At 70.8% G+C, this 56,106-nt stretch carries 54 protein-coding genes and 1 pseudogene (1 of these 55 only partly in view); 34 read left to right on the forward strand and 21 right to left on the reverse strand.

Translation table 11 applies throughout. From position 1 onward, the window contains the following. The 5 genes from CRP55_RS07305 to CRP55_RS07325 form a co-directional block, all read left to right on the forward strand. On the forward strand, window positions 1-232 hold the final stretch of the coding sequence (locus CRP55_RS07305) for a sensor histidine kinase (RefSeq protein WP_097318905.1). The gene continues 860 nt to the left of window position 1, outside the view; only the last 232 of its 1,092 coding nucleotides appear in the window; the start codon falls outside the window, past its left edge; it ends in the stop codon at window positions 230-232. After that, window positions 229-882, forward strand: a complete 654-nt coding sequence (locus CRP55_RS07310) for a response regulator (protein WP_097318906.1) — start codon at window positions 229-231, stop codon at window positions 880-882. The genes CRP55_RS07305 and CRP55_RS07310 overlap by 4 nt, the downstream gene beginning before the upstream one ends. Before the next feature lie 157 nt (window positions 883-1,039). Next, complete coding sequence (locus CRP55_RS07315; protein ID WP_245922863.1) at window positions 1,040-2,128, forward strand: ricin-type beta-trefoil lectin domain protein; 1,089 nt, start codon at window positions 1,040-1,042, stop codon at window positions 2,126-2,128. Window positions 2,129-2,131: 3 nt separating this feature from the next. After that, on the forward strand, window positions 2,132-3,766 hold the full coding sequence (locus CRP55_RS07320) for a glycoside hydrolase family 27 protein (RefSeq protein ID WP_097318907.1): 1,635 nt from the start codon (window positions 2,132-2,134) through the stop codon (window positions 3,764-3,766). Further along, complete coding sequence (locus CRP55_RS07325; protein ID WP_097319220.1) at window positions 3,763-5,583, forward strand: family 43 glycosylhydrolase; 1,821 nt, start codon at window positions 3,763-3,765, stop codon at window positions 5,581-5,583. Before CRP55_RS07320 ends, CRP55_RS07325 begins: the two co-directional genes overlap by 4 nt. Before the next feature lie 7 nt (window positions 5,584-5,590). Here the strand turns inward: CRP55_RS07325 and CRP55_RS07330 are convergent, their stop codons facing one another. Further along, a complete protein-coding gene (locus CRP55_RS07330) occupies window positions 5,591-7,246 on the reverse strand; it encodes an amylo-alpha-1,6-glucosidase (RefSeq protein ID WP_097318908.1) in 1,656 nt (551 codons plus the stop codon). 105 nt (window positions 7,247-7,351) lie between these two features. On the opposite strand from CRP55_RS07330, the gene CRP55_RS07335 reads away from it, so the two are divergent. The 3 genes from CRP55_RS07335 to CRP55_RS07345 are packed head-to-tail and all read left to right on the forward strand — an operon-like array spanning window position 7,352 to window position 9,736. Beyond that, on the forward strand, window positions 7,352-7,987 hold the full coding sequence (locus CRP55_RS07335) for a lytic polysaccharide monooxygenase auxiliary activity family 9 protein (protein ID WP_245922864.1): 636 nt from the start codon (window positions 7,352-7,354) through the stop codon (window positions 7,985-7,987). A gap of 10 nt (window positions 7,988-7,997) precedes the next feature. Continuing rightward, on the forward strand, window positions 7,998-8,564 hold the full coding sequence (locus CRP55_RS07340) for a hypothetical protein (protein ID WP_097318909.1): 567 nt from the start codon (window positions 7,998-8,000) through the stop codon (window positions 8,562-8,564). Next, window positions 8,561-9,736: a PQQ-dependent sugar dehydrogenase gene (locus CRP55_RS07345; RefSeq protein WP_097318910.1), complete on the forward strand. Its 1,176-nt coding sequence runs from the start codon at window positions 8,561-8,563 to the stop codon at window positions 9,734-9,736. Before CRP55_RS07340 ends, CRP55_RS07345 begins: the two co-directional genes overlap by 4 nt. On the opposite strand, the gene CRP55_RS07350 is transcribed toward CRP55_RS07345, so the two are convergent. Both CRP55_RS07350 and CRP55_RS07355 read right to left on the reverse strand, forming a co-directional pair. Next, entirely contained in the window at window positions 9,681-10,013 is a 333-nt protein-coding gene (locus CRP55_RS07350; RefSeq protein WP_097318911.1) for a chorismate mutase, read from the reverse strand. The genes CRP55_RS07345 and CRP55_RS07350 overlap by 56 nt on opposite strands. Next, entirely contained in the window at window positions 10,010-10,600 is a 591-nt protein-coding gene (locus tag CRP55_RS07355) for a TetR/AcrR family transcriptional regulator (protein WP_097318912.1), read from the reverse strand. The genes CRP55_RS07350 and CRP55_RS07355 overlap by 4 nt, the downstream gene beginning before the upstream one ends. Window positions 10,601-10,699: 99 nt before the next feature. Here CRP55_RS07355 and CRP55_RS07360 point away from each other — a divergent pair, with 99 nt between their 5' ends. Together CRP55_RS07360 and CRP55_RS07365 are read left to right on the forward strand one after the other, a co-directional pair. Next, on the forward strand, window positions 10,700-12,241 hold the full coding sequence (locus CRP55_RS07360; RefSeq protein WP_097318913.1) for a carboxylesterase/lipase family protein: 1,542 nt from the start codon (window positions 10,700-10,702) through the stop codon (window positions 12,239-12,241). Between the two features lie 66 nt (window positions 12,242-12,307). Continuing rightward, the gene (locus tag CRP55_RS07365; protein ID WP_097318914.1) at window positions 12,308-13,393 is read left to right on the forward strand and encodes a hypothetical protein; all 1,086 of its coding nucleotides are present in this window, start codon (window positions 12,308-12,310) and stop codon (window positions 13,391-13,393) included. Between the two features lie 6 nt (window positions 13,394-13,399). Here CRP55_RS07365 and CRP55_RS07370 read toward each other — a convergent pair whose 3' ends face one another. Genes CRP55_RS07370 through CRP55_RS07390 form a run of 5 tightly spaced genes read right to left on the reverse strand, consistent with a single transcriptional unit; the run spans window position 13,400 to window position 18,783 of the window. Beyond that, a complete protein-coding gene (locus CRP55_RS07370) occupies window positions 13,400-14,911 on the reverse strand; it encodes a glycoside hydrolase family 140 protein (RefSeq protein WP_097318915.1) in 1,512 nt (503 codons plus the stop codon). Next, complete coding sequence (locus tag CRP55_RS07375; protein WP_097318916.1) at window positions 14,908-15,735, reverse strand: carbohydrate ABC transporter permease; 828 nt, start codon at window positions 15,733-15,735, stop codon at window positions 14,908-14,910. The genes CRP55_RS07370 and CRP55_RS07375 overlap by 4 nt, the downstream gene beginning before the upstream one ends. Further along, the gene (locus CRP55_RS07380) at window positions 15,732-16,607 is read right to left on the reverse strand and encodes a carbohydrate ABC transporter permease (protein ID WP_097318917.1); all 876 of its coding nucleotides are present in this window, start codon (window positions 16,605-16,607) and stop codon (window positions 15,732-15,734) included. The genes CRP55_RS07375 and CRP55_RS07380 overlap by 4 nt, the downstream gene beginning before the upstream one ends. Continuing rightward, on the reverse strand, window positions 16,604-17,884 hold the full coding sequence (locus tag CRP55_RS07385) for an ABC transporter substrate-binding protein (protein ID WP_179855054.1): 1,281 nt from the start codon (window positions 17,882-17,884) through the stop codon (window positions 16,604-16,606). Before CRP55_RS07385 ends, CRP55_RS07380 begins: the two co-directional genes overlap by 4 nt. A 2-nt stretch (window positions 17,885-17,886) precedes the next feature. Further along, on the reverse strand, window positions 17,887-18,783 hold the full coding sequence (locus CRP55_RS07390) for a nucleoside hydrolase (RefSeq protein ID WP_097318919.1): 897 nt from the start codon (window positions 18,781-18,783) through the stop codon (window positions 17,887-17,889). 178 nt (window positions 18,784-18,961) lie between these two features. On the opposite strand from CRP55_RS07390, the gene CRP55_RS07395 reads away from it, so the two are divergent. Further along, window positions 18,962-19,963 carry a LacI family DNA-binding transcriptional regulator gene (locus CRP55_RS07395; RefSeq protein WP_097318920.1) on the forward strand — a complete coding sequence of 334 codons (1,002 nt, stop codon included), beginning with the start codon at window positions 18,962-18,964 and terminating at the stop codon, window positions 19,961-19,963. Window positions 19,964-19,965: 2 nt separating this feature from the next. On the opposite strand, the gene CRP55_RS07400 is transcribed toward CRP55_RS07395, so the two are convergent. Continuing rightward, window positions 19,966-21,228: a GDSL-type esterase/lipase family protein gene (locus CRP55_RS07400; protein ID WP_143234446.1), complete on the reverse strand. Its 1,263-nt coding sequence runs from the start codon at window positions 21,226-21,228 to the stop codon at window positions 19,966-19,968. A 138-nt stretch (window positions 21,229-21,366) separates the two neighbouring features. Between CRP55_RS07400 and CRP55_RS07405 the strand changes: the two genes are divergently transcribed. The 3 genes from CRP55_RS07405 to CRP55_RS07415 all read left to right on the forward strand — a co-directional run bounded on the left by CRP55_RS07405 (window position 21,367) and on the right by CRP55_RS07415 (window position 23,449). Further along, on the forward strand, window positions 21,367-22,035 hold the full coding sequence (locus CRP55_RS07405; protein ID WP_097318922.1) for a hypothetical protein: 669 nt from the start codon (window positions 21,367-21,369) through the stop codon (window positions 22,033-22,035). A 63-nt stretch (window positions 22,036-22,098) separates the two neighbouring features. Then, entirely contained in the window at window positions 22,099-22,953 is an 855-nt protein-coding gene (locus CRP55_RS07410) for a PhzF family phenazine biosynthesis protein (RefSeq protein ID WP_097318923.1), read from the forward strand. Between the two features lie 61 nt (window positions 22,954-23,014). Beyond that, window positions 23,015-23,449 (forward strand): peptidase inhibitor family I36 protein, encoded by a 435-nt coding sequence (locus CRP55_RS07415; RefSeq protein WP_097318924.1) that lies wholly within the window; start codon window positions 23,015-23,017, stop codon window positions 23,447-23,449. An 11-nt stretch (window positions 23,450-23,460) separates the two neighbouring features. On the opposite strand, the gene CRP55_RS07420 is transcribed toward CRP55_RS07415, so the two are convergent. Next, on the reverse strand, window positions 23,461-24,180 hold the full coding sequence (locus tag CRP55_RS07420; protein ID WP_097318925.1) for an ABC transporter permease: 720 nt from the start codon (window positions 24,178-24,180) through the stop codon (window positions 23,461-23,463). 11 nt (window positions 24,181-24,191) lie between these two features. After that, on the reverse strand, window positions 24,192-25,073 hold the full coding sequence (locus tag CRP55_RS07425; RefSeq protein ID WP_097318926.1) for an ABC transporter ATP-binding protein: 882 nt from the start codon (window positions 25,071-25,073) through the stop codon (window positions 24,192-24,194). A 109-nt stretch (window positions 25,074-25,182) separates the two neighbouring features. Here CRP55_RS07425 and CRP55_RS07430 point away from each other — a divergent pair, with 109 nt between their 5' ends. From CRP55_RS07430 to CRP55_RS07440, 4 genes are read left to right on the forward strand one after another with little or no spacing between them, the layout of a single operon-like run. After that, on the forward strand, window positions 25,183-26,289 hold the full coding sequence (locus CRP55_RS07430; RefSeq protein WP_218854157.1) for a sensor histidine kinase: 1,107 nt from the start codon (window positions 25,183-25,185) through the stop codon (window positions 26,287-26,289). Then, window positions 26,286-26,888, forward strand: coding sequence for a response regulator transcription factor (locus CRP55_RS07435; RefSeq protein WP_097318927.1), 603 nt, complete (start codon window positions 26,286-26,288; stop codon window positions 26,886-26,888). The genes CRP55_RS07430 and CRP55_RS07435 overlap by 4 nt, the downstream gene beginning before the upstream one ends. A gap of 3 nt (window positions 26,889-26,891) precedes the next feature. Further along, a complete protein-coding gene (locus tag CRP55_RS53845) occupies window positions 26,892-27,137 on the forward strand; it encodes a GPP34 family phosphoprotein (RefSeq protein ID WP_218854160.1) in 246 nt (81 codons plus the stop codon). After that, a complete protein-coding gene (locus tag CRP55_RS07440) occupies window positions 27,028-27,363 on the forward strand; it encodes a GPP34 family phosphoprotein (protein WP_218854162.1) in 336 nt (111 codons plus the stop codon). The genes CRP55_RS53845 and CRP55_RS07440 overlap by 110 nt, the downstream gene beginning before the upstream one ends. On the opposite strand, the gene CRP55_RS07445 is transcribed toward CRP55_RS07440, so the two are convergent. Further along, window positions 27,360-27,842: an FBP domain-containing protein gene (locus tag CRP55_RS07445; RefSeq protein ID WP_097319223.1), complete on the reverse strand. Its 483-nt coding sequence runs from the start codon at window positions 27,840-27,842 to the stop codon at window positions 27,360-27,362. The two genes, CRP55_RS07440 and CRP55_RS07445, sit on opposite strands and share 4 nt — an antisense overlap. Window positions 27,843-27,894: 52 nt before the next feature. Between CRP55_RS07445 and CRP55_RS07450 the strand changes: the two genes are divergently transcribed. From CRP55_RS07450 to CRP55_RS07465, 4 genes are all read left to right on the forward strand, one after another. Then, window positions 27,895-28,464, forward strand: coding sequence for a TetR/AcrR family transcriptional regulator (locus CRP55_RS07450; RefSeq protein ID WP_097319224.1), 570 nt, complete (start codon window positions 27,895-27,897; stop codon window positions 28,462-28,464). A gap of 127 nt (window positions 28,465-28,591) precedes the next feature. Beyond that, window positions 28,592-31,357: a helix-turn-helix transcriptional regulator gene (locus tag CRP55_RS07455; RefSeq protein ID WP_097318928.1), complete on the forward strand. Its 2,766-nt coding sequence runs from the start codon at window positions 28,592-28,594 to the stop codon at window positions 31,355-31,357. A gap of 8 nt (window positions 31,358-31,365) precedes the next feature. Then, window positions 31,366-32,349: an ABC transporter substrate-binding protein gene (locus CRP55_RS07460; protein WP_179855055.1), complete on the forward strand. Its 984-nt coding sequence runs from the start codon at window positions 31,366-31,368 to the stop codon at window positions 32,347-32,349. A 28-nt stretch (window positions 32,350-32,377) separates the two neighbouring features. Next, the gene (locus CRP55_RS07465) at window positions 32,378-33,916 is read left to right on the forward strand and encodes an ATP-binding cassette domain-containing protein (protein WP_179855056.1); all 1,539 of its coding nucleotides are present in this window, start codon (window positions 32,378-32,380) and stop codon (window positions 33,914-33,916) included. 78 nt (window positions 33,917-33,994) lie between these two features. Here CRP55_RS07465 and CRP55_RS56170 read toward each other — a convergent pair. After that, a pseudogene (locus CRP55_RS56170) lies at window positions 33,995-34,228 on the reverse strand (FAD-dependent oxidoreductase); the annotation flags it as partial. On the opposite strand from CRP55_RS56170, the gene CRP55_RS07470 reads away from it, so the two are divergent. Continuing rightward, window positions 34,192-34,434 (forward strand): helix-turn-helix domain-containing protein, encoded by a 243-nt coding sequence (locus CRP55_RS07470; protein ID WP_342751527.1) that lies wholly within the window; start codon window positions 34,192-34,194, stop codon window positions 34,432-34,434. The pseudogene CRP55_RS56170 and the gene CRP55_RS07470 sit on opposite strands and share 37 nt — an antisense overlap. A 9-nt stretch (window positions 34,435-34,443) precedes the next feature. Here the strand turns inward: CRP55_RS07470 and CRP55_RS07475 are convergent, their stop codons facing one another. From CRP55_RS07475 to CRP55_RS07490, 4 genes are all read right to left on the reverse strand, one after another. Then, window positions 34,444-35,910 carry a cellulase family glycosylhydrolase gene (locus tag CRP55_RS07475; protein WP_097318932.1) on the reverse strand — a complete coding sequence of 489 codons (1,467 nt, stop codon included), beginning with the start codon at window positions 35,908-35,910 and terminating at the stop codon, window positions 34,444-34,446. 15 nt (window positions 35,911-35,925) lie between these two features. Beyond that, window positions 35,926-37,410 (reverse strand): GGDEF domain-containing protein, encoded by a 1,485-nt coding sequence (locus CRP55_RS07480; RefSeq protein ID WP_179855057.1) that lies wholly within the window; start codon window positions 37,408-37,410, stop codon window positions 35,926-35,928. Between the two features lie 95 nt (window positions 37,411-37,505). Then, a complete protein-coding gene (locus CRP55_RS07485) occupies window positions 37,506-38,495 on the reverse strand; it encodes a sensor histidine kinase (protein WP_097318934.1) in 990 nt (329 codons plus the stop codon). A 150-nt stretch (window positions 38,496-38,645) separates the two neighbouring features. Further along, a complete protein-coding gene (locus tag CRP55_RS07490) occupies window positions 38,646-39,452 on the reverse strand; it encodes an alpha/beta fold hydrolase (RefSeq protein ID WP_097318935.1) in 807 nt (268 codons plus the stop codon). A 56-nt stretch (window positions 39,453-39,508) separates the two neighbouring features. Between CRP55_RS07490 and CRP55_RS07495 the strand changes: the two genes are divergently transcribed. Further along, window positions 39,509-39,922, forward strand: coding sequence for a MarR family winged helix-turn-helix transcriptional regulator (locus CRP55_RS07495; protein WP_097318936.1), 414 nt, complete (start codon window positions 39,509-39,511; stop codon window positions 39,920-39,922). Here the strand turns inward: CRP55_RS07495 and CRP55_RS07500 are convergent. Next, window positions 39,861-40,766: a LysR family transcriptional regulator gene (locus CRP55_RS07500; protein WP_097318937.1), complete on the reverse strand. Its 906-nt coding sequence runs from the start codon at window positions 40,764-40,766 to the stop codon at window positions 39,861-39,863. The genes CRP55_RS07495 and CRP55_RS07500 overlap by 62 nt on opposite strands. A gap of 69 nt (window positions 40,767-40,835) precedes the next feature. Here CRP55_RS07500 and CRP55_RS07505 point away from each other — a divergent pair, with 69 nt between their 5' ends. Then, window positions 40,836-41,744 (forward strand): EamA family transporter, encoded by a 909-nt coding sequence (locus CRP55_RS07505; protein ID WP_097318938.1) that lies wholly within the window; start codon window positions 40,836-40,838, stop codon window positions 41,742-41,744. On the opposite strand, the gene CRP55_RS07510 is transcribed toward CRP55_RS07505, so the two are convergent. Then, window positions 41,675-42,019, reverse strand: a complete 345-nt coding sequence (locus CRP55_RS07510; protein WP_097318939.1) for a Cif family virulence factor — start codon at window positions 42,017-42,019, stop codon at window positions 41,675-41,677. The genes CRP55_RS07505 and CRP55_RS07510 overlap by 70 nt on opposite strands. 101 nt (window positions 42,020-42,120) lie before the next feature. Between CRP55_RS07510 and CRP55_RS07515 the strand changes: the two genes are divergently transcribed. Both CRP55_RS07515 and CRP55_RS07520 read left to right on the forward strand, forming a co-directional pair. Then, complete coding sequence (locus CRP55_RS07515; protein WP_097318940.1) at window positions 42,121-42,864, forward strand: helix-turn-helix domain-containing protein; 744 nt, start codon at window positions 42,121-42,123, stop codon at window positions 42,862-42,864. A gap of 142 nt (window positions 42,865-43,006) precedes the next feature. After that, on the forward strand, window positions 43,007-43,666 hold the full coding sequence (locus CRP55_RS07520) for a YbhB/YbcL family Raf kinase inhibitor-like protein (protein ID WP_245922865.1): 660 nt from the start codon (window positions 43,007-43,009) through the stop codon (window positions 43,664-43,666). 66 nt (window positions 43,667-43,732) lie between these two features. Here the strand turns inward: CRP55_RS07520 and CRP55_RS07525 are convergent, their stop codons facing one another. After that, window positions 43,733-45,067: a cation:proton antiporter gene (locus tag CRP55_RS07525; RefSeq protein WP_097318941.1), complete on the reverse strand. Its 1,335-nt coding sequence runs from the start codon at window positions 45,065-45,067 to the stop codon at window positions 43,733-43,735. A 242-nt stretch (window positions 45,068-45,309) separates the two neighbouring features. Here CRP55_RS07525 and CRP55_RS07530 point away from each other — a divergent pair, with 242 nt between their 5' ends. From CRP55_RS07530 to CRP55_RS07540, 3 genes are all read left to right on the forward strand, one after another. Next, window positions 45,310-46,809: an MDR family MFS transporter gene (locus CRP55_RS07530; protein ID WP_179855058.1), complete on the forward strand. Its 1,500-nt coding sequence runs from the start codon at window positions 45,310-45,312 to the stop codon at window positions 46,807-46,809. 122 nt (window positions 46,810-46,931) lie between these two features. Next, window positions 46,932-48,125, forward strand: a complete 1,194-nt coding sequence (locus tag CRP55_RS07535; protein WP_097319226.1) for a cytochrome P450 — start codon at window positions 46,932-46,934, stop codon at window positions 48,123-48,125. Between the two features lie 32 nt (window positions 48,126-48,157). Beyond that, entirely contained in the window at window positions 48,158-49,069 is a 912-nt protein-coding gene (locus CRP55_RS07540) for a DUF6039 family protein (protein WP_097318943.1), read from the forward strand. A 54-nt stretch (window positions 49,070-49,123) separates the two neighbouring features. On the opposite strand, the gene CRP55_RS07545 is transcribed toward CRP55_RS07540, so the two are convergent. Continuing rightward, a complete protein-coding gene (locus CRP55_RS07545; RefSeq protein ID WP_179855059.1) occupies window positions 49,124-49,522 on the reverse strand; it encodes a DUF3224 domain-containing protein in 399 nt (132 codons plus the stop codon). A 112-nt stretch (window positions 49,523-49,634) separates the two neighbouring features. On the opposite strand from CRP55_RS07545, the gene fabD reads away from it, so the two are divergent. The 4 genes from fabD (at window position 49,635) to CRP55_RS07565 (ending at window position 56,026) form a co-directional block, all read left to right on the forward strand. Next, window positions 49,635-51,935 carry an ACP S-malonyltransferase gene (gene fabD, locus CRP55_RS07550; protein ID WP_097318945.1) on the forward strand — a complete coding sequence of 767 codons (2,301 nt, stop codon included), beginning with the start codon at window positions 49,635-49,637 and terminating at the stop codon, window positions 51,933-51,935. A gap of 123 nt (window positions 51,936-52,058) precedes the next feature. Next, window positions 52,059-53,864 carry an amino acid adenylation domain-containing protein gene (locus CRP55_RS07555; RefSeq protein WP_097318946.1) on the forward strand — a complete coding sequence of 602 codons (1,806 nt, stop codon included), beginning with the start codon at window positions 52,059-52,061 and terminating at the stop codon, window positions 53,862-53,864. Between the two features lie 14 nt (window positions 53,865-53,878). Beyond that, on the forward strand, window positions 53,879-54,820 hold the full coding sequence (locus CRP55_RS07560) for a chlorinating enzyme (RefSeq protein ID WP_097318947.1): 942 nt from the start codon (window positions 53,879-53,881) through the stop codon (window positions 54,818-54,820). Between the two features lie 12 nt (window positions 54,821-54,832). After that, window positions 54,833-56,026 (forward strand): alpha/beta fold hydrolase, encoded by a 1,194-nt coding sequence (locus tag CRP55_RS07565; RefSeq protein ID WP_097318948.1) that lies wholly within the window; start codon window positions 54,833-54,835, stop codon window positions 56,024-56,026. Window positions 56,027-56,106: the final 80 nt, after the last annotated feature.

Here is a 56,106-nt window from a genome sequence, read left to right on the forward strand (position 1 = left end):
GTACGACCACGGTGCGCGGACCACGGTCTCGGTCCGGTACGGCTCGGCCGAGGTCGACGTGCGGGTCAGCACGGACGGCTCCGGGGTCGGCACGACGGCGCCCGGCGGCGGCCGCGGGCTCCGCGGGCTGCGCGACCGGGTCGGCACCCTGGGCGGCCACTTCGACGCCGGGCCGGGGCCCGGGGGAGGGTTCGTGGTGACGGCCCGGATCCCGGTCGGGGCCGCGTCGTGATCCGGGTTCTCGTCTGCGACGACCAGCCGCTGATCCGCACCGGGTTCGCCACGATCATCGGCGCGCAGCCCGACCTCGAGGTCGTCGGCGAGTGCGGCGACGGCCACGCGGCGGTCCGGCTCGCCCGCGAGCGGCACCCGGACGTGGTGGTGATGGACGTCCGCATGCCGGGCCTCGACGGCATCGGGGCCACCGCGCAGCTGGCCGGCGCCGGTGTCGCCCATCCGGTGAAGGTGCTGGTCGTGACGACCTTCAACATCGACGAGTACGTCTACCGGGCGCTGCGCGCCGGGGCCAGCGGCTTCCTGCTCAAGGACGCCCCGCCGGCGCAGCTGCTGCACGGCATCCGCACGGTCGCGTCGGGCGCCGCGCTGCTCGCGCCGGAGGTGACTCGCCAGCTGGTCGGCCGGTACGCGGCCCGCATCCGCCCGGCCGACGACGCCGCGCCGGACGACGTGCCGCTGAGCGCCCGCGAGCTGGAGGTGCTGCGCCTGCTCGCCAACGGCCTGTCCAACAGCGAGATAGCGGCCGCGATGGTGATCAGCCACGAGACCGTCAAGACGTACGTCTCCCGCATTCTCACCAAGCTCGACCTGCGCGACCGCGTCCAGGCCGTCGTCTACGCCTATCGTCGCGGCCTGGTCACCTGACTGCGTCGCCCATATCGGCGTAACAGTTTTTCCCGAGCGATTTTTAGCGGCGACTAAGACATTTTCGTACTTGAATGTGTGGTCGCATTCTGGCAACGTGCTCAAAACAAGTTGTTAACGTTCACTATCTCGGCCGAACCGCCCGAGAGGAGCACTTGTGCGCAAGCTTGTTCTCGCCGCCGCCCTCGCCCTGGGACTGTCGTTGACCGGCGCGGCCGTCCCCGCCGCCGCCGCGGAGTCCAACGGTGGGGTCCGGGTCATGCCGCTGGGCGATTCGATCACCGAGGGGACCCAGGTTCCCGGTGGCTATCGCATCGGGCTCTGGCAGCGCTTGGCCGGCGCCGGCTACCGGGTCGACTTCGTCGGCAGCCAGTTCAACGGTCCGGCCGCCCTCGGCGATCATGACCACGAGGGGCATCCCGGATGGCGGATCGACCAGATCGACGCCAACATCACCCGTTGGGTGCAGGCCACCGGCCCTCGCACCGTGCTGCTGCACATCGGCACCAACGACATCCTCCAGAACTACAACGTCGGGTCGGCGCCGAGCCGGCTCTCCACCCTGATCGATCACATCACCGCGGCTGCCCCGGCCGCGGACGTGTTCGTGGCCACGCTGATCCCGCTCGCCTCATCCGGCCAGGAGGCGGCGGCCCGCACCTTCAACGCGGCCCTGCCGGGCATCGTGCAGAGCAAGGTGAACAGCGGCCGGCGGGTCCACCTGGTCGACATGCACGCCGCCCTGACCACCGCGGACCTCATCGACGGCGTCCACCCCACCGCCGGCGGCTACGACAAGATGGCCGCGGCCTGGTACGCCGCGCTGCGCTCGGTTCCCGGCACCATCGGCGACCCCACCGGCACCCCCACGGCCGGGGCCCTGGTCGGCGCCGGCTCCGGGCGGTGCCTGGACGTGCCCGGCAGCAACAGCGCCAACGGCACCCAGCCGGTCATCTGGGACTGCAACGGCGCCGCCAACCAGCGGTGGACCGCCTCCGGCCAGACCCTGCAATCCCTGGGCAAGTGCCTCGATTCACCGACCGGCGCCACGGCTGGCACCAAGGTGCAGATCTGGGACTGCTCCGGCGCGGCCAACCAGCGCTGGAACCGCAACGCGAACGGAACCATCAGCAACGTCGCGTCCGGGCTGTGCCTGGACGTCAGAGCCAACGCCACCGCCGCCGGCAGCCTGGTCCAGCTGTGGACCTGCACCGGTTCCCCCAACCAAGTCTGGACGGCTCGATAAGTCATGAAACGCTTGAAGACTGTGCTCGCCGCGGCCCTGTTGCTGCTGTCGGGCACCGCGATCGCCGCTACCGCCACGCCGGCGCGGGCCCTGGACAACGGGGTCGGCCGAACACCACCGATGGGATGGAACAGCTGGAACACGTTCGGCTGTTCCATCAACGAGTCGCTGATCCGGGGAATGGCCGACAGCATGGTCAGTACCGGCATGCGTGACGCCGGCTATCAATACGTGGTGGTCGACGACTGCTGGATGAATCCGAACCGCGATTCGAGCGGCAACCTTCAAGGCGATCCGAGCCGTTTCCCCAGCGGCATGAAAGCGCTCGGCGATTACATTCACGGCAAGGGCCTGAAGTTCGGCATCTATCAGGCTCCGCTGGACAGGACGTGCGCGCAGTACTTCGGCTCCTATCCGGGCGCCACCGGCAGTCAGGGGCACGAGACCCAGGATGCCCGGCAGTTCGCCGCCTGGGGCGTCGACTACCTGAAGTACGACTGGTGCTCGCCCAGCGGCACCATCAACGAGCAGGTGACCACGTTCGCCAAGATGCGTGACGCGCTGGCCGCCACCGGGCGGCCGATCCTGTACAGCATCAACTCGAACAGCATCCACTCGAAGACCGGCCCGCAGCGCGACTGGGGCGACGTGGCGAACATCTGGCGCACCACCGAGGACATCCAGCTGGTGTGGAAGACCGACCAGGTGAACGGCTACCCGATGGGCGTGCAGAACATCATCGACGTCAACGTGCCGCTGGCCGGGTACGCGGAGCCGGGCGGCTTCAACGACCCCGACATGATGGAGGTCGGCCGGGGCACGCTGTCCGACACCGAGCAGCGGTCCCACTTCGCCATGTGGGCGGTCATGGCCGCTCCGCTGATCGCCGGCAACGACATCCGCTCGATGTCCGCCGCCACTCAGACGATCCTGAAGAACTCCCGGCTCATCGCCATCAACCAGGACACCCTCGGCCGTCAGGGAGCCCAGGTCGCGGGCGACGCCAACCAGCGCGTCCTGGCCAAGCGCCTGTCCAACGGCGATGTCGCGGTGGCCCTGTTCAACCAGAGCGCCGGCACCCGGACGATCTCGACCACGGCCGCGGCGATCGGTAAGAGCGGAGCCGCCTCGTACACCCTGGTCGATGCCTGGACCGGCGCCACGTCCACCACCGGCGGCACGATCAGCGCGAGCGTGCCCGGGCACGGCACGGCCGTCTACCGGGTCAGCGGCGGCGTCACCGGCGACCCGGCCACACCGGCCTCGACCAGTCTGGTCAGCACCTCCTCCGGCCGCTGCCTGGACGTGCCGAACAGCAACACCGCCAACGGCACCCAGCCGGTCATCTGGGACTGCAACGGCGCCGCCAACCAGAAGTGGACCGCCTCCGGCCAGACCCTGCAATCCCTGGGCAAGTGCCTGGACGCGCCGCTCGGCGCGACCGCCGGCGCGAAGGCGCAGTTGTGGGACTGCAACGGCGGCACCAACCAGCAGTGGACCTTCCAGGCCAACGGCACGATCCGCGGCACCCAGTCCGGACTCTGCCTGGACGTCAACAACAACCAGACCGCCAACGGCACGCTGACCCTGCTGTGGACCTGTACGGGTGCCGCCAACCAGCAGTGGAGCCGGCGATGAGCGCCCGGTTCCGGCGGCTCCTCGCCGTCATCGCCACGGCGATCTGCGCTGTCGCGCTGCCCGCCTTCGCCGCACCGGCCCGCGCCGACAACCCGATCGTGCAGACCATCTACACGGCCGACCCGGCACCACTGGTCCACAACGGACGGGTTTACCTCTACACCGGTCACGACGAGGACAACTCGACCTACTTCACCATGAAGGAATGGCGGGTCTACTCGTCGGCCGACATGGTGAACTGGACCGACCACGGCTCCCCGATGAGCCTTGCCACCTTCAGCTGGGCCAGCGCCGACGCCTGGGCCGGCCAGGTGGTCAACCGCAACGGCAAGTTCTATTGGTACGTCCCGGTCAAGAACCGGTCGACCGGGCGGATGGCCATCGGCGTCGGGGTGTCGAGCAGCCCGACCGGTCCCTTCACCGACGCGATCGGGCGGCCACTGGTCGAGAACGGTGAGATCGACCCGACCGTCTTCATCGACGACGACGGGCAGGCCTACCTCTACTGGGGCAACCCCAACCTGTGGTACGTCCGGCTGAACTCCGACATGATCAGCTACACCGGCGGCGCGACCCAGATCCCGCTCACCACCGCCGGGTTCGGCACCCGCACCGGCAACACCGCCCGGCCGACGCTGTACGAGGAAGGCCCCTGGGTCTACAAGCGCAACGGCTTGTACTACAACGTCTTCGCCGCGAAATGCTGCTCCGAGTTCATCGGTTACTCCACGGCTCCCGGACCGACCGGGCCCTGGACCTATCGCGGCACCGTCATGCCCACCCAGGGCAGCAGCTTCACCAACCACGCCGGAATCATCGACTTCAACGGCGGGTCGTACTTCTTCTACCACAACGGCGCGCTGCCCGGCGGTGGCGGCTACACCCGCTCGGTGGCCGTGGAGAAGTTCACGTACAACGCCGACGGCACCATCCCGGTGATGAACATGACCACCTCCGGCGCCCCGCAGAACGGCACGCTCAACCCGTACGCCCGGCAGGAGGCCGAGACCATCGGCTGGAGCTCCGGGGTCGAGACCGAGCCGTCGTCCGAGGGCACGATGAACGTGGGCTTCATCGAGAACGGCGACTACATCAAGGTGAAGGGGGCCGCCTTCGGCGGTGGTGCCACGTCGTTCACCGCCCGGGTCGCCTCGGGCGCCGGCGGCGGGCGCATCGAGGTGCGTACCGGCAGCCCCACCGGCGCGGTGGCCGGGACCTGCACCGTGCCCGGCACCGGCGGCTGGCAGGCGTGGACGTCGGTGTCGTGCGCGACGACCGGCCTGTCCGGCACCCAGGACCTCTATCTGAGGTTCACCGGCGGCGGCGGCTACCTGTTCAACGTGAACTGGTGGCAGTTCACCGGCTCCTCCACCGGCGGGAATCTGCTCACCAACCCCGGTATGGAGGACGGCACCGCGGGCTGGCAGGTGAACGGCAGCGGCACGCTCGCCGCGGACACCGGCGTCGTGCGCAGCGGCACCCGGGCCCTCACCATCACCGGCCGCACCGGAGCATGGAACGGCCCGGCCCAGGACGTGACCAGCCGGGTCACCAACGGCCGGACCTACACCACCAGCGTGTGGGTCCGCGCCCAGAGCGGCACGCCCAGCGCCAAGGCCACCCTGGCCCTGACGGCCGGCGGCGCCACGAGTTACCTCCAGCTCACCCCGGCCGCGACGGTGAACGCGAACGGCTGGACGCTGCTGTCCGGCACCGCGACTCCCTCCTGGAGCGGAACGCTGTCCAGGGCGCTGCTCTACGTCGAGACCGCCGCGGGAACCGACAACCTCACCATCGACGACGCCTCGTTCCAATAGCCACCGGTTACGCGGCGAGGATCAGATAGGCGCTCGCCGTCCACGTGTACGCCCGGTCGCGCAGTCCGGCTCCGCTCACGGCGTCGAAGTTCTCGGCGAAGCCGGACTGCTCGCACAGCACCAGGAAACGCCGCCGGATCTCGTCGGCGAGCCCGGTGTGCCCGGCCCGGCGCAGGCCGTCCTCGGCGAGCACGGTCGACGGCGCCCAGATCGGCCCGCGCCAGTACCCGTCCGGCCGGTACTCGGGTGCGTCCACCGGCTCGGTGGCCAAGCCGTACTCGGTCAGATGAGCACGCAGGCCCTCGCTGAGCGCCCCGGCCGTTTCCGCCGGCAGACCCGCGCCGAGGACGATCGGCATCAGGTCGAGCAGGCTGCGGCTGCGGTGCGCGGTGCCGGTGGCGGCGCCGCGGGCGACGAACCGCGTGCCGTCCCACAGCTCGGCCAGCATCGCGGACCGGATCCGCTCGGCGGTCCGGCTCCATCTCCCGGCGTCGGCGGTCTCGCCCAGCTCGGCCGCCAGCCGGGCGAGGCTCTCCAACTGCAGGATGAGGTACGCGGCCAGGTCGCCGGTCTCCAGCGCCCGGTCGCCGCCGTCGAACGTCGTGGCGTTGTCCCAGCCACTGTCGTTGCCGTGCTGGTAGTGCGGCAGGTGGTGGCCCGGCGTACGGCGGTGGTCGAGCCAGAAATCGGTCCATCGGGCCAGCCGGTGGTACACGTCGGCCAGCTGGTCGGCGCTCGGCGCGACGGTCAGGCGCCGGCGGATCTGGTCGAGGGCCCAGCCGTGGATGGGCGGTTTGACGAAGTTGTAGAGCACTTCCGAGTGGGCGATCGAGTCCGGCAGGGCGCCGGCCGGGTCCTGATGGTCGAACGGCAACAGGAACTGGTTCCACGCCAGGCCGGGGTCGGCGGCGGCGAGGGCGATCGCGTTGAAGCAGTGATCCCAGCTCCACACCTTGTCCATCCAGTGCTTCGACATCAGCACCGCGGGCCGGGTCAGGAACCCGGCCGGGTCGACGGTGGCCGACCAGAGGACATACGCGGCCAGCTCCGCGGCCGGCGTCCGTGGAGCGAACGCGGCGAAGCTCGAGAAGGCCTCGGCCGCGTCGGTGACGACCTGATCGAAGGAGGATTTCGCCGTGTACGGACGGCGAGCCGTCTGATACTCCTCGATGGCGATCTCCCACGGCGTCTCGCCGGGCAACGTCAGACTCCGTTGTCCCGCGCCGAGCGTCTCGACCCCGGCCTCGTGGCTGATCCGCCCGGACAACACCGTGATCCGGTATCGCCGTCCGGTCTCGTAGACGGTGAACACGTGCGCCCCGTCCACCGGATCGCGGTAGAGGTAGGCGCCGGAGAAGGGCGTGAGCCCGGGCGCGGCCGCGGCGATCCGCATGCCCAGGCCGGTGCCCCGCAGCCGGATCGTGTCCGGCGACTCGTAGCTCGCCTCGACGCGCCCGCCCTCGGAGGCGCGCCAGGTGAGCCGGGACGCGGTCGCGGTGATCTCGCCCGGCACGCTGAGGCGCAGAACGGGATGCAGGCCGGTCTGGTGCGAGACGAGGTGCAGGTCGTCGGCGTACGTCTTCTCCGCGATGACGGGGGAGAGGTTGAACCAGGAGCCCCGGTAGCTGAACGGGATCTCGCGCACGGAGAAGGTCGGGCTCATGGACACCGACGATATGGCATAGACGTCGGTTGATATTTGGACAGTTTGGTGCAACTCTGTTGGGAGCGCTCCCACCATCCGATCCCCGACGAATGGAGGTATACCGTGCGCCGTCATCCCCTCCGGGTGCTCGCCGTGGTACTCGCCACGATGATCAGCACGCTGTCCTGGGCCGGCACGGCCCAGGCCCACGGCACGATCGTCAGCCCGGCCACCCGCGCCTACCAGTGCTGGCAGTCCTGGGGCAGCCAGCACATGAACCCGGCCATGCAGCAGCAGGACCCCATGTGCTGGCAGGCCTTCCAGGCCAATCCGGACACCATGTGGAACTGGATGAGCGCGCTCCGGGACGGCCTGGGCGCTCAGTTCCAGGCCCGTACGCCCGACGGGCAGCTCTGCAGCAACGGCCTGGCCCGCAACAACAGCCTGAACCAGCCCGGTGCCTGGCGCCAGACCAGCATCAGCAGCAACTTCACCGTCAAGCTGTACGACCAGGCCAGTCACGGCGCCGACTACTTCCGCGTCTACGTGAGCAAGCAGGGGTTCAACCCGGCCACCCAGAGTCTGGGCTGGGGCAACCTCGACTTCATCACGCAGACCGGCCGGTACGCGCCGGCGCAGAACATCTCGTTCAACGTCTCGACGTCCGGCTACACCGGGCACCACATCCTGTTCGTCATCTGGCAGGCCTCGCACCTCGACCAGGCCTACATGTGGTGCAGCGACGTGAACTTCAGCTGAGCCGTCCCTGATGTCCTCCCACTGGTACCGCAACCGCTTCGCCGGGGTGGCAGCGATCCTGCTCGCCACCTCGGCCGGGGTGGCCGCCCTGGTCCACTCGACCGGCTCTTTCGGCTCCGAGGCCAAGCCGCCCGATCTGCGCACGCAGATCACCGACCGGATGCGCGTCACGCTCGAGAAGTCCGACCCTTCTCAGCACAACCACGCCGGCCATGGCGCCGCCTCGGCGGACTCCCCGGTGATCTGCGGGGTTCATCTGTACGGCTTCGAACCGTCCACCGCCACCGAGCTGGCCGGAGTCCGTACGGTCTACGGCTTCCATCTCTGCGGCGTCGCCGAGCCGAAGACCCCCTGGGACGTGGCGGTCAAGCTGGCCGGCCCGGTGATCGTCGACATGTCCACCGACCCGCCCGGGATCCAGCCGGTCGAGGCCACCGCCGACGTCCGCTTCGTCGACCGGCTGCGCGAGATGTTCCCCGCCCCCTACGCGGAGTTGGCTTCCAAGGAAGCGCTGAGCTCAGCCGAGATGACCGAACTACGCCGCCGCTACGACGAGGCGGCCGAGGAGCCGAAATGACCCGAGGACGTAGTCGCATGGTGGCCGTGCTGGCCGGCCTGCTCATCCTGGCCCCGTCCAGCGCCGCGGTGGCGCACATTCGCCCGGCGCCCCTCACCGAGCTGTCGGTGGTGTCCGAACAGGTGGCCTCCGGCCTGCGGCGCCCGATCGCGATCACCGGGCTGCCGGACGGGCGGATGCTGATCGCGGAGAAGGAGGGCACCGTCCGCGCCTACCACCCGGACACCGGTCTGGCCGCGGACCCGGTGCTCGACCTGACGGCCCGGATCGACACGTCGGACAACGAGCGCGGCCTTCTGGGCATCACACCGGCGCCGGACTTCGCGCGGACCGGCATGTTGTACGTGTCGTACACGAGCCTGCCGGCCGGCGCGCTGACCGTGGCGCGGCTGCCCATCAGCGCTCCGGAGCGGCTGCAGGTGCTGCTCATCCAGGAGCACGCCGAATACGGCAACCACAACGGCGGGCAGGTGGCGTTCGGCCGCGACGGCTACCTCTACTGGTCCACCGGCGACGGCGGCCACGCGAACGACCCGTTCAAGTCCGGCCAGGACCTCGGCACCCTGCTCGGCAAGATCGTACGGATCGACGTGAACCGCGCCTGCGGGACGAAGCCCTACTGCGTGCCCGCCGGCAACCCGTTCGTGCGGACGCCGGGCGCCCGGCCCGAGATCTGGCTCTACGGCTTGCGCAACCCGTGGCGGTTCTCCGTCGACATCGACAACTCGCTGTGGATCGGTGACGTCGGCCAGGGCCTGGTCGAGGAGATCAACCACATCCGCCCCTGGCAGGGCGGCTCGAATCTCGGCTGGTCCTGCAGGGAGGGCACGCCGGTCTTCGACCCGGAGCAGTGCAAGGCGGGCGTACGGTACGTCGACCCGGTCTTCGAGTACGAGCACTACATGACCGAGAGCTGCTCGGTGACCGGCGGTGTGGTGTACCGGGGATCCGAGACCCCCGCGGCCCGGGGCACGTACATCGCGAGCGACTACTGCTCGACCCTCGCCTTCGCCGTGCGCCCCAAGCCCGGCGGCGGCTACGAGTCGGCCACGATCGGCAACTTCCCCACCCAGCCGACCGCGTTCGGCACCGACGTGCGCGGCGAGCTGTACGTGCTCAGCGATTACCCGGGCTGGCTGAACCGGGTGCACCTGGTCGCTGGACCGGCCTGAGACGGTGTTCATCCAGCTCCAGCTGGATGAACGCCTCGATCATCGCGCGCCAGACCGCCTCGGCCACGGTGGGGTCGAGGCCGGCGGCGGTGGCCTTGCCGCGCACGGTCGCGATGACCTGTTCGACACGGCCGGGCGCGCGGACGGCGTCCTCATCGGTTTTGAAGGCGGCGGCCTGGCGCACCAACTCCTGGCGTTTCGCCAGGAGCCCGACCACCTCGCTGTCGAGGGCGTCGATGCCGGCGCGGATCTGGCCGAGGGATCGCCCGTCGGTCATGGTTTCTCCTCGTCGATCAGTGCCACCAGTGCCCGCAGACCGGCGACGACGTCGGCGCCGGTCGGGGCGTTCTCGGGGTCGGAGAGCATCTGGATGACCACGCCGGACATCAGCGCCATCTGAACCATGCCGATCGTGCGCACGGTGCGATCCGGCACGTCGGACTCCACGGTGCTGGTGAGGATGCCGGCCATGCCGCTGCGCCCCTGCCGGACACCGTCGGTCACATGCGGCAGCAGGTCGGGTTGCCGCTGTGCCTGCATGAACAGGTCGACGGACATGAGCCACATCTTCGGGTGGGCCCGCACCTGGGCGAGCAGGTCGTCCCACAGTCGCTCGTACGCCGCGGCCGGGCTCAGGCCCGGCTCGCCGACGGGCACGAGCACCCGCCCGGCCACGTCGCCCCACTCGTCGAGGAGCGAGAAGAGGGCCTGGAACAGCAGGTTCTCGCGGGAGCCGAAGTGGTAGCCGATCGCGGCCATGCTCACGCCGGCCGCGGTCGCGATGTCGCGCACGGACGTGCGGTCGAACCCCTTGTCGAGCAGACAGGCCCTCGCCCCGTCGAGGAGGGCTTCCCGGTTCCCCATGGTCGCGGAGCCTAGCAAAGATCTGGAGCGAACGACTGAGGCGATCGCCTTATTCAAATGTATTGCGCGATCGCCCAAACGCCACCTAGGGTCCTCCGCATGAAGAAACGACACCTGATCGCGACCCTGCTCGCCGTGGCGGCCGCCGGCATCGCCGTGCCCGCGTTCGCCTCCGGCGAGCCGAACCTCGTCGTCAAGACCGACAAGGGCGCCGTCCGCGGGACGACGGACGGCGAACTGCGAGAGTTCCACGGCATTCCGTACGCCTCACCGCCTCGCCGATGGACGTCACCGCGGCCCGCCGCCGCGTGGACGGGAGTGCGCGACGCGAAGACCCCGGGAGCCGCCTGCGCCCAGCCGGTCGGCCTGCCCGTCGGCGTGCCCAGCGAGGCCGAGGACTGCCTGTACCTGAACGTCACCACGCCCGCCGCCCGCGAAAACCAGGGCCTGCCGGTCATCGTGTGGATCCACGGCGGCAGCATGATGTACGGCACCGGCGACATGTACGGTCCCGGCCGGCTGGCCGCCGGCACGGTCGTCGTGTCGATGAACTATCGCCTCGGCGTCCTGTCGTTCCTCACCGACCCGGCCCTCGACGCGGGCTCGCCGTACGGTTCCGGCAGCCTGGGCCTCGAGGACCAGCAGGCCGCCCTGCGCTGGGTGAAGGCCAACATCAGCGCGTTCGGCGGCGACCCCGGCAACGTGACCATCATGGGCCAGTCCGGCGGCGGCTACGCGGTCTGCGATCACCTCGCCTCGCCGAAGTCCGCGGGGCTCTTCCAGCGGGCGATCATCGAGAGTTCGCCGTGCACCGGCGACGCCAGCCGCACCCGCGCCGCCGCCGAGGCCGACAGCAAGCACGTGATCAAGGCGGTCGGCTGCGCCGACGTCGCCGACGTGGCCGGCTGCCTTCGATCCCCCAAGACCACGGTCGCCGACCTGCTCGAGGCGTACGGGCCGATGAGCGAGCCGCGCCCGGTCAGCGGCACGGCCCTGCTGCCGCTGAGCCCGGCCGAGGCGTTGCGCACCGGCCGTTTCCACCGCGTTCCCGTCCTGCTCGGCGTCAACCACGACGAGGAGAACGGCCAGTACGCCGGCGCGGAGCTCGCCCCCGGCGGCGGGCCGATCCCGGCCGGCCAGTACGAGCCGACCCTCCGCAAGGAGTACGGCGATGACGCCGCCGCCGTGATGGCCCGCTACCCGCTGGCCGGCTACGGCGACTCGGCCGGCCTGGCGCTGGCCACCATCGGCACCGACCGCCGCTGGGCGAGGCCGGCCTACGACACCGCGGCCCTGCTGACGAAATGGACCCCGGCATACGCTTTCGAGTTCGCCGAGAAGGACACGCCATGGTTCGCCGGTTACCCCGAGCCCAGCTTCCCGTGGCGCGCCCAGCACATGGCCGAGCTGGCCTACCTGTTCGACCTGGACCTGTTCGAGCCCCGCACCCCGGCCCAGGACAGGCTGGCGAACCGCCTGATCACCACCTGGACCCGGTTCGCCGGCACCGGCGATCCCGGCTGGGAGCGCTTCACCACCCGCCGGCCGTCCGTGCGGTCGTTGACCTCGGGCCGCTGGACGGCAACGGAGTTCGTCCGCGACCACGAGTTTGCGTTCTGGTCCGCGCTCGACCGCCCGTGAGGTGCGATCATCCGGATTCGCCACGGCACCTCCGCCGACCTGCGAGCATCGAGTCGGGGGGATCAGATGTCGGTTCGGTCGGAGCACGCGGAGCAGGTCGCGGCGGAGCAGATCGCGGCGGCGAAGGATCCGGAAGCTCAGGAGCTGCCGCCCGCGGCCGAGAAACGGCGTGAGCGTCATTTCTGGGTGCGGGCGGCGGTGGTCGCGGCACTGGGTGTGGTCATCGTGACGTTGCTGGGCTCGGCGTTGCTGAGCATCTCGCACGCGCCGACTCCGCACCATGTGCCGCTTGCCTATGTCGGCGCCGACAACACCCGCATGGCGCTGGCGAGCCAGGCCGGCGACGCGCTGGACATCAGGACGTACGGCAGCCGGGACGCCGCGGTCACCGCGATCGGCCGCCTCGACGTCTACGGCGCGCTGGTCATTGGCGGGACCGGCGTCGAGCTGCTCAAGTCCACCGCCGCCTCACCGCAGGTCGCCACCATCCTGACCGGCCTGGTCACCACGGCGTTCGCCCCGGCCGGCGCGCCAACGATCACCGAGGTGAGCCCGCTGCCGTCCAGCGACTCCGGCGGCGGCAGCATCGGCGTCATGCTCCAGGTCATCATCCTCGGCGGCACCATCGGCGCGCTCGGCCTCGGCCAGCTGGTGCCGCGCTATCGCGCGAATGTGGCACGGGGCGAGCTTCCCATCCTCTTCCTTATTCTGTACGGCCTGTGCCTGGGCGCGGGCGTCGCCGGTCTGGCCCGGGCGTTCGGCGTGGGCAGCCACATCCCCTTCATGGAGCTGACCGCCTCGCTGGCCCTGATCAACCTCGCGGTCACCGCGTCGATCAGCGCCATCGTCTCGATCATCGGCGCGGCCGGGGCGGCGGTCGGCGGCGTGCTCTACTTCCTGCTCGGCGCTCCGATCAGCGGAGCGGCCACGGCCGCCCCGCTGATGCCGGCCTTCTGGCACGGCCTCGGCCAGGCGCTGCCACCCGGCGCGGGAGCCACATTGCTGCGGCGGGTCGTCTACTTCCCGGACGCCCCGCTGGGCACTCCGATCCTCACCCTCGCCTTGTACGCCGGCCTCGGCGCGGTCGTCCTGGGCATCGTGAACGCGGTCGCCGGAGCGCAACGGCGCAAGAGCCTGACCGGCCTGCCCTGACCGCGGTCACGCTGCGAAAATGACGACGCGGGGCCCGCGGCCGGTGTCGATCACCTCGCCCGGGGTCAGGCGGCCGGTGGCGGTCACGCGACCGGTTCTCGGGTCGACGATCCGGTAGCCGGGCGGCGTCCCGCGGTCCTGCACCATCGGCAGGGGGCCGCCGTTCTCCAGATACACGATGTGCAGCCGGCCGGGAACCCGCAGCCCGCGCGGGCTGAGGAACGTCTCCCAGTCCGGCGCCATGTCGGTGATCGGCGCGCCCTTCAGGATCCGGCCGACCAGGCCGACGTAGGTGGAGCCTTCGTAGTCCAGCGCGTCTCGCCAGCTTCCTCCGGGCCCCAGGAAGTACGGCGCGTGACCGGGCTCGCCGTCGCGGTGAACCCACTGCCAGATGTTCGCCGCTCCGTAGACGACGCCCATCGTGGAACCGGCGCACAGGTTGCTCCACGCCTCGTGACCCTGCCACCAGCCCGCCGCGAGGTCCGGGTGGCCGGTGCGCTCGTAGCTGGGCTCGCCGTTGGCCACCGCCTTGACCGGCGTCTCCCGCCACATGTCGGCCACCCGTTCCGGCACGTGTTCGCCGCCGTGGCCGGTCTGGCACCACTGGAAGTCGAGCCACGGCGCGCCTTGATGGGCGTTGGCGCGGGCGTGCGGCCGGTAGTGGATGCCGGTCGGCTGCCCGTAGCAGTCGCTGTCGTGGACCTCCCGCCCGCCGGCCTCGATCTGCGGTTCTGTGCCGGCTCCGTCGGCCCCGACCAGATAGACGACCGGCCGCGCCCCGTACCGGGCCACCAGATATCGGCAGTACCGCGCGTACTCGCCCGGCGGCACGACGGTGCCGGCGACGTCCAGCCCTTTCCAGCCGAAGCCCTGGAAGACCGGTTGCAGCACGGGGACGATGCCGTGCTCGCCCAGGATCCCCAAGAGGCGGTCGAGGTGGTGGAAATAGGCGGGGTTCACCTCGTTCAGGTGGCCGTCGGGCAGGTCCTCGAAGGCGACGTCGAAGCCCTCGTCGGCGCTGCGGTCGCGCGGCCCGGTCGCCCTCATGTCGGGTTGCACCGTCATGAGCAGGACGGCGTTGAAGCCCTTGGCCGCGCGGTCGCGGGCGTACACGCGCACCTCCTCCTCGGTTGCCCGCCACGGGAGAGCCCACGCCGTGTCGGCGACGAGCAGTGCCGGCGTGCCGTCGGCGTGCACGAGGTTGCGACCGCCGGGCGACATGCGCCAAAACCCCGGCCGCGTCACGGAATCGGTGACGACGTCGATGCGGCCGGACACCGCGTGCAGCCCCGGATCGGGCACGCCGGCGCTGGTTTCCCAGAGCCAGGCGCCTTCGCCGGTGGGGGAGGCGAAGCGGATCCGCCAGGTCCGGCCGCCGTCGTGGAACGCGGGCCGGCGCAGCACCGTCCCGTCGGTGTGCGTGAAGGTCGCCCAGACTTCGACCGACGTGTACGGGCCGGGGATGTCGGCCGAGGCGGTCAGCGTGAGCTCGGCCTCGTGCCACGCGCTGATCCTCATCCTTTGGACGCTCCAGCGGTGAGCCCGCCGACGATCCAGCGCTGGAGGAACGTATAGGCGACGAGGATCGGCACCACGGCGATGAGGATGCCGGCGGCCAGGCCCGTGTTGTTGTTGGAGAACTGGCCCTGGAAGTTGAGCAGGCCGACCGGGATGGTCTTGTGCGCGTCGGAGTTCAGCAGGATCAGGGCGAACAGGAACTCGTTCCAGGTGGCCACCGCGTCCAGGATGAAGACGGTGACCAGGGCCGGGGCCGACAGTGGCAGGGCGATGGTCAGGAAGGTCCGCCAGGCGCCGGCCCCGTCGATGCGGGCGGCCTCGAGGATCTCGTCCGGCAGTTGCCGGAAGAACGACTGCAGCACCAGGACCTCGAACGGGATGCCGAAGGCCAGGTACGGGCCGATCAGCCCGATGAGGCTGTCGGTGATGCCGGCGCTGCGGGCCATCACGAAGACCGGCACGATCGTGATGTAGATCGGGATGGTCAGCCCGAGGAACACCGTGTACATGATCGCCGTACCGAACCGGATCCGCAGCTTGGCCAGGGCGAACGCGAGCATCGCGCTGATGAAGACGCCCAGCGGGACCTTCAGAACCAGCAAGATCAAACTATTGCGGTACGTCGTGGCGAAGTTGCCGATGCCCCAAGCGTCCGCGAAGTTGTCGAAGGTGAAGGTGCCGGGCCACGACAGCGGCCCGTTCGCGATGAAGTCGGACAGCGGCCGCACCGCGGTGATCACCAGGAGCACCAGCGGGGAGATCCACAGCAGCGCGACGAGGGTCATCACCACGGTCGTGCCGAGGCCGCCCCGGGTTTTCGTCATATCGCGTGCTCCTTCGTCTGGGATCGGACGTAGGGGATGCTGACCGCGACGGCCACGACGGTGATGACGACGGCGATGGCCGTGCCGTATCCGGCCTGGTTGTACTGGAAGACGTTGAAGTACATCCAGGTGCCCATCACCTGCGTCGCGGTGCCGGGTCCGCCGTACGTCATGGCATAGATCAGATCGAAGACCTTGAACGAGTCGATGACCGAGAGTGCGATGACCACGTAGTGGGCCGGTTTGAGGCCGGGCATCGTGATGTGCCAGAACTGTTGCCACCGGCTGGCGCCGTCGACGGTCGCGGCCTCGTACAGATCCGGGCTGATGCCCTGCAACGCGGCCAGGTAGAGCAGCATCGGGAAGCCGACCCGCAGCCAGATCGCGGCGACCATGGTCGCGCCGAGCGCCGTCGAGTCCTGTCCGAGCCACGGCTGGGCCAGACTGTCCAGCCCGACCGCGCGCAGGGCCGCGTTGATCGCGCCGTACTGCGGGTTGTAGAGCCAGCCCCAGATCGAGGCGACGCTGACCAGCGGCAGCACCGCCGGCGTGTAGAAGATCAGCCGCAGGACGGGCTTGCCGCGGACCTTGCCGTTGAGCACGACGGCCAGCACGAGGCCGAGCACCACGGGCACGACCACGGTGACGACGGCCCAGATGAGGTTGTTGACGGCGGCCTGGCGTACGACCGGATCGCTCGCCATGTCTTTGTAGTTGTCGAGGCCGACCGTGTTGTAGCCGGGGCTGAGACCGTCCCAGTCGGTGAAGCTGAACCACAGCGACGACAGCGCCGGATAGACCAGGAAGACGAAGTAGACGATCAGTGCCGGCGCCGCGAAGACCCAGGCGGCCAGCCCCTCTCGCCTTCTCATTTCTTCCAGGCCTTGATGACGTCCTGCATCTTCTTGGCGGCGTCGGCGGGCGTGGTCTTCCCCTGCAGCACGTTGCTCTGGATCGCGAAGTACTGGTCGGCCTGCTTCTTCGGCAGCGCCTGGTCCTGGATCGTGTAGAAGGGCTGCTTGCCGGGGCCTTGCGACCACTCGTACGACAGCGGAAGCGCCGCCTTGTCGGGCTCGGCGCCGGCCACGATCGCGTTGGTGACCTTCACCGCCTCGAGGCTGGCCGGCTGGATGAGAAAGTCGATGAGGGCGGCCGCCATGTCGGGGTTGCCGCTCTTCGCGTTGACCATGTAGCCCTCGACGAAGCCCGAGTGCCGCGCCTGACTCTGATCTGTCGGGAGCTGGAAGACGCCGAAGTCCTCGGACTTCTTGCCGGCGGCCTGAATGCCCTGGGCCTCGGTCCAGGCGCCGGTCAGTGTGTACGCCGCCTTGCCCTGCACGTACCAGTTCTCCACGTCGGCCGGGTCGAGGCCGACCGCGCCCTCGGGCAGCCACTTCTGGTCCTGCCACTTCTTGAAGTTGGTGAAGGCGGTGACCACCTCGGGCCGGTCCCAGCTCTCGGCGCCGACGAGCAGCTTGTCGTGCAGGCCGGGCCCGGCCGAGACCTCCAGCAGGTATTCGAACAGGCGCATGATGTCCCAGCCGTACTTGCCGCCGAGGCTGGCCGGGGTGATGCCGGCCGCGACCAGTTTGGCGTTGGCCGCTTCGAGTTCCGCGTACGTCTTCGGTGGCGCGCTGATGCCGGCCTTGCTGAAGGCGGCCTTGCTGTACCAGCCGCCGATGCCGGCGCCGATGAACGGCACGCCACCCTTGACCCCGTCGAAGGTCATGCCCTCGACGGCGGCCGGGCTCAGCTTCGAGTCCCAGCCGAACTTGGTGTAGAACGCGCTGAGGTCCGCGGCCTGCTTGGCGTCGACGAAGGGGGCGCCGATCTGGCCTCCCCAGATGCGCCACACGTCCGGTCCCTTGCCGCCCAGCAACTCGGTGCGCAGCTTGTCCGGGTAGACGGCGGCCCCCGAGCCGGGGAGCGAGTCGACGGTGGTGGTCGTCCCGTTCTTCTCATCGAACGCCTTGACCTGCGCCTTGAGCAGGTCGATGGTCGAGTTGTCCTCGTAGGTGAACAGCCGCAGCGTCTTCGAGCCCGTGCCGGACCCGCCTGCGCGGTCCGAGGAGCTGCTTCCCGTGCAGGCGGCCAGGCCGGTCGCGAGAGCGGCGGCGCCGCTCAGACCGAGGAATCCGCGTCGGTTCATGGTCATCTCCTTGTCGGGGGTTCGGCCGGCCGGCCGAAGCGGCGGATCTTGGCGAACATGTCCTCGAGCAGGAACCGGACGTCGACGGTCTCGACGACCCGGATGGGGTTTCCGGTGCCGGGCAGGTAGTGGCCCTCGCGGCCGAACCGGGGCGCCGGGACCGTGCGGAACTGGCCACCGCGCGGGTAGAGCATCAGCGAGACGGCGGGGGAGTCGCCGAGCGACCGGGACTCGATCGGCTCCGGGTGGTGCTCGGCGTTCCACTCGGCCATCTGCCGGATCAGGTAGTCGGCGAGCCCGGAGCTGCCGCCGATCTTCTCCTCGAGCTCGGCGTAGCCCACCGAGACCTGGGAGTACACGTTGGACGGCACCTGCCAGACCGTCATGCCGGACCCGAAGACGACGTTGGCCCCGGCGATGTCGTTGCCGAGATTGAATTCCGGGCCGGGGTACGTCTCGACGCCGCCGTAGCCGGGGCCGCCGATCCAGATCACCACGACGTCGCGGTGCACGATCTCCGGGTCGAGCAGGATGGCCGAGGCCATGTCGGTGAGCGGGCCGAGGAAGGCGGCGAACAGCGGCCCCTCCCGCCGGCTCTCCTCGATGATGAGCCGCGCGCCCGGACTGTCCCGCGGCGTCGCCTCGTCCGGGATCGGCTCGGCCGCGCCGTCGGCCACGGTGACCTCGTCCTCGAGATCCATCAGCCGCAGGAGCAGGTCAATCTCCTCGCGCGACTCCTGCATGCTGCGCTCGCTGCGATGGCGCCCGAAGTGGGCGGCGATCAGCCCGCGGACGTCGAGCGACGGCGAGAGCAGCGCGTGCACGATCGCGAACTGATCGTCGGCCTCGTTCTTGGCGTCGGTGTCGATGATGACCCGGCGACGGGGGTGAGCGGGCACGCGTGCCTCATTTCCATCCAGAGCGGCATATCTATTCACCAGACGAATGCACGCTCGTATGTGTTATCGATAACCTGTGGGTTAGGTTATCGATAACCTCCGGGCCGGCACAGGGGTCGATAGGTAACACGTCGGTAACGAGAGAGAATCTTGCGCGACGTACGGAAGAGGGGGCTTCATGTCGCAGTCGCGGCCCAAGATGGTGGACGTCGGCCGGCTGGCCGGTGTGTCGGCACAGACCGTCTCGCGCTTCTACACCGGCAAGGGGTACGTCGGCGCCGAGACCCGCCGGCGCATCGAGGCGGCCATCGCCCAGCTCAACTACCAGTTCAACGGCTCGGCGCGGAGCCTGCGGGTGAACGCGACCCGGACCGTCGGGGTCCTGACCACCGGCCCGTCGGTCCACGGCATCTGGTCGATACTCCAGGGCCTCAACGAGGCGGCCCACGACGCCGGCTACGCGCTGTTCACGAGCTGGGTCGAGTTCGATCCGGCCGAGGTGCACGAGGCGCTCGACCGGTTCCTGTCGGCCCGCGTCGACGGCATCCTCATCTCCTCACCCCACCCGGGCATCGAGGACACCCTCCAGCGGGTCTGGGAGACCGTGCCGGTGGTCATCCTCTCCGGGCACGCCTGGCCCCACGCGGACTCGGCGACTGTCGACTCCTACGAGGCCGCGCTCCTGGCCACCCGGCACCTGACCGAGCTCGGGCACCGGCGGATCCTGCACATCGCCGGCCCGGAACAGATCAACGAGGCGCAGGACCGCGAACGCGGATATCGGGACGCCCTGGCCGAGGTGGCGGCCGAGCCGCTCCCGGTCGTGCGCGGAGACTGGTCCGCCCAGTCCGGCTACGACGCCGGCTCCGGCGTCGACGTCAAGGACTTCTCGGCCGTCTTCAGCGGCAACGACCAGATGGCGCTGGGCTTCATGAACGCGCTGAGGGGCCGGGGCCTCGTCGCACCGTCCGACTACTCGATCGCCGGTGTGGACGACATGCCCGACGCCCGCCATTTCGCGCCGCCACTGACCTCGGTCCGGATGGACTTCGCCGAACTGGGCCGCTCCGGCTTTCGCATGCTCGTCGAGCGCATCACCACCGGCGAACGCGTCGCCCGCCACGTCATCCACCCGCACCTGGTGCCCCGCGAGTCAACCGCGCGGGTCACCGGCCTCTGACCTCAGGAGTTGGCCGTGGCCCGGGCGAGGAGCGCGGTGTCGACCGCGGCGGCGAGGGCCTCCATGCCGGCGTTGTTGGGGTGCATGTGGTCGCCCTGGTCGAAGCGGCTGTTCCAGCGGGTCGGGTCGGCGGAGTCGTGGACGGCCGTGTCGAAGTCCACGACACCGTCGCAGCCGCTGTCGGCGGACCGGACGAAGTCGTTGAAGACCTTGCGGCCGGCCTCTCCGGTGCTGCTGTAGCCCTCCGAACCCGCGAACGGCACCAAGGTCGCACACAGGACCTTGACCTTCGCCGTGTGGCTGCGCTGGATCAGCTGCCGCAGCCCGGCGACCAGCCGGTCGCCGCCGGACTCGTCGGCGCCGCCGAGGTCGTTGATCCCGAGATCGGCGACGATCACCCACTTGACGCCGGTCTGAGCGAGCACGTCCCGCTCGAGGCGGTTGAGGGCACTCTGGCCGACACCGTCCTGCAGCATCGAGTTACCGCTGATGCCGGCATTGAGCACCCCGACCGTACGGCCGTCGTCGCCCAGCCGCCGGGCGAGCAAGTTGTGCCAGCTGCGGTTCTCGTTCCACGTCGAGTCGTACCCGTCGGTGATCGAGGCGCCGAGGGCGACGACCGCGCCCTCGGCGCTCGGGTTCTGGACGTCGACGCCGGCGAGGAAGGAGTAGTTGTAGAACGAGCGCAGGCCGGACAGCGAGGCCTTCGTGCTCTGATTGCCCGATGCCACGTAGTTGTCGCGGTTCGCCGATTCGTGCTGGGTCACCGATCCGACGGGCTGCGGGAGGTACGCGCTGACCGCCAGGTCGGTGCCGGCCGGCAGCCGGAACGCCACCGGGTCGCTCACGACGGTCCCCTTGGCCTTGACGGTCACCGAGTCGGCGCCGCCGAAGGTCACGTGCGCGTTCGTGCCCGGGTCGACAGTGCCGGCGGTCAGGTGCTTGGCCAGGTAGACGGCGCTGACGGTGAGCGGGGCGCTGCTGAACTCGTTGGAGAGCCGGATACGCACGGAGTCCCCGCCGATGCTCGCGCGGACCACCTGCCGGAGCGTCTCGGCCTGGAAGCCGGCTCCCTTGCCGTCCTGCATGACCGTCGCCCAGGTGCCCGTCCAGGGCGTCTTCGGGTCGACCGGCGCGGCGGCGGTTTCGGCTTTCTCGGCGGTCTCGTCATTTGGCGAGTCCCGCAACACCAATGCGATCCCCGCCACGACGAGAAGCACCAGCACGGCCGCAACCAGGAGTTTCGAACTTCCAGACCACTTCACTGAGCCCACAGTACGAGCTTGATCAACTACCCGGTATCCGTCTTTCTGATCAACCGCCCGGCCGTCCGTCCAGTTGTTTGACCAGGATCTTTCCGGATTTTAGGCTCAGGTCCGGTGAACGGTGGCTGGAGAGAGTGCATGCCTGACGAGAAGGCCGGCGGTTGGCCGGGCGATCTGATCAAAGAGCTGCTCATGCTCGCCGCCGTCACCGCCGTCACACAGGCCCGGCCGCATGTGGAGAAGTGGTTGATCGAGCGGGCCGTGCCGGCCGCGGTGTCGACCCTGGCCTCGGCGCTGAACCGGATCCCGCTGCCCGGCGCCGCGCGGCCGGCCGTCTCGCCCGCGCCGGTCGTGCAGGCGCCGCGGACCGAGGCGGAGGAAGTGGCGGCCTCGCTCGAAGCCGCCCGGGCGGCGCTGGGCACCGAGGAGGCGCAAAGCCGCTTTCTGGCCGCCCTCGTGACCCGGTTGTACAGCGAGGACCAGCTCCGAACGCTTCGGGAAGCGAGGACGCCGGAGGTGGACAGCCTGGTCGAGGCGCTCACCACCGTCCGTCTGCGGTCGGCCGTCGCGGCCCTGCTGGCCGAGAGCGGCGACGGCGAGCACCGGTACGTGGGACAGCCCGGCAACTACCTGGTCGCCGAGCCGAACGGCCGCTTCACTGTCTTCACGGCGACCGGCACGGTGGCCTGGACCCAGACTTCCGCCAGCGCCGGCGGCCTCCTGCGCCTGCAGGACGACCGCAACATCGTCATCTACTACTCCGGGACGCACCCGGCGGCGGCCTGGGCCAGCCACACGTACCTCTGACCTCCTCACCGCATCTCCGCCGTCCGGGACGCCCGGGGAGCGCTGGGGACGTACTGTGTCGCAATGGCGGTGGCCGTGGTGAACGCCTGCACCCGCGACGGGCAGGGCGGCAGCCCCACCACGGTCGTGATCGACGACGCTTCGCTCACCGACGACGACCGGCACGCCATCGCCCGTACGGCCGGCACCTCCCACACCGCGTTCATCGGCGCCGGGGACACGCCCACCGTGCGGTTCTTCACCAGCGCCGGTGAGCTCACGAACTGCGGCCATGGCACCGTCGCCGCGCAAGCCGTCCTGCTGCACCGCAGCGGCGGCACCGAGCACCACGGGCACCAGCGCTCCGGCGGCCGCACTTTCGCCACAAGCGCCGTCCGGCGCCACGACGGCGTCGAGGTCTGGTTCGACCAAGGAACCATCGTCCTGGAGGACGGCACCGGCGCCGCCGGCGGTGGCATCATCGCTGCCCTCGGCCTCCATGCAGCGGACGTCGCCGCCGGCGTGCGGGTCGCTTCGCCCGGCACACCGCGACTTCTCGTGCCCGTCAGAGATCGCCGGACGCTGCTGTCCTTGCGGCCCGACTTCGATCGGCTGGCCACCGAGTGCCACCGGCTCGGGTACCTCGGCTGTTTCGCCTACACGCTGTCGCCGGCCGGGGGAACGGCCGCGGCACGCATGTTCGCGCCCGCGATCGGCGTCGACGAGGACATCGTCAACGCCAACAGCGCCGGCTGCCTCGCCGCCCACTTGCTGGACGTCTCCGGCCGCGGCGACATCGAAGTCCACCAGGGCGACGCGCTCCGCAGGCCGTCATCGGTTCTCGCCGGCGCGACCCGCGCCGCATCCGGCATCGTGACCCGAATCGGCGGAGTGGCCGGCCCGACCGTCAGGGCGCTGGATCCAGTTTGGATGAAGTAGCGGTAAAGAGCGCCCCGTTAGCTTCGTGCGAACCACGTAAGGAACTCAGAAAGGAACTGACGTGCGGATCGCAAAGCGGGCCGGCGCCTCCCTCGCGGCGTTCACCGTCGCCCTGGCCGGGCTGACGCTGGTGGCGCCCACGAGCGCCCAGGCCGGCGTGGCCCGGTGCAAGGCCAATCAGCTCTGCCTGTTCGAGGGCGAGAACTTCACCGGCGGGGTCTTCGCCGTCGCCGGCACCTGCGACCTGGATCTCGGTGACAACCATTTCGACGATGGAACGCCGGTCGTGGATCGGGCTTCGTCGCTCGTCAACAACACCAAGAAGGCCGCGTTCGTGTCGGAGTTCCCGTATCCGTACCGCAGGTCGGGATACGAGCTCGCCGTCTGGGCCGGTGGCGTGTACTCCGGCTTGCACGACGTCCAGGTGTACAACTACCGGGTCGGCAAGTACCAGCGCGCCGATCTGGACAACAACGCGTCGGCCTTCTGCGTCTGAGCGGTGCCCTTCTACCGCCGGGGCTCCCAGCGGAACATGCGGCGGGCGAAGGAGACGGCGATGACCACCCAGGCGAGGGTGGGCGCCAGCAGGAGCAGGGAGTCGGTCAGGGCGACGCCGCCGTTCCAGGCGTTGAGCATCAGTTCGGTGGCGGCGCCGCCGGGCAGGAGGCGCTTGAGCAGTTCCAGGTTCTCGGTGCCGGTGATGCCGACCCAGCTGGCCACGCCGATGACGCCGAGGCTGACCGGCAGGGTGGTGACCTGGGCGTGCTCCGGCGAGTTGGTGACGCCGGCCGTGGCCAGGGCCAGGCCGATCATCATGGCCACCGTGGCCAGCACGGCCAGGGCGAGCAGGAACACGTTGTCGGGGCCGCCGGCGACGACGCCGAAGGCGATCAGGATGCCGGTCAGCTGGACGAGGGCGATGATCGTGGCCGGCGCGACCAGTCCGGCCAGGATGCCGGCGTCGCCGGCCGCGGTGGAGCGCAGCCGTTTGAGGAAGAGGTTCTGCCGGCGGGACGCGAGCGTGGTCACGGTCGAGGTGTAGAGGCCGAAGGCGCCGACGGTGAACATCACGATCGCCGCGATGTAGCCGAGGGTGGCGAGCTCCGCGAACACCTCGTGCCGGTAGATGAAGAACACGCTGATCGCGACCGGGATGATGAAGCTGGTGACCAGCACCAGCCGGTTACGGAAGATCTGGATCAGTTCGGTACGGGCGATGGCGAGCACGGTAAGCCCTTTCAGGATTCGATCGCGCGGAAGACGTCGTCGAGCCGGGTCGGGCCGGCCGACAGGTCACCCAGTTCCAGGCCGTGGTCCTGGGCCCAGCCCAGCAGCACGTACAGGTCCTTCTGCAGGTTGAAGGTCTCCACCCGCACCGACCCGTCGGCGCCGGCCGTGGCCTGCAGTGGCAGGGCCGGCGCCGGGGCGGCCAGGGTGAACTTGATGACGGCGGGCAGCGTGCGGGTCAGCTCGGAGACCGTGCCCTCGCGGCGGAAGACACCCTGGTGCATCAGCCCGATGCGGTCGGCCCGCTGCTGCGCCTCCTCCAGGTAGTGCGTGGTCAGCACGACCGTCGAGCCGTTCTCGCGCAGCCGGTCGACCGCGTTCCACAGGTCGTCGCGGGACTGGATGTCCAGGCCGGTGGTCGGCTCGTCCAGGAAGATCAGCTCGGGGGTGCCGTAGACGGCCGTGGCGAAATCGAGGCGCCGCTTCTCGCCGCCGGACAGCTGCCCGACCAGGGTGCCGGCCTTGCCGGTCAGCTCGACGACGTCGATGACCCGGTCCACGTCGTCGGTGCGCCGGGTCAGCCGGCCGATCAGCCCGACCGACTCGCGGACGGTCAGGTCCGGGGAGAAGCCGCTCTCCTGCAACATGATGCCCATCCGGGGCCGGACCGCGGCGCGGTCGCGAGGGCTGTGCCCGAAGACCCGCACGGTGCCCGAGGTCGGGGTGCGGTGTCCCTCGACGGTCTCCAGGGTCGAGGTCTTCCCGGCGCCGTTGGTGCCGAGAAGCGCGTACAGCTCACCGGGCCGAACCTCGAACGAGAGGTCCTTGACGGCGTGGAAGTCGCCGTACTTGAGGTTGAGGTGGTCGACTTCGATCACTGGCGTTGGGGGCATGACTCGATGAAACAGCGATCCCGCCCGTCCGTTCAGTGTCGCTGTGTCACCAACGGGATATGACGTGGTGTCACTACTGGCCGGGCCGATCCCGTCGAATACTGGACGGGTGAAGGCAAGATCGCTGCGCATCACCGAGGCGACGCAGGGACGCCTGCGCCGTCTCAACCTGTACACCGCGATGCCGCCGATCGTGCTGGCGGCGGTGGTCGTGGTGGCGGTCGACATGCGTACCTGGTGGCACGCGCTCGTCCTGGCCCCGGGCGCGATCGCGGCGCTGGTGGCGTTCGAGCGGTGGACGGCCAACGACATCGGCCGGGTGGCCTGGCCGTGCCTGATCGTCGCGGCCGCGGTCTGGCCGGTCGGCGCCCTGACGCTCGGCACCCCCAACGCGTACTGGGGGGTCATCAGCGTGGCCTCGCTGGCCCTGCCACGGCTTCCGCGCCACCGGTACGCGGCGGCGGTCGCCCTTCTGGTCTTCGTCGCCGGGATCGGCGCCACCCGGTTCCTGGTGGACGACGGCGACGTGCTCGGCCCGTACGTCCTCGTCCCGAGCGTCCTGACCGCGGGGGTCATGGTGCTCTCGTTCGCCGGCGAGCGGTTCTACGACATCGTGCAGGAGCTGGAGGTGTCCCGCGAACGCGAGGCCGAGCTGGCTGTCATCCGTGAACGGGTGCGCTTCGCGAGCGACCTGCACGACATTCAGGGGCACACGCTGCACGTGGTGAAGCTGAAGGCCGCGCTCGCCCGCAAGCTCGTGCCCACCGATCCGGCCCGGGCCGAACAGGAGCTGTGCGAGATTCACGACCTGGTCGGCGACACCATTCAACAGACCAAAGAGTTGGTGTACGCCCAGAGGCGGCTCAATCTCTCGGCGGAGCTCGAGAACGCGAAGAACCTGTTCGAGGCGGCCGGGATCCGGGTGCGCATCACGCGCGAGTCGGAGGCCGACGCCCGGGTGAGCGAGATGCTCGGCCAGGTGCTGCGCGAGACGACGACCAACATCCTGCGGCACGCGCAGGCCACGCAGGTGCGGATCACCCTGGCCCGGGAGGGCATCACGATCGTCAACGACGGCGCCGCGAGCAACGGGCCGCTCGAGCTGCGCGGGCTCTCGGCCCTGCGGCAACGGATCGTGACCGACGGCGGGGAGCTGACCGTGAAGGCCGAAGCGGGCGAGTTCACCACCTCGGCGGCCTACGGGGGTGCGCGGTGACATCGGTGGTGCTGGCCGACGACGAAGCGCTGCTGCGCAAGGCGCTGGGCGCCCTGCTGCCGCTCGAGGGCGACATCACGGTGCTGGCCGAGGCGTCCGACGGCGAGGAGGCCGTCGCGGCCACGATGCGCCACGAGCCGGACGTTCTCGTGATCGACCTGGAGATGCCGAACGTGGACGGGCTCGGGGCCGTGGCCGAGATCCGCCGGGCCCGGCCCGGGCAGAAGGTGCTCATGCTGACCCGGCACGCCCGTCCGGGCGTACTCCGGAAGGCCTTGAAGTTGGGGGTTCAGGGTTTCGTCAGCAAATCGGCCGAGCCGGCGCACATCGCGGCCGTCATCGCCACCCTGCACTCGGGCAAGCGCTGGATCGACCCGGACGTGTCGGCCCTGGCCGTCATCGACGACTGCCCGCTGACCGAGCGCGAGCTGGACGTGCTGCGGGTGACCGGCGAGGGCTACTCGGTGGCCGACATCGCCGTCCGGCTGCACCTGGCGCCGGGCACCGTCCGCAACTACCTGTCCAGCGCCATGCAGAAGACCCAGACGAAGACCCGCCACGAGGCGGCCCGCTACGCCCGCGAACACGATTGGCTGTGAGAGATGCTCCTGGTCGAGGATTTGATGCTGCTGTTGCTCGACGACGAGACCGGGACGCCGGCCGCGGCCGGAACGCTGCCCTACGCGCTCGGCGGGGCCGTGCTGGTCGAGCTGGCCCTGATGGGCCGGGTCGAGACCGATGGGAAGAAGGTGCACGCGGCCGGCGAGGGACCGCTCGGCGATCCGCTGCTCCAGGACGCGTACGACAAGGTGGCCGCGTGGGGTCCTGGTCGACGGGGCGCAACCTGATGCCCGTACGGCCGCTCTCATCGCCCTGCTCTCCTCCAGCGGCGCGCTGCCGATGCTGCGGCCCCAGCTGGCCTGGTCGTCTCCGGTCATCAAGCGGGCCAAGGAGCTCGAGCAGGGCCACTGGGGCGCCGAGGCCGTGAACACGGCGGTGACCCGAACGGCCGCCGCGATCGCCGCCTCGACCGCCGCCACAGTGGCCGTCACCGTGGTCACGACGACCAGCTAACCGGGGAGGACGCGCGTGAGGAAGGCGGTGAGGTTGGTGGTCAGGCGCTCGATCTTGTCGTCCAGCGAGATCGTCTCGGGCAGGCGGCCGCCGGGGCCCGGGTCACGCTTGCCGCGGAGGTAGAGCGAGCAGCCGAAGTCGTTGCAGAAGTAGCTGCCGACCGAGTCGCCGCGCTTGCCCGCCTCGCCGGCCCGCGGCGCGACCATCAGCGAGACGCCGGCCAGTGGGCTGACCGTGCACATCGAGCACATGCTGCGCCGCATGCGCTCGGCGCCCGCCTTCGGGGTCCGCAGGACGAAGGCCCGGTCGCCGACGGCCAGGTAGGCCCGGTGCTCGGCGCGCGGATCTCGCCAGCCCAGATAGTCGAGATCCTCCCAGGGCTGTTCGCCCAGGTCACGGGGCACGTACAGGCGCTTGGCCTCGCCTTTGCTGCAGTTCACGAAGGCGGCGCGGATCTCCTGCTCGGTCAACGGCTTCATGTTGGCCACGTTACGTTTGCCTAAACCCTTTAGGCAAAGGAATAATGTGTATGTGGCGAGAGCAGGACTGACACCGGACCGCCTGGCTCAGGCCGGGGCCGAGCTGGCCGACGAGATCGGCTTCGAGAAGGTGACGGCGTCCGCCCTGGCCCGCCACTTCGGCGTGCAGGTGGCCAGCCTCTATTCGCACGTGCGGAACACCCACGACCTCAAGGTGCGGATCGGCACCCTCGCCCTGGCCGAGATGGCCGGCAACGCCGCCACCGCCCTCGCCGGCCGCTCCGGTCGCGACGCCCTGGCCGCCCTGGGTAACGTCTACCGCGACTACGCCCGCGCCCACCCCGGCCGCTACGCCGCCGCCCAGATCCGCTTCACGCCCGAGGAGGCGGCGACCACGGCCGGCCCCCGCCTCTCGGAGATGACGCGAGCCGTCCTGCGCGGCTACGACCTGAACGACGAGGACCAGGTCCATGCCGTACGCCTTCTCGGCAGCATCTTCCACGGGTTCGTGAGCCTGGAGCAGGGCGGCAGTTTCGACCACAGCACACCCGCCAGCGAGCAGTCCTGGATCCGGATCCTCGACTCCCTGGACGCGACGCTGCGCACGTGGCCATGCCAATAGCCGCCGGTCGCCGGCGACGACGCGGCGGCCAGAGAGGTGTGCCGCTGAACGGGTCGGGCTGTAAGGGGCTGGTGTTGACCAAGGCCTTACCCGGCACCTCGAACGGAATAGCCTTTATGCTGGCCGGGTGTTGGGGGACACCGTCAAGCTCCACGGCCGGGACGAGGAGTTCCGCGAGCTCGACCGGCTGCGCGAGAGTGTGCGAGCCGGTCAGAGTGCCGCTCTGGTCATCCGCGGTGAGGCCGGCATGGGGAAGACAGCGCTTCTGCGGTACGCGGCTCAGCGAGCCGTTCCGGATTTTCGCGTCGCCCGGATCGCCGGCGTGGAGTCCGAGGCCGAGCTGCCGTACGCGGGCCTGCACCAGTTCTGCGCACCCATGCTCGGTCACCTCGAGGCGCTCCCGGAGCCTCAGCAGTCGGCGCTGGGCGTCGCGTTCGGGCTCACCGGCGGAGCCGCGCCGGACCGCTTTCTCGTCGGCCTGGCCACCCTGAGCCTGCTGGCCGAGGTGGCCGGGGCCAAGCCGCTGATGTGCCTGATCGACGATGTGCAATGGCTGGACGCGGCTTCGAGCGAGATCCTCGGGTTCGTCGCCCGCAGGCTGGCCGCGGAGTCGGTGGCCATGGTGTTCGCCGCCCGTGCCCGTGACGCCGAGGCGAACCTGGGCCGGTTGGCCGGCCTGCCGGTGATGGTCCTGGGCGGCGTCTCCGGTGAGGACGCGCGGGCTCTTTTGTCCACAGTGGTGCCGGGACGGCTCGACCCGGGCGTGTGCGATCGCCTCGTGGCCGAGACGGGCGGCAACCCCCTCGCCCTGCTGGAGCTGCCACGGGGCATGAGCGCCGCGGAGCTGGCCGCCGGGTTCGGTCCGCCGGCCGCGGGCGGAGCCGCGGCGGACGTGGAGAGCCGTTACGCCGTACGGCTGGGCCTGCTGCCCGAACCGACGCAGCGGCTCATGTTGCTGGCGGCCTGCGACGGCTCCGGGGACGTCTCGACCATCTGGCGTGCCGCGGCCGGCCTCGGCATCGGGTTCGAGGCGGCCTGGCCCGAGGTGACCGACGGGCTGTTCGAGATCGGCGCCGAGGTGCGGTTCCGTCATCCCCTGGTCCGCTCCGCCGTCTACCGGTCGGCGACGGTGCAGCAGCGCCGGGCCGCCCACGAGGCGCTGGCCCAGGCCACCGACGCCGCCGTCCACCCGGACCGCCGGGCGTGGCACCGCGCCCAGGCCAGCGCGGGCCCCGACGAGGAGGTCGCCGCCGAGCTCGAGCGCAGTGCCGGCCGGGCCCAGGCGCGGGGCGGGTTCGCGGCGGCCGCCGCGCTGCTGGACCGCTCGGCCGATCTGACCCTGCGGCCCACCGTCCGGTTCGAGCGCAGGCTGGCGGCCGCGCGGTCGCACCTGCGCGCCGGCGCCTTCGACACCGCGCGGGCCCTGCTGGCGGCGGCCGAGTCGGAGGTGCCCGACGAGCTGGCCGGGGCTCGCGTCGCGTTGTTGCGCGGTCAGGTGGCGTCGGCGTCCGACGCCGGCGGTGATGCGCCGCTGCAACTGGTCGAGGCGGCCCGGCGCCTGGAACGGCTGGACACCGCGCTTTCCCGCCGGACCTACTCCGATGCCTGGGAGGCCGCGATGTTCGCGGGCCATCTCGCCGAGCCGGGTGGCGACCTGCTCGAGGTGTCCAAGGCGGCGCGATCCGGTCCCCAGCCGGACGTTCCGCTCCGCCCGTTCGGCCGCATGCTGGAAGGGCTGCTCGTGCTGGTCACCGAGGGCCGGGCGGCGGCCGAGCCGATGCTGAGCGAGGCAGTGGGCGCGCTGCTCGCCAGTGACCTTCCGGACGAGAACTGGCTCCACCACGCGGGCATGGCCGCGACGGCGGCGGCGGCGATCTGGGACCTGGACAGTTGCGGCGCCGTGCACGGCCGGCAGGTCGCGCTGGCCCGCGAACTGGGCGCGCTCGCCGTACTGCCCAGCCCGCTGAACGGGATGGCCATGATCGCCACGTGGCGCGGTGACTTCGAGGCGGCGGCCCGGCTGACCGCCGAGCACGACGCGGTCAAGGAGGCGACGGGCACCCGGATCGCGCCGTACGGGGCCATGCTGCTCGCCGGCTACCGGGGACAGTGGAAGGACGCGTCGGCGCTGTTCGCGGCGAGCACGGAAGACGCGATCAGCCGGGGTGAAGGGCTCGCCGTGGACCACGCGCGGTGGTGCACCGCGATCCTGAACAACGGTCTGGGGCGGTACCCGGAGGCGATGGCCGCCGCTCGTCCCGCCGATCCGAAGGCGCCGGGGCTGCCCATGTCCACCTGGATGCTGCCCGAGCGCATCGAGGCGGCGGTCCGCTGCGGGCACCGCGAGGTGGCCGTCGCGGCCTGGGCCGAATTCGCGTCGACCGCGAACCCCGGCGAGCATGGCTGGGGCCGGGGCATCGCGGCGCGCTCGCAAGCCTTGGTCAGCGACGGAGACGACGCGGACCGTCTCTTCCGGGAGGCCGTCGGCGAATTGGGCCGGGCCGGGGTCCGGGCCGAACTGGCACGGGCGCATCTGGTGTACGGGGAATGGCTCCGCGGTGAGGACCGGCGCGACGAGGCGCGGGACCATCTGCGGACCGCTCACGACATGTTCGTGGCGATGCCGGCCGACGGCTTCGCCGAGCGAGCGCGCCGGGAGCTTCTCGTGATCGGCGAGTACGTACGCCGTACCCCGACCGGCGACCGCGGGGAGTTGACTCCTCAGGAGCTGCACATCGCGCATCTCGCCCGGGACGGTCGCACCAACCCCGACATCGCCGCGGAGCTGTGCATCAGCGCCCGCACCGTGGAATGGCATCTGCGCAAGGTCTTCGTCAAGTTGGGGATCACCTCACGGCGCGAACTCCAGGACGCGTTGCCGAGCCGGGCGTAAGGGCGACCGTGTCGTACGTACGCCGGTTCGTTGCTCTCCTCTTGTTGGCCGTCCTGCCCGGGATCGCCGGATGCGGCGGTTCCGGCGAGAGCACCGCCGTCTCCTACGGGGGCGTCCGGGACCAGGGCTCCACCGGGTACGCCGTGGCCGAGCTGGAGGGCTTCTACGCTGGGGAGGGGCTGACGTTCTCGCCGACGTGGGCGACGTCCGGGACGGTGCTCCTCCAGGGCCTGGTCAGCGGGGATTTCGACGTGGCCAACCTCGGGCCGGCGCAGCTCTACGACGCCATCACGAACGGTGCCTGCGCCCGGGTGCTGCGCCCGACCCAGGGCGCGGGCTACGGGGTGATCGCACAGCCCGCCCTGCACCTCGACACCACCCGGCCGTTCCCCGGCGTCCTCACCCAGCTGCGCGGCCGGACGGTCGGTGTCCCCGCTCGCGGCGCCGCGCAGGAACTCGTACTCCGGTCGTTGCTGGTGGATGCCGGCCTGGACCCGGACACCGACGTCACGTGGGTGGCGATCGGTGGCGGCGCGGCCGCCGCGTCCCTCTTCGCCTCCCGCAAGGTGGACGTCGCGATGTCGTACTCGCTGCTCGAGATGAACCTCGCGGCCGGTGGCACCACCTTCGACAAACTGGTGGACCTCACCGGCTCGAACACACCGCTGGGCGCGTTCTGGCAGTCGGTCGCCGTCGCCAACTGCGACTGGGCCGACCGTCATCCCGGCACGGTGATGAAGTTCTGCCATGCCCTCAACCAGGGATTCGAGGCGCTCGAACGGAAGCCGGAGGCGGGACCGCGGGCCTTCACCTGGCTCGGCCTCGGATCGGACCCGGGCCGGGCGAAAAGCCTGTGGGACAAGTACAAGTCACCGGTCGTGGACATCCCACCGCTCGACGAGGAGAACTGGAATCATCAGGCGAGATTCGCTACCGACGGCAGGCCGCCCGGCTTCTCGGAACACGTGGTCGACGGCTGCGCGACGGCTTGACCTGAGCGTGTGGTTGTGGCGGGCCGCGGTGCCGTTCATCGTGGTGGGGCTGTGGCAGCTCGTGTACGAGCTCGACGTCACGAGTCGCGTCCTGCTGCCGAGCCCGCACGCCGTCTGGGACGCCGGGCTCCGGTTGCACAGCTCGGCCGTCCTGTGGCCGAACCTGTGGTCGACAGTGAGCGCGGCCCTCGCGGCCCTCGCGCTGTCGGCCGCCGTCGGCATCCCGGCCGGGATCCTGCTCGGGATGGCGCCCCGCACGTGGACCGTGCTGGCGCCGTACCTGAACGCGGTGAACAGCATGCCCCGTATCGCCCTGGCCCCGGTCTTCTTCGTCGCGCTGGGCATCGGGCAAGGCTCCAAGATCGCCCTCGGATTCAGCATCGCCGTCTTCGTGTTCCTGATGAACGCGCGCATCGGCGTGCTCAGCGCCGACGAGGATCAGCTCAAGGTCTGCGTCGCGCTGGGAGCGTCCCGGTTCCAGCTGTTCCGCAAGCTGTACCTGCCCGTCGCCGTACCGGCCATCTTCACGGCCCTGCGGCTGGGCATCGTCTTCGCGCTGCTCGGCGTGGTCGGCTCCGAGATCATCGCGTCCCGGGCGGGCGTGGGCCAGCTGATCACGACGTACTCGGCGACGCTGTCGATGGCCCAGGTCTACGCGCTCCTGATCTTCCTCGCGATCTTCACGTCCGTCCTCACCATGCTCGTCGGCGTGGGCGAAGCCCTCCTGCTCCGGCGGCAGCGGCCCGATCGCCGCCGGGGCCGGGCTCCCACCGGCATGTGCAAGGAGCGGGAAGAACAAAGCACAGACCGGCATCCCGTACGTCTTCACTCGGTCTCCGTGCGGTTCCCCGGCGCCGGGTCGCCGCCTGACCCCGTACTCGAGAACCTCTCCCTCGATGTTCCCGGCGGCCAATTCGTCGCCATCGTCGGCGCCAGCGGCGCGGGTAAGTCGACGCTGCTCAACGTCGTCGCCGGCCTCACTCCGGTCTCGGCCGGAAGCGCCACCGTGCTCGGCCGCCCTCCGCGTGCCGGGCGTGCGGACGTCGGCTACATGTTCGCCCGCGACGCGCTCCTGCCCTGGCGCACCGCGCGCCGCAACGTGGAGCTGGGCCTGGAATTGCAGGGCACCGCGGCGCCGGCCCGGCCGGAGCGGGCACTTCACATGCTTGATCTCGTACGCCTGTCCTCAGCCGCCGGGAAGTATCCGGCCCAGCTGTCACAGGGCATGCGCCAGCGGGTGGCGCTGGCCCGGACCCTGGCCTGCGACCCCGAACTGCTGCTGATGGACGAGCCGTTCGCCGCCCTGGACGCCCTGACCCGCTCGTCCCTGCGCGACATGCTGCTCGACATCTGGGACGACGAGGCCCACCGCAAGACCGTCCTGTTCGTGACCCACGACCTCACCGAGGCCCTCGTCCTCGCCGACCGGGTCATCACCATCGCCGACGGCGCCGTCCGCAGCGACGTCCGCGTGCCGTACGGCCGTCCCCGCGACCAGCGAGCACTGATGGCCCGAGCCGACTACCGCGCCCTGTACGACCGCCTGCACGCCGACCTCACCGCTTGAGACCACTCGCCGGGTCAGCGCACGATCGTCGCCAGCACCTCGTTGAAGGGCTCGGGCGGCTGGTGCGCACGCCTGCGGCATCGAGTTCAGCTTGTTCGTACGGGGTCGCCGCCCCGCCGCCACGAGCACCGCGTCGGCCTCGACGCCGGTGGTCACACCGTCCACCTCGCACCGCACGAGGGCCTTCTCCCCGTCGCCGGTGACCTCGGTGACCCGGGCGCCCGTCACGAAGCGCACGTCCGCGGCGCGCAGGGTCTCCTCGCCGGGATGCCCGGGTGGCCGGCATGTCACGGGCCACCCCGGGTGCGGCACTTCTCGGCGGCGACCAGCATGTCGCCGATTTCGTGACCCGCACCCGCATGACGATCGCCGCCGACCTGCTCACCGGCACCGAACGCGGGCTCGACGACATCGCCGGCGCCGTCGGATACCGATCGGCCTCCGCCTTCGGCAAGGCCTTCCGTGCCGCGACCGGCGAGACCCCGTCGGCTCTGCGCCGGACCGCCCGGGCTCGCTGACCGACCAGGTCAGGAGGCGGACATCGTCACGTCGTCGAACCAGACGGTGCCCTTGTTGTCGCCGGACTTGAGGTGCACCTGCAGGCCGGCGGCTCCGGTGGGGGCCTTCGAGCTGACGGTCAGCTTGGTCCAGCCGGTGGTTCCCGCCGGCAGCGTGGCCGAGGAGGCGCCGCCGAGCCAGCGGCCGTTGACGTCGAACCAGCTCAGCGCGACCTGGGTGGCGCCGGTGGCCGCGGTGCCGCGGGCGTAGGCCTCGGCCCGCCACGTCTTGCCCGCCTCCACCGGGACGACTGGGGCGACGCGGTAGGACGGCGAGCCGGACGAGTTCTTGCCGGTGTTGGTGAGCCGCACCGACCACTTGCCGGTCCGGGCGGCACCCTGAACCTTGGTGGCGGCGCCGAGCTCGGGCAGGTAGGTGCTCCACGGGGTCTGCCCGGCCGCGTTCTCGAAGCCGAGGTCGAGCACGCTCGACGGGTACGCGGTGCCGGTCCACGCCGCCTTCACCACCGCGGCCGCCGGCTTCGCGGTGCCGTCGGTGCGGTGCAGCCCGAAGGCGTACTGGGAAGGAATCTTCGCGACGGCCGAGGTGGGGATCGCGCCGGAGCGGAAGTCGTAGAGGGTCCACGGCGCGACCGAGCGCACCCCGGCCACCGCCGCCGCCTGGAAGACGCGGGCCAGGTAGGCCGCCTGCTCGCCTTCGCTGGTGGCCTGGGTGCTGACGCCGGTCTCGCCCAGCACCACCGGGGCCGGCGCGACGGCGGCCTGCGCCTGCCGGATCAGGGCCAGGGCGTTCTCCGAGTTGCCGTAGAAGTGGTAGTCGTAGTAGTCCAGCGGGGTGGCGGCGAGCGCGGTCTTGATCTTTGCCATGCCGGCCGAGCCTGCGGCTCCGCTCATGGCGATCGTCACCGGAACGGCCGGCGCGGCGGCGCGCAGCACCGGGACGAGCTTCTTGGCCCAGGCGACGGCCGCGGGGTCGGCCGGGTCGAGCTCGTTCTGCAGGCCGATCGAGATGACGCGCTTGTCGTCGCGGTACGGCGAGACGATCGCCTTGGCCCAGGCGCTGCTGCCGGCGATGTCGGTGTAGCCGTTCCACCAGTCGAACAGGGTCAGCTTGACGGTCAGGCCGTTGGTGCCGGCCATCGTGACGAACTGGGCGAGCTTGCTCGTGTACTCCGGCTTGGGGGTGGGGTAGCCGAACACCGAGGGGAAGATGATGGCGCGGACGCTGTCGGCGCCCATGGCCCGGGCCTTGGCCAGGTCGGCGTTGATCGTGGCCGCGTCGAACGACGTCCACATCCGCGTCCAGCCGTTGGCGGACGGGTAGTAGTTGATCTGCTTGGCGGTCTTGACCGAGGCGAGCCGCCCGGCGAGGGTCGGCGCGGTGGTCGTCGCGGCCGTCGCCCGGGAGTCCACCAGTGGCGAGGCCGTCAGCAGAGTGGTGGCGAGTCCGAGGGCGAGCACGGCAGCCTTGCGCATGAACAGATCAGTCCTTCACTTCTCGTCGAGTTGACCCCTCCTGTCGGCAGCGCGACCGCCCCGGGCCAGGACGGTTGGGTGCGGGTGACGGGGCAAACCGGGAGCACGAACGTTGCCGGCGGCCTTGACCCGGTCGCGGCCCTGATGCTTGGCCTCGTACAGGGCCTCGTCGGCGCGGGCGACGAGCTGCTCGGGAATCTCACGGCCGTCCCAGAGCGCGACACCGGCCGAGAAGCTCTGCCCCTGCGGGGTGGCCTCACGCATCCGGTCGAGGACGGCGGTCGCCGTCTCCAGCGACTGCCCGATCAGCAGGACGCCGAACTCCTCACCGCCGTAGCGGGCCAACAGATCGCCCGCGCGCAGCTGATCGCGCCAGGCCGCCGCGGCCTCCTTGAGCAGGCGATCTCCCGCCGGGTGGCCGTGAGTGTCGTTGAACCGTTTGAAATGATCGATGTCCATCAGGGCCACCGCCACCGGCTCGCCCGAACGTGTCGCCTTGGCCATCTCCCGGCTGAGCTCCAGGTCCCAGGCGCGCCGGTTCGGAATCCCGGTCAGCGCGTCGTTGTGGGCCAGCGCCCGCAGCTGCGCGGCCTGGTCCTGCACGCGGGCGACCAGGCCGGCCATCCGGGCCAGCACGAGCAGGAACAGGATGACCGAGCTCAGCGCGATAGCCGGCCAGTCGATGCCCGAGGGGTCGGTGAAGCCCTGCACGGTCAGGACCGCGGGCGCCAACAGGGAGGCGGCCGCCAGCAGCGTGAGCCGGCCGGTGGTGATCCGTTCCGCGCGGTCGGGCGCCACTTCGGACAGAGCCCGCATCGAAGGGTGCAGGGCCGCGGCGCCGAACAGCAGATACATGGCGATCCAGCCGACGTCCAGCAGGCCGTCACTGTAGGTCGTGAACAGGTTGACGACGGCGTAACCGACGTCGCTGACCAGCTCGGCGGCGATCCCGGCGATCACGAGGCGGTAGCTGGTGGTCCGCGCGCCCGGTGTGGTCAGAAGCCGTACCACCATGATCAATAGCAGGAGGTCGCCGGCGGGGTAGGCCAGCGAAGCCAGCCGCTGGAGCAGGCCGAGGGATTCGTCGATCGCGATCGGCCGCATGAGAAACGACCAGGACAGCAGCGACAGGCTGGTGGAGACGATGGCCGCGTCGAGCAGACCGGCACGGTCGCGCCCGGAGATGCGGCCCTTGATGAGCTGGAACGCTCCGATGGCGAACATCGGATAAGCCAGCAGGTACGGCACGTCGGCCGGCCCGGGGAAGTCCTCCCAGTTCCAGGAGAAGTACTGCAACTCGTAGACGACATCGCCCACCGCCCACAGGGCCAGCGCACCGGCGAACCAGTACCAGGGCCCGGGCCGGCGCGGCCGGTTGCGGCGGACCCCGACCATGATGGCGGCGGCCGAGGCGAAACCGAACACGTTGTAGAGCGCCCAGGCCCACGGGTCGTCCGACGGCATGGCCAGGTAGACCCCGCCGGCCACGACACCGCTCACCAGCCACCACTGCCACAGAGGCCGCCCACGTAAAGCATCCACGCCCGGTGCCATCGGCGCCCGACGGGTCGGTCTGACAAAAAGACTGGAGAATCTCAGGCGGGATTGCGGTTGGTGATCTCGAGCGGGAAGTGCATCCGGACGGAGGTGCATCCTGGCCGGGCGTGGGTGCTGACGGTGTCGGCGAGTTGCCGGGCGAGCCAGAGGCCGCGGCCGCCCGGGCCGGCGGCGGGTTCGGGCGGCCGGTAACCGGCGTCCGGCGGCAAGGGATACCCGCCGGCGTCGTCGGCCTGGACGACGAAGGTGTCACCGTGATGCCAGAACCGGACGCGGACGGGGGCGGCGCCGTGTACCAAGCCGTTGGAGGCGGCCTCGGTGGCCGCCACGACGATGTCGTCGGCGGCTTCGCCGGTGAACGGGGCCCGGCTGATCGACGAGCGCAGGGCGGCGCGGAGCCGGCCCAGTTCGGCGGCGTCGCCGAGCCGGAGATCCTGAGCGTTCCCGGGAACGTCGTCCAGGGACACTTCGTCACGGCCGGCCAGATATTCACCGGGTGGCCGGTACGTCCGGCTCGGAACCGGCCCGTCCTCGGTCAGTTCGTGGCCGTGGACCTCGCGGACCTCGTCGATGAGATCGGGTGGGTGGCGGCGGCTGTCCCAGACACAGGTCACCGGGCTTCCGTACGGGGCGTAGGTGTCGTTGCAGATCGACTCGTAGGCCAGGTATTCGGCGGCGCGGCTCGTGGACGTGGTGTCGCCGGCGCCCCCGGTGAGGTCGGGTTCGGCGATGACGTGGACGTGCCGCCCGTTCGCGTGCTCGGCGGCCAGATGACGGCGGAAACCTTCGTAGGCGAACCCGAGCCGCTGGTAGAAGCCGGTGGAGTCACCCCACTCCAGGGCGCCGCCGGCCGCGCCGAGCGAGCGGCGTACGGCGGTGGCGGTGTGGTCGCCGACCACCATGAAGACCGGCTCGCCGGCGCGCAGCAGCCGCCGCAGGTGGGGGACCAGCGCGGTGTCCACGGTGCGGGCGCCGTCCAGGACCAGAGCGGTGTGGCGGAACCTGTCCGCGTCAGCAGGTCGGCTCATGGTCCATGTCCTTCGTCCGGGTACGGCTGTGGAAGACGTACCCGGAGGGTGGCGTCGCACACCGGCCGCGCCCGATCAGGGCGGATAGCGGACCGGGACGACGGGAAAGAAGAGCCGATGACGATCACTGAACTGAGGCGCGCGACTGAGTCACCGGCGGCGGAGGCCAGGCTTCATGGTGGCGTGCGTGTCGGCGTACTCCCAAACGGTCTTGATCAGTGCTTGGGGAGTCTCGATCTGGGGCAGGTGGCCGGTTTCGGGAAGCACCGTGAACTGCGCGCCGGGGATGGCGGCGGCGAGGGACCGGCCGAACGCGGTGTCGCCGATCCGGTCGGCCTCGCCCCAGACGACCAGGGTCGGCGTCGTCACGCCGCTCAGGCGGCCGGCCAGCGTGGGGTCGGTCATCGCGCGCCCGGCGTACACCTCGAGGGCGGCGCGGTTGCCGGCCATCGCCTCGCGGACCGGCGGGGGCAGCCGGGCCGGGTCGATGCCGTACGTCTGCGGGTCGTGGTAACTGAGCGCGGCGAGCTCGGTGGGAGTGAGGGAGAAGAAGTCGGCGACCGGGTGGCCCGGCACCTCGATCCCGACCGCGTCGACCAGCACGTAGCTGCTGACCCGGGGTGAGTGCAGCAACGCCATTTCGGCGGCGATCCAGCCGCCGATCGAGTTGCCGATCACTGTGACGTCCTGCAGATCAAGAGCTTCGAGCAGGGTGGTGTACGTCGCGGCGAGCCCGGCGATCGAGTCGAGCGCGCCGGGGCGCGGGGTGCCGTTGAAGCCGGGGTGGACCGGGGTGAGCACACGCGCGTGCCGGGCGTCGGCGAGCCGGTCGGCCCAGGGGTTGACGGTGAGCGGCCCACCACCGCCGTGCAGCAGCAGGAACGGGTGGCCCTGGCCGCGTTCGGTGACGGTGACCTCGACGGGGCCGAGGCCGGGAACAGTGAGTGCGACATCCATATAAGGAACCTTAGTTCAGGTTCCTTATATCAACAACCTTGCGATAGCCTCCGGTGATGAGTAGCTCTCTCCAGCAGGTCGGCCTGGCCGTCAAGCGACTCCAGTGGCGCCACCACCGCGAGGCGAACCGGCGCCTGGCCCCGCTGGGCCTGTCCCTGGTGCAGTGGGACACGCTGCGCCACCTGCACGCCAACCCCGGCGCCTCGCTGCACCGGCTGGCCGAGCTGACCTTCCAGACCGACCAGTCCATGGGCGAGCTCGCCAAGCGCATGGTCGACCGCGGCCTCATCGAGCGGGTCGGCGGCCCCGGCCGCAAGGTCCAGCACCAGCTCACCCCCACCGGCGACGACCTGCGCCGGGCCGGGGGCGAGGCCGTCGACGCCGTCCTCACCGAGTCCCTCGGCCGGCTCAGCCCCGACGAGCGCGAAACCCTTCACGACCTGCTCCTGAAGGCGGCTGAGCCGTCATGAAGCGCCGGGCGAAGGCGATGAGATCCGGTACGGCGGGATGGCTCGGCGGTTGCCTCCAGGCCAGGCGGACCGGGACGACCGGCACGTCGGCGAGCGGGAGGTAGGCGACGGCCGGATTCGGGTACGCCGCCGCGGTGGCGGTGGTGGTGACGCCGACCGCGGTGCCGGCGGCGATGGCCGCGATCCAGTCGTCGGTGTTGGCCACCTCGACGGTGTCGTTCGGAGCGGCGTCCGGAGGCCAGAGGCCCAGGGTCGCGGTGCCGGCGATGGTGTTGACGGCGATCGGCTTGCCGACGAGCTCGTGCAGGGTGAGACGTGCCTTCCGGGTGAGAAAGCTGTCGGCGGCGACGGCGGCGACGCGCGGCTCGAACAGGAGGACCACCGTGGCCACCTCGGCCGGCAGGTCGACATCACCCCGGATGACGGCGACGTCGACGGTGCCGTGGTCCAGCCCGGCGGTGCGATCGTCGACGCGCAGGAGCTGCAGAGGCGTGTCCGGGTGCTCCTGCTTCCAGCGTCGCAGCAGTGGCGTGGTGTGTTCGCCCAGTGCCGACCAGGCGTGGCCGAGGCGCAGGGGCCACGTCCCGGCGCGGGCCGGGTCCAGTGCCTCGTCGACGGCCGTGACCGCGGCCGCGGCTCGCGGCCGGAAAGCGTGTCCGGCGGCGGTGAGCTCGAGGTGATGGGTGGACCGGTCGATCAGGCGGGCACCGAGGTGCGCCTCCAGCTGGCGCAGCGTGCGGGAGAGCGCGGGTTGCGTCACGTGCAGCCGGGCCGCCGCCCCGGTGATGGTGCCTTCGGCCGCGATGGCGAGGAAGGCGCGCAGATGCCGCAGCTCCACGGTCATAACGACAGAGCATAACCGCAGCAAATTCGGCATTTCTGCTGTCGAGAGCTGACTCTTAGCGTCGACCGCATGACCAACTCCTTCGCCTCCACAGGGCTGGTATTGGGGGCCTTGCTGTCGGGTCCGTTCGGCGGCGCGACAGCGGCGCTGCTGTTCCCCCGGGCCGGGGTGGACGGAGTCGTGACACTGCGGCTGACGATCGCGGCGCTCGTGCTGCTGGCGGGGTGCCGGCCCCGCGTGCGCGGATATCGGCGCGCGGACTGGTTGCTGATCGGCGCTTTCGGTGCGGCGCTGGCCGGCATGAACACGCTGGCCTACCACGCGATCGCGCAGATCCCGCTCGGTCCCGTGGTGATGCTGGAGGTGCTGGGACCGCTCGTGCTGTCGGTGGTGACCGGCCGCCGCGCGGCGAGTTGGCTGTGGGCCGGCCTGGCCGCCGCCGGGGTGGCGTTGCTGAGCAGCGCCGGATTCGATCGGCTCACCCCGGCGGGGATCGGCTTCGCGGCCGCGGCGGGAGCTGTTTGGGCCGGATACATCATGGCCAGCGCCCGGGCCGGTCAACGCTTCCCCCGGGCCGACGGCCTGGCCCTGGCCATGACCGCCGCCGCGGTCATCACTCTTCCCTTCGGCGCCGCCACAGCGGGAACCACCCTGGTGAACCCTTCCGTTCTGGCGATGGGCGCGGCGGTGGCGCTGTTGTCCTCAGCGTTGCCCTACACGCTGGAGTTGCTGGCACTGCGCCGGATGCCCACCACGACCTTCGCCGTACTGATGAGCCTGGGGCCCGCCGTCGCCGCGATCGCCGGCTATGTCGTCCTGCGCCAGCAGCTCACCCCGGTTGAAGGGCTGGCCATCGCGCTGGTCGTCGCGGCCAACGTCGGCGCCGTCCGGACGCGGTCGGTGCCGGGTCAGCGTGCGCCTGTGCCCGGCCAGGAGATGTCGCCGGTGAACGGGGAGAAGTCGAGCCACAGGTACTGAAAGGTGCGGTTGGTGAAGACCCAGCCGTCCCGCGTGCGCCGGAACGTGTCGGTCCACACCCCGTTGTTCCGGTAGTAGCTCTCGCCGGGACCGCGGGCGGCTTCGTGGCACATCGAACGGGTGGTGGCCGTGTCACCGATGACCCAGGTGGCGTCCTCGGACCACCGGGCGCGGAAGGCGTCGTAATCGCCGCGGACGGCGACATCGGCGAATCGGACGATGGCGTCGCGGACGGCGGCCTCGTCGATGAGGTGAGCGATAGCGCTGTTTGTCATGTGTTCATGGTTCGGCGGAAGAAAGGGACGTACCAGAGAAGGGTTGACGGTAGGAAAACCTTTACCACCCTCGCCTTCGGGCCGCGCGACAGAATAGGTCCATGAGCGCGGGCAAAGCCGGACTAGGAGCGACATTGCGCGCCTGGCGCGACCGGCTGACCCCGGCCGCGGTGGGGCTGCCCCAGGGCGGGACGCGCCGGGCCGACGGTCTGCGCCGGGAAGAGGTCGCCGCCCTGGCCGGCATCTCGGTCGACTATGTCGTCCGTCTCGAGCAGGGCCGCGTCACCACCCCGTCCGCTCAGGTGGTCGCCGCGCTCGCCCGCGCTCTTCAGCTGACCCACACCGAACGCGACCATCTGTACCGGCTGGCGCATCTGGAGCCGCCGGCGGACGGCCAGATCTCGCGCCATCCGTCGTCGACACCACCGGCGCTGCGCAACTTCGCGCGGGACACCTTCCCGGTCGATGACCACACACCGCGGCTCGCGCAGTGGCCGGTGACCTCGGATGCCGGCGACGCGGTGGAGGCCGCCGTCGTCTCGGACCTGCGCCGCGCCACCGGGCGCTTTCCCGGTGACCGCGGACTGGCCCGCCTCATCCGGGACCTGACCGCGGGCAACGAGCGCTTCGCGCAGCTGTGGCGGGCCGGGGCGGTCGGCGCCCATCGCGAGGACCACAAGATCGTCGCGCATCCGGAGGTCGGGCCGATCGAGGTCGACTGCGACGTCATGCGGGACGGCGACGAGGATCTGAAAGTGGTGATCCTGACCGCGGCGCCGGGCACCGATGACGACACCAAGATGCGCCTGGCGCTGGTGGCTGGTGTCGCCGGCCCCGCGCATTGACGGGTGCCGGGCCCGGCGGCCTCCTCGGTCCGGATGCTCAACCCGGGACAGACAGAAGGGCGGCGGACCGTCCATCATCGACAGCGCCGTGCGGCGCGTGTGGCCGGCGGCCGGTTGAGCTCATCCTGACGGAAGGAACTCCATGTCCAACCTCACCAGGCCGCGGAAGCGGATTCTCGGCTCGTTCGTCGCCGCCATGATCGTGGCGCTGTGGGCGGTGCCCGGCGACGCCACCGCTTCCCCGACACGATTCGACCCGCTCCGCCCGCGCGTGGTCGTGGCCCAGCGGCCGGCGCTGGCTCCCACGATCCCGTCGTTCGCCGTCGACCTGCCCGACATCCCGCCGGGTGCCACGTTCCGCGACACCGAGGTCCTCGCGGGCTTCGGCTGCACCGGCGGCAACCAGTCGCCCGCCCTGCGGTGGCGCGGCGCGCCGGCCGGCACCAAGGGCTTCCTGGTCACGTTGTTCGATGTGGACGCACCCACCAGCAGCGGCTTCTGGCACTGGACGGTGTTCAACATCCCCGGCACCGCCACTTCGCTGCCGGCCGGTGCCGGCACGCCGGGCAACGCCGGTCTGCCCGCGCCCGCGGTGCTGGCCCGCAGCGACTTCGGGCTGAGCGGCTACGGCGGCCCGTGCCCGCCGGCCGGCGAGCGGCCCCACCGGTACACCTTCACCGTGGTCGCGCTCGACACGGCCGATCTGCAGATCCCGGCCGACCTGCCGACCGCCGCGATCAACGTGGTGATGCGCACGCACGCGCTGGCCATGGCGACCCGGGTGGTCCCGTACGGTCGCTGACCCTGCTCCGCGTCGCGGCCCGGCATCCCTCGGGAGGCCGGGCCGCGGTCCGTGCGGCGCGGGGTCTCAGGCGCCGGTCCGGGGCGCGACCCGGTCGGCCGGCGGCCGGCGCAGCGCGGTGGCGCGTCTCGCACGGTTGAACCACAACTGCAGCGGGTTGGCCACGACCGTGGTCACGATGGTCATCACGGCCAGGACCGCGTACAGCTGCGGGGTGACCAGCCCGGCGGTGAGGCCCACGTTGAGCAGGACGAGCTCCACCATGCCGCGGGCATTCATCAGCGCACCCAGCGAGAGCGACTCGGGCCAGTCCAGGCCCTGCCACCGCCCGGAGAAGGCGACCGCCGCGCCCTTCGCGACGAAAGCGACGACCAGGGTGAGGACCAGGTACCAGGCCACCGCGGGGTCGACGAACAGGCGCAGGTCGGTGTTCAGTCCGGAATAGACGAAAAAGGCCGGCAGCAGCACGTACGTCACCAGCGGCTCCAGCCGTTCGCCGAGGGCCGTGGTGAACGCCCCGCGGGGCATGGCCACACCGGCGAGGAACGCGCCGAACACGGAGTGGACGCCGATGGCGTCGGTGGTCCAGGCACACGCGAGCATGACCAGTACGGCGATCAGCAACGGGCCCGCCGGGAGACCTCCCGCGGTGACGGCGGCGTCGGCTCGCGGGCCGAGCCGGGCGAGCAGCCGGCGGCCGGCGGTCAGCATGACGGCGACGAAGACCACAGTGAGGCCGACGGCCGTCGCCCCGGTCCACGCGCTGCCGCCGGTGGTGGCCACCACGACGGCCAGCAGGATCCAGGCGGCCGCGTCGTCCACGGCGGCGCAGGAGAGCGCCAGCGTGCCGAGCCGGGTCTCGCGCAGCCCGGCCTCGCTGATCATCCAGGCCAGCATGGGGAAGGCGGTGACCGAGATGGCGGCCGCGATGAACAGCGCGCCCTGCCAGCCGGAGACGCCGGCCGGGAACAGGGCCGCCCCGCCGTGGTGGACCATCAGCCAGCCCAGCCCGGCGCCGGCGAGGGTCGGCACCGCCAGCCCGGTCAGCGCCGTGGCGCCGGCCGTGCGCAGGTGCCGGGTCAGCAGGTCGGTCCGCAGCGCGGTGCCGACCACGAACATGTAGAGCACCAGGCCGAGCTGGCCGACCACGTACAGAATGGTCGCCGAGGGGTGCGGCACGGCCTCGCCGCCGATCTCGATCTCGCGCGGGAACAGCCATTCCTGCGCGCCCGGCGCGACCAGCCCGAACAGCGAGGGGCCGAGCAGGACACCGGCGACCATCACGGCCACCACCTGGGTCTGGCGCAGCCGGCGGAACAGCGGGGTCAGCAGCCGATAGGCGACGATGATTACGCCCAGTTGGAGAAGGAACATCGAGGTGAGACGGGTCGCGGTGGGCATGCTGGGACGGTAGGAATTGTCCTCCCGTTCTGTCCGCTCAAAATTGCGCCGTTGACAGCGCGGGCCCCGTAATGCTCAGGAATGAGCAGCGCCGATGGGACGGCGGCGCAATGCTGCGCGATGTCGGATTGCTTTCACCGCATTTATGTACGTCTCTTTCTTGCGGTTGGTCAGGTCACTATGCTGCAAGAGGCGCAGGTCCTTTGTGGATCATGCGTGATGCCATTTCGAGGAGGTCTCCAGTGACCAGTCCGCAGGCCGGCGCGCTCGATTCGGGCGCCGTGCCGGAGCTTCCGGCGCGGCTGCGCCTGATCGCCACCATCGGAGTCGTACTCTCGCTCGCCCTCACCTCGATCGACGTCTCGGTGGTCAGCACCGCGATGCCCAAGATCGTCGACGATCTGGGCGGCCTGTCGCTGTACGCGTGGGTCGGCGTGTCGTACGGCGTGGCCTCGGCCGTCATCGTGCCGATCGCGGGCAAGCTCGGCGACATGTTCGGCCGCAAGCCGTTCCTGCTCGTCGGCCTCGTCGGCTTCATGATCACGTCGTGGCTGTGCGGCGCGGCGTCGAGCATGACCGAGCTGGTCATCCTCCGCGGCGCCCAGGGCCTGTTCGCCGGCATCCAGATGGCGAGCATCTTCACCGTGGTGGCCGACATCTTCACCGCCGAGCGCCGCACCCAGATGCAGGGCATCCTGTTCAGCGTGGCCGGCCTCAGCATGGTCATCGGGCCGCCGCTCGGTGGCCTGATCACCGACCAGTGGGGCTGGCGCTGGGTCTTCTACATCAACGTGCCGATCCTGGTGCTCGCCATCGCGGCCATCCTCGTCGCCGTGCCGCTGGTGCGGGCCACCGCCAAGTGGCGGGACATCGACTATCTGGGCGCGCTGACGCTGATCGCCGGCCTGGTGCCGATCCTGATCGGCCTGGCGCTGGCCGGTGACGGGCACGCGTGGGGCTCGCCCGAGGTCATCGTCCCGATCGTCGCCGGCGTCGTCGTGCTGGTGCTGTTCTTCCTGGTCGAGCGGCGCGCGGCGCACCCGATCGTGCCCTTCGGCCTGCTGCGCACCAACCAGTTCGCGGTGATGGCCATGGTCGCGTTCTTCTCGGCCTTCGCGATGATGGGCACGGTCTTCTACGTGCCCCTGCTCTACCAGGGTGTGCAGGGCGTGAGCGCCGCCTTCTCGGGCAGCCTGGTGATCCCGCTGACGCTCGCCCTGGCGATCGTGCCGCCGTTCGCCGGCAAGGCCCTCACCATGATCGCGCGCTACCGGATCCTCGCCGTGATCGCCTTCGCCCTCATGGTCGCCGGCCTGTTGATGCTGTCCCGGGTGGGCGCCGACAGCGGCAGCGGCATGACGATCGTCGCGATGATCCTGATCGGCGTGGGCATCGGCATCACGTTCCCGATGGCCACCTCGGTGGTGCAGAGCGCGGCGCCGCCCGAGCTCATGGGCGTGGCCACCAGCCAGGTGCAGTTCTGGCGGATGATGGCCGGCCCGGTCGGCGTGGCCACGCTGGGCGCCGTCCTGTCCGGCGCTCTCGGCTCGGTCATGGGCTCCACCGCCGCCGTGCCGACCGCCGACCTGGCCGACGCGTTGCACCGGGTGTTCCTCGTCGCCGCCATCGTCGTGGCGCTCGGCCTGGTCGCGTCGCTGTTCCTCAAGGAGGTCCCGTTGCGCGCCATGCCGTCGATGGGCCGCCGCAAGGGCAAGGAGCCGGCGCAGCCCAGCAAAGCCTGACCCGTCCGCACCCGTAGGGCCCGCCGCGATGCGTCGCGGCGGGCCCGTTCGTCTGCCGGCGCCGGCCCGGAATGCTCACTGTTGGCTATCGAGCGCCACCGGTGATCGGCGACGCTCCCCGCATGGACAAAGCGACGCTGCCGAGCTCGTACCCGTTGAGCCGCACGTGTCCGCTCGACCCGCCGGCGGAGTACGGGCGGCTGCGGACCGAAGAGCCGATGCACCGCGTCCGCCTCGACTTCGACGGCAGCACGGTGTGGTTGGTGACCCGCCACGAGGACGCGCGCGCGATCCTCGGTGACACCCGGTTCAGCTCCGACTTCGCCAAGCCGGGCTTCCCGGCGCGGCTCACCTCCCAGCCGCCCGGCCCGGGCACGTTCATCCGCATGGACGCGCCCGACCACACCCGGTTGCGCCGGCTGCTCGTGCCCGAGCTGGTCCGCAAGCGGGTGGACGCCCTGCGCCCGGCAATCGAGCGGATCGTCGACGAGCTGATCGACGGGATGCTCGCGGCCGGCCCGCCGGTCGACCTGGTCGACGCGTTCGCCCTGCCGCTGCCGTCCCGGGTGATCACCGAGCTGCTCGGGGTGGCGTACGAGGACCGCGCCTTCTTCCACGAGACCACCAAGGTCATGGGGGACCAGCACGTGGACCCCCAGACGCGGCTGACCGTCCGCAACCAGATGCGCGATTACCTCGACCGGCTGGTGGCCGTCAAGGAGGCCGAACCCGCCGACGACCTGCTCAGCCGCCTCGTACAGAGGCGCGAGAAGGCCGGCGTGAGCCGCGCCGAGGTGCTCGGCATCGCCACCCTGCTGATGGTCGCCGGCTACGAGACGGTGGCCAACCAGATCGGCGTCGGCACCGTGGCCCTGCTGGAGCACTCCGAGCAGGTCGAGCACCTGCGGGCCCACCCGGAGGCCATGCCGGCCGCGGTGGAGGAGGTGCTCCGCCACCAGACGGTGATCGACTACGGCGCCCGCCGGGTCGCCACCGAGGACGTCGAGGTGGGCGGCCGGCTCATCCGGTCCGGTGAGGGAGTGCTGGTCGTCCTGGCCGCCGCCAACCGCGACGAGGAGGTCTTCGCCGGCTCGGACCGGTTCGACATCGGCCGCGAACCGCGCGACCACCTGTCGTTCGGCTTCGGCGTGCACCAATGCGTCGGCCAGGTGCTGGCGCGGGCCCAGCTGGAGATCGCCTGGACGGCGCTGTTGCGCCGGCTTCCAGGGCTCCGGCTGGCGCTGCCCGTGGAGAAGGTCGCGTTCCGCCACGACATGTTCGTCTACGGAGTCCACGAGCTGCCGGTCACCTGGTAGCGCCACCGCACACCGCAGGAGGGAACTCATCCATGTCCGTCATCAAACCGGCACAGCACCAGACCTCGGTGCCCATCGAGAACCTCTTCACGTCGGCCAACGCCGGTGTGATCGTCGAGCGCACCGCGCAGCTCAAGAACGGCTTCCACGTCGAGGGCCGGAAGTTCGCCCGCGGCCTGGCCGAAGTGATCAACACCAAGCAGACCGGCGTGGCGTCCGTCTTCGTCTACGAGGAGACGTTCGGCACGAAGGACAAGATGCACTTCCTGATCCACCTGAAGTCGCTCGAGTCCTACGAGGCCATGGTGCAGATGGGCACCGAGGACGAGGACTACCGCGGCAGCATCAAGGAGGAGGTCGCGGCCGAGAAGGGCGGCGGCGGCTGGGAGAAGATCTTCGTTGACGGCAGCCTGCAGGAGACCGTCATGATCCCCCAGTTCTGGGGGATGTACGGCACCAAGGTCGACGGCAAGCTGGAGAAGGAGAGCCAGGTCTTCCGTTCCGAGGGGCCGATCACCGGCCTGCCCGGCGCCCGGGAGCAGGTCGCCCTGCCGGCCGACCAGATCCTGCACTCGGGCAACTGCGGGCTGATCCTGCACCGCACCGCGCTGATCGAATACGACTTCCGCTCGGAGGGCCGCAAGTTCGCCCGGGAGGTCGCCGAGTCGATCAACGAGAACCTGCCGGGGGAGGCCACCGTCTTCGTCTACGAGGAGGCCTTCGGCACCGCCGACCGGATGCACTGGCTGATCCACCTCAAGTCGATCACCTCGTATTACCGCCTGCTCGAGCTGCACGTGAAGAACGAGCGGGTGCGCGAGTTGTATTTCGAGCCGCGGATCGCGCCGGAGAAGGGCGGCGGCACGTGGGCCCGGATGTTCGTGCCGGGCACCATGGTCGACGTCTCGCTCACCCCGCAGCACTGGGGCATGTACGCCACCTGATCGCCGGGCGGGCCGGCGCCCCAGACGTGCGTGCGCACGTCTGGGGCGGTGGGCTCAGCCCAAGTCGTACTCGAGCTTGACGTCGCAGGTGGTCTGATCGGTCGAGACGTAACCGCCCTTGCCGCTCAGGCCCTTCAGGTCGCCGGTGCCCGAGTCGGGCACCACGAACCAGTCGGCCTTGGCCACGCCGTTCTCGAACACACCGCTGGTCTGCAGGATGAACGAGCCGCTGCGGCCGCCGACGCTGCCGACCACCCGCTGCAGACCGACGAAGCTGGCGTACGTCTCGCTCGGATATGCCATGAGGCAGTCCGCCGAGCCCTCACCCTCGATGTCACCGCTGAACGAGTTCGTGATGCGGGCGCGGGTCAGTTTGATGACGTCGTCACGCGCGTCGTAGGGCTCCTCTTCCCAGCCGGTGACTTGATAGGTGCCGCTTGCCTGGGTGCTCATCCGTGATTCCCCTCGTGCGTCTCCTGGTCGGCAGTAACTGTATCGACCAAATGCCTTGATCACGTGGCTGTGCCGTTGATTGACCGGATTCCGCGACCCGGGAGGGTGAGCGATGACCGCATGGTTGTTCCCGGGGCAGGGCGCCCAGCGGCGGGGCATGGGCGGGGAGCTGTTCGACCGTCATCCCGGCCTGGTCCGGATCGCCGACGAGATCCTCGGCTACAGCGTGGCCGAGCTGTGCCGCCTCGATCCGGGCGACCGGTTGAGCGACACCCGGTACGCCCAGCCCGCGCTCTTCGTGGTCGGGGCGCTCGGCCACCTCGACCGGCTCCGCTCCGAACCGCCGCCCAGCCACCTGGCGGGGCACAGCCTCGGCGAGTATCCGGCGCTGTTCGCGGCGGGCAGCTTCGACTTCGCCACCGGCGTGCGCCTGGTCCAGCGGCGCGGCGAGCTCATGGGCCGCGCCCGGGGCGGTGGCATGCTCGCCGTGCTCGGGCCCATCGCCGCCGAGGCCGAGCGGCTGCTGGCCGAGACCGGGCACACCGACGTCGACGTGGCCAACGACAACGCCGACGACCAGGTCGTCCTCTCCGGACCGGTGGAGTCGCTGGCCGCCGTGGCCGAGCTCGTCCGGGCCCGCGGCGGGCGCTGCCAACCCCTCGCGGTCAGCGCCGCGTTCCACTCCCGGTACATGGCCGATGCGGCCGAGGCCTTCGCCGGCCACCTGGCCGAGGTGGAGATCGCCGACCCGGGCCTGCCGACGTTGTCCAATGTGACCGGTCGGCCGTATCGGCCGCACACCGTGCGGGAGCTGCTGGCCGAGCAGATCCGCCGGCCGGTGCGCTGGGCCGCGTGCATGCGCCACCTGCGCGACGAGGGCGTCGAGGAGATCGCCGAGATCGGCCCGGGTACCGTCCTGACAGGACTGTGGCGCGCCGCCGCGCGGGCCAGGCGGCGCGCGCAGGCCCAGGTGATTCCGGCGGCCCTGGCTGTTTCACCGGCTCCGGCCGCTCCGGCCGCTCCTGAGGTGGAGCCCGCGAGCCGGCTGGGCAGTGCGGCCTTCCGGCGCGACTACGACGTCCGGTACGCGTACGCCGCCGGGGCGATGTACCGCGGCATCGCCTCCACCGACCTGGTCATCCGGCTCGGCCGCGCCGGGCTGCTCGGCTTCTTCGGCGCCGGCGGACTGCGGCCGGCCGCGATCGAAGCCGCTGTCGACACCCTGGAGGCCGCCCTCGGCCCGGGCGGGCGGTGGGGGATGAACCTGCTCTGCACGCTGGACAACCCGGCCCTGGAGGAGACGATCGTCGACCTCTACCTGCGCCGCGGGGTGCGCCAGGTGGAGGCCGCCGCCTACCCGCGGCTCACCCCGTCGTTGATCCGATATCGGTTCTCCGGGGCGCACCGCGACCGGGCCGGCCGGGCGGTCGTGGTCAACCGGGTGCTCGCCAAGGTCTCGCGGCCCGAGGTGGCGGACGCCTTCCTGCGGCCACCTCCGGAGACGGTGCTGCGCCGGCTCGTCGAACGGGGCCGGCTCTCCCCGGACGAGGCCGCGGTGGCGGCCGAGTTGCCGGTCAGCGACGACCTCTGCGTGGAGAGCGACTCCGGCGGGCACACCGACGGCGGCGCGGCCGTGGTGCTGCTGCCGTCGATCCGGCGGCTGCGGGACGAGGTCACCGCCGCCTGCGGTTACCCCGGCCGGGTGCGGGTCGGCGCGGCCGGCGGGCTCGGCACGCCCGAGGCCGTGGCCGCGATGTTCCTGCTCGGCGCCGACTTCGTGCTGACCGGGTCGATCAACCAGTGCACGCCCGAGGCGGGTACGTCCGACGAGGTCAAGGACATCCTGGCGACGCTCGACGTACAGGACACCGCCTATGCCCCGGCCGGCGACATGCTCGAGGCCGGCGCCCGAGTCCAAGTGGTCCGGCGTGGGACTCTGTTCGCGGCGCGGGCCAACCGGCTTTTGCAGCTATTCCGGCAGTATTCGTCGCTGACCGACGTGGCGGCGCCGGTCCGGCGCACGATCGAGCAGGAGCACTGGGGCCGCACCTTCGACGAGGTGTGGCAGGAGACCCGCGCCTACCTGGCCCAACAGCACCCGGACCAGCTGGCCCGGGCCGAGCGCGACCCGCGCCGGCAGATGGCCCACGTGCTGCGGTGGTACTTCCGGCACTCCACCGAGACGGCTCTGGCCGGTGGGCCCGACCGGGTCAATTACCAGATCCATTGTGGCCCCGCGATGGGCGCCTTCAACCGCTGGGCGCAGGGCTCCGACCTAGAGAAATGGCGTGATCGGCACGTCGACGAGGTGGCCCGCCGGCTGATGTCCGGTGCCGCCGCGTTCCTCTCGGAGCGGTTCGCGGCGTCGGCGATTGTCGATGCCCCGACACCGCCATCCGCTGCTCAACAGTGAGCAGCAGGTGGTGCACCCACTCCGTAGCATCCTCATGGTGTCAGGCAGTGATCATCTGATTTCTGCCAGTAGTCGTCCTGTGTGGCCGGTGACCGGCGCGCCCGATCAGAGCGGGAGTGCAGCATGATCCCTGGAACTTCCCTGACCGATGTCTTCTCGGCGCAGGCCCGCCGTGACCCCCGGCGCGTCGCGGTGAGCGCCGGCGGCGCCCGGACCAGCTACGGCGAGCTCGACGCGCGTTCCGAGGCGATCGGCCGCCGGCTTCGCGCTCGCGGGGTCGGCGCCGGCTCCCTGGTCGGGCTGAGCGGCCACCGTGGGGCCGGGTTGATCGCCGGCCTGCTCGGCATCCTCAAGGCGGGCGCGGCCTACGTGCCGCTCGACCCCGCCTACCCTCCGGCCCGTCTGCGCTATCTGATCGAGGACACCGGGGTGAAGCTGGTCGTCGCCGACGCGGCCGGGCGCAGTGCGCTGGCCGGGCACGACATCGAGATGATCGACGTGGACGGCCCGGCGGCCGGCGACGACCCGCGGCTCGACGGCGGCCCGTCGGCCGGCGACCTGGCCTATGTGATCCACACGTCCGGCTCCACCGGCGCGCCCAAGGGCGTTCTGGTCGAGCACGGCAACGTGCTGCGGCTCTTCGAGCAGACGGAGTCGTGGTTCGGCTTCGGCGAGCGGGACGTGTGGACCATGTTCCACTCCGCGAGCTTCGACTTCTCGGTCTGGGAGATGTGGGGCGCGCTGCTGTACGGAGGCCGGCTGGTCATCGTGCCGCCGGCCGTCACCCGGTCGCCGGCCGATCTGTTCACCCTGCTCGCCGACGAGGGCGTCACGGTGCTGAACCAGACCCCGTCGGCGTTCCGGCAGCTCTGCACGGCGCTGGACACTCCGGCCGGCAACGCCCCGCTCGCCCTGCGGGTGGTGGTGTTCGGCGGCGAGCGGCTGGACACCGGGATGCTGCGCCCCTGGGCCGAGCGCTTCGGCACGGAGCGGCCCCAGCTGGTCAACATGTACGGGATCACCGAGACCACGGTGCACGTCACGTACCGGCCGATCAGGGCCGCCGACCTCGACCGGCCGCAGGTCAGCCCGATCGGCGTGCCCATTCCCGACCTGCGGGTCACCGTGCGCGACGACCGCGGCGCCGCGGCGCCGGCCGGCACGCCCGGGGAGATCTGGGTCAGCGGGCCCGGGGTCGCACGCGGCTATCTGGACCGGCCCGGCCTGACGGCCGAGCGCTTCGTGACCGACGAGGACGGCCGGCGTGCGTACCGCTCGGGCGATCTCGCGGTCCGCGACGAGCACGGCGAGCTGCACTACCTGGGCCGGATCGACGACCAGATCAAGATCAGGGGATTCCGGATCGAGCCGTACGAGATCGAGGCCGTGCTGCGCGAGCAGCCGGGCGTGGCCGAGGTGGTGGTGGCCGCGCACGACTTCGGCGACGGCGATCTGCGCCTGGTCGCGTACCTGCGGCCGGAAGCCGGACAGGACGGCGATCGCCTCACCGAGGATCTCGCCCGGTACGCCGCCGAGCGCCTGCCCCGGCACCTGTGCCCAGCCCGTTATGAGCTGGTCGCCGAGATCCCGGCCACGCCGCAGGGCAAGGCCGACCGGGCGGCCCTGGCCGCCGCCGCGCCGGCCGCCGGCCCGACCGGCGGCGCGGCCGAGGCGAGCGCCGGCGCCGACCCGGACGCCGTCGCGGAGATCGTGCGTGAGGTGCTGCGCCGCGACACGCTCCCGTACGACGCGGACCTGTTCGACCTGGGCGCCACCTCGCTCGCCTTCATCCGCGTCATCGCGCGGGTCAACGAGCGCTGGCAGGTGTCGCTCACCGGCAGCGAGCTCGGCGAGATCGCCTCGGTCGAGCGGCTGTGCGCCGTCGTCCGTGCCGCCCGGTCCGACCGTCCCGTACCGACCCACGCGTAACGAAGGAGAACACCATGGATGTCCAGCAGCGCGGGAACGCGCTCAGCCCGGACGAGCTGGAGACTTTCCGGCGGCAGGGCTACTTCGGACCGTTCAAGGTCTACGAGATCGACGAGATGCGCTCGGCCTGGCGCCGTCAGCGGCTGCAGATGCTCGACCGCAGCATGGCCGTCTACCAGGACGAGGCGGCCCAGTCCGGCAACACCAACATCTCCAACTACGACCGGCACCTGGACATGGCGTTCCTGGCCGACCACGTGATGAACCGCCGCATCGTGGACCGGGTGAGCAGCGTGCTCGGCCCCGACGTCCTCTGCTGGCGCACCGAGTTCTTCCCGAAGTATCCCGGCGACGAGGGCACCGACTGGCATCAGGCCGACACCTTCGCCAACGCCTCGGGCAAGCCGCAGATCATCTGGCCGGACGAGGTCAAGGAGTTCGGCGGCACGATCACGGTGTGGACCGCGTTCACCGAGGCCAACGAGGAGACCGGTTGTCTCCAGTTCATCCCGGGCACGCACGAGTCGATGAACTACGACGAGACCAAGCGGATGGACTACGACCCGGGCAGCATCAACCAGGCCGACAAGGCGGGCACCCGGCGGGGCTTCTTCGGCTACGACTACCGGCAGCTGCAGAAGGACCCGGACTGGACACCGGACGAGTCGAAGGCCGTGTCGATGGTGATGCGGCCCGGCGAGGCGATCATGTTCTGGTCGACGCTCATGCACGCGTCCTGGCCGCACAGCGGCAAGTCCTCCGAGATGCGGCTCGGCTTCGCCGCGCGCTACGTGCCCACGGCGGTGCGGGTCTATCCGGACACCGACGAGATCGAGGAGTACGGCGGCCGGGTCTCACTGGAGCGGTACGGGGCGGTACTGGTCAACGGTGGCGACGAGTACGGGCACAACCGGCTGGCCACCCGGACCACCCGCGGCCACGCCTTCGCCCGCTGACCGGAGGTACCCGTGCTCAGCAACCAGGCCACCCGCAATGTCACGGAACTCGCCGAGGCCGTGCTGTCGTTGCGCCCTCTCGCCGGCCAGCTCGAGCCTCCGGTCCGAGCCGTCACCGGCACGAACGGCAGCCCACCGCGGGCCAACCTGGAGCAGCTGCAAGGCCTGCTCGACCGGGTCACCGCCCGGCTGGCGGCGCCCCGGCTGCGGCTCACCGCCGGCGGACCGGCCGACGGCGGGCTGTTCGGGCACGTGGTCGGCCGGCGGCTGCGGCTCGGCGAGCTGGCCGGTCCGCTGGCCGAGGTCACACCGGACACGTACCAGGCCATGGACCGCGCGGTCGACGAGGCCGCGGCGGCCGACTTCGGCGCGTTCTGCCGGCGCGCGGTCACCTGGAGTCCCGACGGCACGCCGCTGAACGCCTACGCGGCCGGTGACCCGGCCGCCCCGGCCGTGGTCATCGCGTCGGCCTGCGGCATGCCGGCCCGGTTGGCCGAGCCGTGGATCCGCCGGCTGGCCGCCGACCACCACGTCGTCACCTGGGAGAGCCGTGGGCTCTTCGGCGACGTCGACGACTTCGACGGCGAGCTGGAGGTCGACGCCCAGGCCGGCGACCTGCTGGCGGTGATGGACCACTTCGGCGTCGCCGCCGCGCACGTCGCGGGACTGTGCGGCGGCGCGGTGATCGCCCTGGCGGCGGCCGCCCGGGCGCCCGAGCGGGTGTCGTCGCTGAGCCTGTGGCACGGCGATTTCGAGGTGGGCCGGGACGACTTCAAGACCGACCATCAGATCAACCTGCAGGCCCTCATGGCCATGGCGACGCGGGGACGGGTGAACGCCTCCGGCATCCACGCGGTGGTGTGCCAGACCATGACCGGCAGCGTGCCGGAGGACCTGGCCCACCTTGTCCTCTATCCGTACGCCACCCCGGAGCTGCTGTTCCGGTACTGCCAGCTGAACGGGGCGATCATGGGCACCGACGTTCGCGCGGAGCTGGCCACGGTGCGCCAGCCCACGCTCGTGGTGACCAGCGAGGACGACACCACCGCCCACCCGGAGGGCTCCCGGTTCGTGGCCGCCGCGCTGCCCGCCGCCGAGCTGGTCGTGACGCCGGCCGGCGACCACCTCTCCGTCTTCCGCGGCTCCACGGCCCTGCTCGACATGGCCGCCCACTTCATGAGGGTTCGTGGCCGGCCCGGCCGGTGAAAGCCGAGCGGAGGCAGACAGATGCGTGACCTGCAAAGGGACGAATGCGAAATAAGCGGGGTGCAGGTTGGAAATAGATG

Source organism: Paractinoplanes atraurantiacus (genome assembly GCF_900215205.1).
In the GTDB taxonomy this organism is placed as follows: domain Bacteria; phylum Actinomycetota; class Actinomycetes; order Mycobacteriales; family Micromonosporaceae; genus Actinoplanes; species Actinoplanes atraurantiacus.

Bases quoted from the DNA above. Each gene is read 5' to 3' on its own strand.
- CRP55_RS07320 (WP_097318907.1), top strand. From the start codon at position 2,132: ATGAAACGCTTGAAGACTGTGCTCGCCGCGGCCCTGTTGCTGCTGTCG.
- CRP55_RS07325 (WP_097319220.1), top strand. From the start codon at position 3,763: ATGAGCGCCCGGTTCCGGCGGCTCCTCGCCGTCATCGCCACGGCGATC.
- CRP55_RS07330 (WP_097318908.1), bottom strand. From the start codon at position 7,246: ATGAGCCCGACCTTCTCCGTGCGCGAGATCCCGTTCAGCTACCGGGGC.
- CRP55_RS07340 (WP_097318909.1), top strand. From the start codon at position 7,998: ATGTCCTCCCACTGGTACCGCAACCGCTTCGCCGGGGTGGCAGCGATC.
- CRP55_RS07345 (WP_097318910.1), top strand. From the start codon at position 8,561: ATGACCCGAGGACGTAGTCGCATGGTGGCCGTGCTGGCCGGCCTGCTC.
- CRP55_RS07350 (WP_097318911.1), bottom strand. From the start codon at position 10,013: ATGACCGACGGGCGATCCCTCGGCCAGATCCGCGCCGGCATCGACGCC.
- CRP55_RS07355 (WP_097318912.1), bottom strand. From the start codon at position 10,600: ATGGGGAACCGGGAAGCCCTCCTCGACGGGGCGAGGGCCTGTCTGCTC.
- CRP55_RS07360 (WP_097318913.1), top strand. From the start codon at position 10,700: ATGAAGAAACGACACCTGATCGCGACCCTGCTCGCCGTGGCGGCCGCC.
- CRP55_RS07365 (WP_097318914.1), top strand. From the start codon at position 12,308: ATGTCGGTTCGGTCGGAGCACGCGGAGCAGGTCGCGGCGGAGCAGATC.
- CRP55_RS07370 (WP_097318915.1), bottom strand. From the start codon at position 14,911: ATGAGGATCAGCGCGTGGCACGAGGCCGAGCTCACGCTGACCGCCTCG.
- CRP55_RS07375 (WP_097318916.1), bottom strand. From the start codon at position 15,735: ATGACGAAAACCCGGGGCGGCCTCGGCACGACCGTGGTGATGACCCTC.
- CRP55_RS07380 (WP_097318917.1), bottom strand. From the start codon at position 16,607: ATGAGAAGGCGAGAGGGGCTGGCCGCCTGGGTCTTCGCGGCGCCGGCA.
- CRP55_RS07385 (WP_179855054.1), bottom strand. From the start codon at position 17,884: ATGAACCGACGCGGATTCCTCGGTCTGAGCGGCGCCGCCGCTCTCGCG.
- CRP55_RS07395 (WP_097318920.1), top strand. From the start codon at position 18,962: ATGTCGCAGTCGCGGCCCAAGATGGTGGACGTCGGCCGGCTGGCCGGT.
- CRP55_RS07405 (WP_097318922.1), top strand. From the start codon at position 21,367: ATGCCTGACGAGAAGGCCGGCGGTTGGCCGGGCGATCTGATCAAAGAG.
- CRP55_RS07410 (WP_097318923.1), top strand. From the start codon at position 22,099: ATGGCGGTGGCCGTGGTGAACGCCTGCACCCGCGACGGGCAGGGCGGC.
- CRP55_RS07425 (WP_097318926.1), bottom strand. From the start codon at position 25,073: ATGCCCCCAACGCCAGTGATCGAAGTCGACCACCTCAACCTCAAGTAC.
- CRP55_RS53845 (WP_218854160.1), top strand. From the start codon at position 26,892: ATGCTCCTGGTCGAGGATTTGATGCTGCTGTTGCTCGACGACGAGACC.
- CRP55_RS07440 (WP_218854162.1), top strand. From the start codon at position 27,028: ATGGGAAGAAGGTGCACGCGGCCGGCGAGGGACCGCTCGGCGATCCGC.
- CRP55_RS07445 (WP_097319223.1), bottom strand. From the start codon at position 27,842: ATGAAGCCGTTGACCGAGCAGGAGATCCGCGCCGCCTTCGTGAACTGC.
- CRP55_RS07475 (WP_097318932.1), bottom strand. From the start codon at position 35,910: ATGCGCAAGGCTGCCGTGCTCGCCCTCGGACTCGCCACCACTCTGCTG.
- CRP55_RS07485 (WP_097318934.1), bottom strand. From the start codon at position 38,495: ATGAGCCGACCTGCTGACGCGGACAGGTTCCGCCACACCGCTCTGGTC.
- CRP55_RS07490 (WP_097318935.1), bottom strand. From the start codon at position 39,452: ATGGATGTCGCACTCACTGTTCCCGGCCTCGGCCCCGTCGAGGTCACC.
- CRP55_RS07495 (WP_097318936.1), top strand. From the start codon at position 39,509: ATGAGTAGCTCTCTCCAGCAGGTCGGCCTGGCCGTCAAGCGACTCCAG.
- CRP55_RS07500 (WP_097318937.1), bottom strand. From the start codon at position 40,766: ATGACCGTGGAGCTGCGGCATCTGCGCGCCTTCCTCGCCATCGCGGCC.
- CRP55_RS07505 (WP_097318938.1), top strand. From the start codon at position 40,836: ATGACCAACTCCTTCGCCTCCACAGGGCTGGTATTGGGGGCCTTGCTG.
- CRP55_RS07510 (WP_097318939.1), bottom strand. From the start codon at position 42,019: ATGACAAACAGCGCTATCGCTCACCTCATCGACGAGGCCGCCGTCCGC.
- CRP55_RS07515 (WP_097318940.1), top strand. From the start codon at position 42,121: ATGAGCGCGGGCAAAGCCGGACTAGGAGCGACATTGCGCGCCTGGCGC.
- CRP55_RS07520 (WP_245922865.1), top strand. From the start codon at position 43,007: ATGTCCAACCTCACCAGGCCGCGGAAGCGGATTCTCGGCTCGTTCGTC.
- CRP55_RS07525 (WP_097318941.1), bottom strand. From the start codon at position 45,067: ATGCCCACCGCGACCCGTCTCACCTCGATGTTCCTTCTCCAACTGGGC.
- CRP55_RS07535 (WP_097319226.1), top strand. From the start codon at position 46,932: ATGGACAAAGCGACGCTGCCGAGCTCGTACCCGTTGAGCCGCACGTGT.
- CRP55_RS07540 (WP_097318943.1), top strand. From the start codon at position 48,158: ATGTCCGTCATCAAACCGGCACAGCACCAGACCTCGGTGCCCATCGAG.
- CRP55_RS07545 (WP_179855059.1), bottom strand. From the start codon at position 49,522: ATGAGCACCCAGGCAAGCGGCACCTATCAAGTCACCGGCTGGGAAGAG.
- fabD (WP_097318945.1), top strand. From the start codon at position 49,635: ATGACCGCATGGTTGTTCCCGGGGCAGGGCGCCCAGCGGCGGGGCATG.
- CRP55_RS07555 (WP_097318946.1), top strand. From the start codon at position 52,059: ATGATCCCTGGAACTTCCCTGACCGATGTCTTCTCGGCGCAGGCCCGC.
- CRP55_RS07560 (WP_097318947.1), top strand. From the start codon at position 53,879: ATGGATGTCCAGCAGCGCGGGAACGCGCTCAGCCCGGACGAGCTGGAG.